Origin of the sequence: Aliiroseovarius sp. F47248L (assembly GCF_023016085.1) — a bacterium.
Taxonomy (GTDB): Bacteria; Pseudomonadota; Alphaproteobacteria; order Rhodobacterales; family Rhodobacteraceae; genus Aliiroseovarius.
Window position 1 is genome coordinate 2158945 of the sequence record NZ_JALKBF010000001.1, and the last position, 55925, is coordinate 2214869.

Genomic DNA, 55925 nt, shown 5'->3' on the forward strand with positions numbered 1-55925 from the left:
TTTGGCAAGCTGGTCAAAGGTGGCCTGGTCCAGGTCGGTGTCAAAAACGGAGAACTGGATATTCGGATCGAGAAGCCGAAGAGCCGCCAACTAGGGTCACGCAAACGTCCACCGTTGCTGACCGCTGATTAACGCATATCAGACTGGTGAAATCAGAAAGGCTGCACTTTGTTGCGGCCTTTTCTTTTGCTCATATCATACAAGGTGGGTTCAGCGTTCGGTCAGTTTCAACTCGATCCGACGGTTCTGTGCTCGGGCTTCGGGCGTGTCTGCGGTGTTGACGGGACGATACTCTCCAAACCCGGTTGCGGCCAACCGATCAGGGGGAAAGCCCAGATCGTTGATCATGTATTGCACTACGGACAGCGCCCGCGCCTGGCTAAGTTCCCAATTGTTGCGATAGCGGCCGGTGCCGGACAACGGCACATTATCGGTGTGGCCATCGACGCGGATGATCCAATCAATCTCATCCGGGATCTCGCCTGCCACTTCAGAAAGCAGATCGGCGACATTCGCCACCTGTGCCTTACCTTGCGGCTGCAACGCAGCCTCGGCGCTGGTGAACAGCACCTCGGATGAGAATACGAAACGGTCGCCGACGATCTGAACGCCTTCTCGATCAGCCAAAACTTGTTTCAGCTTACCAAAGAACTCGGACCGATAGGCGGCAAGTTCTTTGGCCTCCTCCTCCAACCGCTTTCGCTCCGCCTCTTCCAGTGCGGCGCGTTTACGCTCTTCCGATGCGACACGGGCAAGAGCTGCGTTCAACTCTGACCCAAGTTTTTGAATTTGGACCTGTGCATCGGCATCGCGGGCGTTGCCCTCGTCCAAGATGGCTTGAAGGCTGCCAAGCTGCGTGCGCAAAGCCGCAACCTGTTCGTTCAGCAGCGCGATTTTTCGCTGGCTTTCCGCGCTTTCAGCCTCTTTTTCAGCCAGCTGCAGATTTGCTGCGGCCAGTAAACGAGCACGCTCCTCTGCTTCGCTTAACGTTTCGTCGACTTCACTTTCTGCTGCCAAACGTGCGACAAGTGCGGCCTGTAGTTGCGCGCGTAATTCTGGCAAGTCGGCCAGTTCTTCTTTGTTCGCGTCAATTTGGGTCAGCGCCGTGGCTAAACGGGTTTCAAGATCAACACCCGCCGCCTTGGCCGCCGCCAACAGAGTCAATGTCTCTTCCGCCCGTTTGCGCTGTGCTTCAAGCGCAAGGGTCATCGCAGTCAATTCCTCGTCTGCCGACTGCAGGCGTTCACGCAGTGCTGCTGCGGCTGCAGCCTCGGCCAATCGGGTTTCTTCTTCTTCACTTAATGCCGCCGCCTGCGCATCAGTCTTTGCTTCCAGATCGGCGACCAGAGCCTCCAGCGCCTCACGCTTCGCAGCCGCCAAACGTGCTGCTTCAGCACCGTCGTCGATTTCGTCCCGCGCCTTGGCTAAAGCCAGCGTCAGCGCCTCTTGGTCGGTAATCATTTTAGCCTGTGACGCTTCCAGTTCTTCGACCGTAGCGCTCAAGGCTGAACCTTCCGCCAAAGCGTGATCCCGTTCAGCCAACAACGTAGCTACCTGCGCTTCGAAATTGGTGATCTTCGCCGCCTGAGCGGCCAGTTGACCGGCTTGCGCTTCGGTCTGGGCGGTCAGTTGTGCAATCAACGACGCTTGCGCATCGGACACCGACCGTGCTTCGGCCAAGGTCGCGTTCAGACTGCCCAGTTCACCTTCCAGCTCTGCCGTTCGGTTTCTTTCCAGCCCCAACGCATCAGCCAACCCGGCAACTTGACTGGACAGTTCGTCCAACTCGTCTGCCTGCCCCGATATCGTTTCGCGCAAGATGAATTGCACGATCATGAAGATTGTCAAAACGAACATCAAGACCAGCAACAGCGCAGTCATCGCGTCAACGAATCCCGGCCAGATCGAGCCGCTCATACGTTGCACCGATCGACGCGTCAGGGCCATGACTTACGCCTCGTCCTGACCGGAAGCGACACGAATGGAGTGGATCAGCGTCGCCATATCACTTCGCAGATCTGACAGGCTTTCCTGTCGACCAGCCTGCATTTCTTCCAGAATGCGCAAAAGCTGAACGTCGATGGATCGAAGCCGCATTCGGCTTTCCGCATCAGTCCGCGCTTCGGCTTCTTCATGCTGCGCTTGAAGGGTCACGATCAGACGTTCCTGACCTTCGGCCAGTCTGGTCAACGCCTCACCCTGCCCCCCGTCTTGCCCCAGTTGGGTCGATAAGGTTTCCAGCCTATCCGCGAGTTGCCCCAGTCTATCATCCAGCATCGTACGTTGAACATCGCTGTGCGTGAACAACGACTGCATAGCTTCGATTTGCTCGGCCAGTACGCCAAGATATGCCCCGGCATCCGCGTCATCAGACTCGCCATCCCCCGCGGCAAAGCTGATCTTAGTGATGGTGGATAACCACTCCTCAAGCTCGCGATAAAACCGGTTCTGGCCGTGGCCCGCAAACAGCTCCAACAAACCCACAACTAGGGAACCGGCAAGCCCAAGAAGCGACGAAGAAAATGCGGTGCCCATGCCGCCCAATTGTTCTTCCAGACCCGTCATCAGGCGGTTGAAGACTTCCACACCGCCTTCCCCCTCGCCCGGTGCAAGCGACCGGATCGTTTCCACAACGGCTGGAACCGTTGTTGCCAATCCATAAAAAGTACCCAAAAGACCAAGGAAAATCAGCAGATTAACGATGTATCGCGTAATATCGCGCGCTTCATCAATCCGTGTTGCGATACTGTCAAGGATCGATCGGGCTGAGGCTGCCCCAATCTGCAAATGCGACCCGCGGTTCGACCGAAGAAGCGCAGCAAGAGATGCCAGCAAGCGTGGCGCACGGTCCGGGTCGTGCCCATTCCGTTCCTGTACATAATCTTCGATCCATCCGACAGACGAAAACACCTGCCAGACCTGCCAGAAACAGGCAAGCAGCCCGATCACGAAGACAAACAGGATAAATCCGTTCAAATACAGGTTTGCTTGAAAGACCGGCAGCACTCGCGGAAGGGCGATGAACACGCCAAACCCGACCAACCCAAGCACCACCAGCATCACGAAGATCTGGCGGATCGGGTGGGTGAAGGACGGCTCGACCCCTCGTTTTTTGGGCGCAGTCAGCGTCCCGCGATCCAGCTGATCCATGCGGGATATTCCTTGTCGCCATTGTTGTTGCGCACAGGATAGGCGCAAGCGGTGCAGGTGCCAAGCCTTGTCTGCGTGCTACGGGGTCACCATCGCGCGCACGGTTTGCGACAGCCAGTTCAGGTCCTGATCCTCGATACCCAGATCGGACAGATGCGCAGCCGTGTTGTAAAGGTATTCGGTGTTCGGCCCCCGCCCACCAACTGCCTGCGCAATGATTTGCGCCTGTTCGTCAAGTTCGATCTGGCAGTATTGAGCATGATCGGGGTCGATCACATAGGTGACCGCTTCGACCTTACGCCCGTCCTGAAGTATGACGGTCAGCCACTTCTCCAGATAAGCGGAGGACACAAGCTCGCGCTCGCGCAACTCTGCCAGCGTTTTATCATGGCTTTTCGGGCAAGCCCGGAAGGCCAGCCCCTTGCATCGCGCACCGCTCATTTCGTCTAGCGCCAGAACCAGTCCCGGCGTATCCTCGGTCCCGCGATGATGGATCGACCGCATACAAAAACTGCGGTGATAGCCGGGAAGCGTGGCAATGACAGCTTCGGTATGGTCGAAACCGGGGTTCCACATCAACGAGCCATACCCGAAAACCCAAAGATCCTGTGTGCTCATTTCACTCGCTCTTTACCACCTGTCGCTTTACATACGCCAATATGCACGCAGAGCGGCAAGAGGAAAGAGTGATGCGCAATTTGATAGTGATTGCCATGATATTGGCGGGCTTGTGGGGTGGCTATTGGTATATTGGAGCAAGCGCTACAGAACACGCATTTAAAGCATGGATTGCAGACCGGCAAGATGAAGGCTGGATTGCCGAGGCTACTGACATCTCGACACGCGGATTTCCCAACCGTTTTGACACGATTTTCACCGATCTCGAGTTGGCCGATCCCGACACCGGCCTGTCATGGGTTGCCCCTGAGTTCCAGATCCTCGCCCTATCCTACAAACCGCATCATGTGATCGCGGTCTGGCCCGGCACGCAGGTCATTGCCACGCCCGAGCAACGCATTCAGATCGCAGGTAGCGACGTGAAAGGCTCGATCATGGTGTCCCCAACGCCCGACCTTACGCTGGAGCGGAGTTCAATTGTGCTGGCAGACATCACGATGTCATCGACCGCCGGTTGGACTTCGGCGTTGAAGCACGGCCAATTGGCAACCCGCCAGCTTGAGGATGGTGACAACCGTCACGAGATCCATTTCGAAGCGGCAAACCTGACTCCGGCTTCTTCATTCGTGCAATCTTTGAATGCTGACGATCTGCTACCCCCCGTCTTTGAGGGTATCACTCTGAAGGCCAATGTGGATTTCAACGCCCCTTGGGACCGCACAGCTATCGAAAAAGCGCGGCCACAAATCACACATATCGACCTGAACGAGTTAAAGGCAAATTGGGGCGAGCTGGAACTTTGGCTGGCGGGCGCAGCAGATGTCGATGCCCAAGGCATTCCCACCGGTAACATCACCGTCAAAGCCCGCAACTGGCGCCAGATGATCGAAATTGCCCGTGCCTCCGGTGCCCTTGCGCCCGAACTCGTCTCAACCGTCACTGGTGCACTACAATTCGTGGCAGGTCTGTCCGGGGACGAATCAACATTGGACGTGCCGTTGCGCCTGTCTGGTGGGCGCATGTTCCTTGGACCAGTCCCAATCGGAACCGCACCCGTGATCCGCCTTCGTTGAGCAGACTACCGCCTCCACCGTTACTTCTGGCTAAAAATATCCTGGGGGAATGCGCGGACGCGCAGGGGGGCAACGCCCCCCAATCAGGTCGCCATCACCGACAATAAGACCCGCTGCGATAACGCGCGGTATCCAGATGCAGATGATCTTTGTGAAACCTGTCTGATTTGGGGCCAAGCACTGTACCGAAGGGACCACAGGCCGCCTTGTGCATCTTCTTCAAGACTTTTCCCCGAACTGGATCGCTCCACCCTTTCAGAACCGTGATGGTCGCGCCATTCTTAAGCGTCACACCTGAAATATCGATGGCACGTCCACGCCCGTGTTCGCTGACCTTTGCACCCGGTTGGTTGTTTCGCGTGCGACAAGCGTAGTGCGCAGCAACGCGCAGGGTCGCAGGACCACCGCCAAGCCGTCCAACCGCCGGAAACACCCCATCTCGCACCCAAGCGTTCAGGGCTTTCGCGGTGGTGCAATCGATCACCGCCGGTTGGCTCAGCTTTATGCCCGACACCTCGGTCACACGCACCGGGTCGGATACACCACATCCGCGGATCCTTCCCGGGATAGCAGAAATTGCCTGTCCCTTGATCTCGTTAACACCGCAGACACGTCCACGACGCCCCGAACTGCCAGGCTTGGGTGTCGACGCTGCAATTTTCCGTGCAAAGCCTTTTGGGCGCAACTGAGGTCGCAACGACCTGCCTACCGCAAATGGCGTCGGGAGCGGTGCGTTCAGTGACGGCGAATTGCTTGTTGACGTGATTGTTGTGACCGTGGCTGTTTTTGGCCGCGGCTCGGGTCGCGAAGACGTATCAGGCGCGGACGCGAATGCCGACAGGCTAAGACTGCATCCGATCAGGATACCCATTGCAAAACGGTGAAAAACCTTTGGTCTGAAACATCCTGCGCTCATCAATGCTCCTTTGCGCGCCGGCGGGCGGGATCAATCATGCTTTCCCTTCCGACCGAAATCGGGCGCGTCCGTATCCTGTCCGGCTTCGATAATACCACGACGGATCGTTCGGGTTCGAGTGAAATAGTCGAACAAGGCCTCTCCGTCCCCGACGCGAATAGCCCGCTGCAAGGCAAACAGCTCTTCTGTGAACCGGCCAAGTATTTCTAACGTCGCGTCTTTATTGGATAAAAACACATCGCGCCACATGGTTGGGTCCGACGCAGCAATCCGCGTAAAGTCGCGAAAACCCGCCGCTGAATACTTGATGACTTCACTATCCGTGACACGCGACAGGTCATCGGCGACACCAACCATAGTGTAAGCGATCAGGTGGGGCGTGTGGCTGGTAACAGACAACACCAGATCGTGGTGATCTGCATCCATAACTTCAACATTCGACCCCATGCCTTTCCACAAACTGATCAACCGTTCGGTTGCAGCGTCGTCCGCACCGTTGGGGATCAGAATGCTCCAGCGGTTGTCGAAAAGTTCTGCAAATCCAGACCGGGGGCCGCTATGTTCTGTCCCCGCCAAAGGGTGGCCGGGTATGAAATGCACATGATCAGGCAGATGCGGGGCCACTGCTTCGATTACCGCGCGTTTCACTGATCCGACATCTGTTACCGTCGCTTCGGGCTGAAGGTGTGTGCTAATCTCTGCTGCGACGGCACCCATTGCGCCAACCGGGACAGCAAGAACAACCAAATCTGCACCGTCGACCGCTTCAGAAGCTGAATCGACTATACGATCACAAAAACCAAGTTCGCGGGCGACATCGCGAGTCTCGGCCGAACGCGCAGTGCCGACAATTTCGCCTGCCAAGCCCGCCCGGCGGATGGCGTGGGCCATGGATGACGCGATCAGGCCAAGCCCGATCAAAGCGACACGGTTGTAAATTACACTCATGTTGCGGCCTCATCATCCAGCCGATCCTCTTCAAGCAGCATCAGCTTTGAACCCGGTGCACCGCCCTTGAAACGCCCGATCATATGTGCCACCCGGCGGCAAGATGCCTCGTCGCCGATGGTGATGCGCAAGCAGTGTGGTAAGCCATAGCCTGCCACCATACGCACGATTATCCCTTGTTCCTGAAGGAACGCGTTACAGTCTTCGGCCTCTTCCGGGTTGGCGAAACGGGCCAGAATGAAATTGGCACAAGAGGTATCGGATGGCACACCCAGTTCGGCCAATGCTTCGGCCAACCATGACCGCAGCCGTGTGTTTTCCGACAGACAGCGGGCGACGTGATCACGGTCCTGCAAAGCGGCTACCGCGGCATCTTGTTGCGCCATCGAAAGGTTAAACGGCCCCCTCACGCGGTTCAGCACGTCAATCACATCGGGCGCGCCATAGCCCCAGCCAATCCGCAATCCGCCAAGACCATACATCTTCGAGAATGTCCGCGTCATGAACACGTTGTCGTATTTGTCAACAAGCCGCGCCCCGCCATCGAATCCATCGACATATTCGACATAGGCCCCGTCGAGAACCAGCAGCACATGATCGGGCAGTTCGCGCGCCAGTCGCGCCAGTTCTGCCTGACTGACCATGGTGCCCGTCGGGTTGCCCGGATTGGTGACGAAGACAAGGCTGGTTAGTTCTGTGACGGCTTTTAAAATTTCGTCGACATCAACCATCCGCTCACGCTCGGGCACCTTCACCGGTATGGCACCTGCCGCCAAAGCCGAAATCTTGTACATGGAAAAGCCGTGTTCTGTATAGATCACCTCAGTTCCGGGACCAGAGTAGCACTGGCACAGGAACGTGATGACCTCATCCGATCCGACCCCGCAGATGATCCGCGCGGGATCCAGTTTGTGGAGTGCTCCAATGGCGTTTCGCAACGGCGCGTGGTCGGTGTTTGGATAGCGATGCAACTCGCGCCCCGCCCGCTGAAACGCTTCAATCGCGTCTGGGCTTGGACCGAACGGGTTTTCGTTCGAGCTCAGCTTGATCACGTTTGCCACACCAGCAACGCTGGAGGCGCCACCCACATAGGGCTTTATCTGCATGATCCCCGGTTGAGGTTCGATCTTTGTCATCTTGGTGCTCCCCCTACGAGGTGATTTACAGAGGTCGACGTGTCAGAGAAAGGGTGAAAGCGTCAGTTTGCACAATGTACGCGTGTCCTGAGGCTTCGCTGCATCTGCAACACACACGAAAAAACCCGCCCAAAAACCTGGGCGGGTTCTGAAACTCGGCGCGTTGTTAAGCTGTGCTTAGTTCTTCGCGTAGAATTCGACGACCAGGTTCGGTTCCATCACGACCGGATACGGCACATCCGACAGGCTGGGCGTCCGGGTGAATGTTGCGGTCAGTTTCGAATGGTCAACTTCCAGATAATCCGGAACATCACGCTCGGGCAGTTGAATGGCTTCCAGAATGGCAGCCATTTGCTTGGAGCGGTCACGCACTTCGATCACATCACCTTCTTGAACGCGGTAAGAAGGAATGTTCACTTTTTTGCCGTTTACACGCACATGGCCGTGGTTCACGAACTGGCGAGCCGCGAAAACGGTCGGTACAAACTTCGCGCGGTAAACGACAGCGTCCAGACGGCGCTCCAGCAGGCCGATCAGGTTTTCACCGGTGTCGCCTTTGACACGCTCGGCTTCACCATAGATGCGACGGAATTGTTTTTCGGTCAGGTCGCCGTAATAGCCCTTCAGCTTCTGCTTGGCGCGCAGTTGCAGACCGAAGTCCGACAGTTTGCCCTTGCGGCGCTGGCCATGTTGGCCGGGGCCGTATTCACGACGGTTTACCGGCGATTTGGGGCGACCCCAGATGTTTTCGCCCATGCGGCGATCAATTTTGTACTTGGCAGACGTGCGTTTGGTCACGGCTGATCTCCTTCATAAAAGTATCGAAGGGCGTTGTCCTTTGGCCGAAGCCCGACAGGCATCCCCTTGCAGGGGCCACCAACACCAATGAAAACCGGCCCCTTGCGGGACCGGATTTGGGGCTTATAGCGTCGTGAGTGGTGGTGTCAACGCCCCGAACGTTGTGTCAGGCGATTTCTCCGCGCAAAATCGCGGCCTCGCCCCGGTTCAGGCTGCGGCGGGCAAAACCGCCATAGGCCATAGGATCGAAATCCAGTTGCGGGAACATCTCCACCAAACGGTTGCGTTGTTCTGTATCCAATGTGTCCAGATCCGCGTTAGCTGGATGGAAGCTTTCCGCCGGAACGCCGTTGGCCCAGACAACCTCGTGATTTTCCAATAGCACGTGATAATAAGTGATCTCGCGGATGGTGTAGTCAACCACCACACGTCGCTCATCCACCAGATCCCGCGCGGAAATCAGGACTTCGTCCTCATTGAACAGCTCTTGGGCGCGTTTTCCGTTCAGCAATATCTGATGATGGCCTGAAACGATCAAATCCGCATCTGGCTGGCCAGAACGAATGGCCCCAGCCCGCAATCGGATCGGGCGCAGTTCCGGCATCGCGAACATACGCGCACCGGTGATGCGTTTCGTCCCGATCCACAGTACTTTCTGTGTACCGTTGTCTCGGGTTTGCAGCTCGTCGCCTTCCCGCAGATCTTCCACACACACTTCGCCAGAATGAGTGCGAAGTCGGGTGCTGGGCGCAAAACAAATAACGCCCGCCGGTTGTTCAATCAGCTGGTTCCGAGGCGTCGGTCGCATACTGGCGCGCACCACCCAGAAATCCGTGTTCTCTGGCGGCATTTCGCCCGCAAACATCAGAAGCACCTGATTGTCCGCGCCATCGATCAGAGTCGCAACATAACTTGCGTGGCCGTCCGTGACCTCAAACCCCATATTCAAATGATGACTGTTGACCGAATGCGACCCCAAGGGTCGTGAAGGGTCGATTGCTGCCCCGACCAGTTTGTACACGCTGTGTGCTGCGCGCCTGCGCTGGTCCTGCTCTCCGCTTGCGCTCTCAAGATCGCGAAGTTCACGTGGACCGTCGACGCGCAACGGTGTTCCCGTCCAGCGCCAATTCGACCCCACGCCAAGCGACGTCACCGGCGCCGCCGGCAATCCGTCCACTTCTGTCTGCGACCATGAGATGACAAACGTGCCATTAAAGCCCGTTTCCATGCCCGTTAACCTGCCATTTTTTGTTTTTATTGCCTCAAAGCTAGCATGGGTGATTCGCTTTGTTAAGAAATTTGTATACGTGACCTTCTGCCAGTTTCCGGCGCGATGAAATCGCAACAGTCTGGCTAACCTACTGTGATGTGTGTTGCCACCTACTATGGGGCGATTGCCAAGCCTCTAAAGAACTGGTAACAAAACTTTACCAATTTTTTCGGAGCGCACCATGCCAGTCATCACCGAGATCGAAGACCTTCGCCGCCTTTATGCCCGAAGGGTGCCAAAGATGTTCTATGATTATGCTGAAAGCGGCAGTTGGTCTGAGCAAACATTCCGCGAAAACAGCTCGGATTTCGACAAGCTCTATTTTCGGCAGCGCGTCGCTGTGGACATGGACAATCGATCCACCCGGTCAACAATGTTGGGGCAGGACGTGGCAATGCCGATGGCGTTGGCACCGGTCGGCCTTACGGGGATGCAATGCGCCGATGGCGAGATCAAAGCCGCCCGCGCCGCCGAGAAATTCGGCGTGCCATATACACTGTCCACGATGTCGATCTGCTCGATCGAGGATGTGGCAGAACACACCAACACGCCCTTTTGGTTTCAGGTCTATACGTTGAAAGACGATGACTACATGCAGCGCCTGTTCGATCGCGCCCGCGCCGCCAACTGCTCGGCCATCGTGATAACGGTAGATTTGCAGGTTCAGGGCCAACGACACAAGGACCTTAAAAATGGCTTGTCTGCACCGCCCAAGCTGACTCCCGCCTCTGTCGCCAACATGATGACAAAAGTGCATTGGGGGCTTGGAATGCTGGGTACCAAGCGGCGGTTCTTTGGCAACATCGTGGGTCACGCGAAAGGCGTTTCAGATCCATCATCGCTCAGCTCCTGGACAGCCGAGGCTTTCGATCCGTCGCTGAACTGGGGTCGTATTCGTCAGTTCAAGAAAATGTGGGGCGGGCCAATCATCATCAAAGGCATCATGGAACCGGAAGATGCGGTTCAGGCGATGAATGTCGGAGCTGACGCCATCATTGTCTCGAACCATGGTGGGCGACAACTGGACGGCGCACTCAGCTCGATCCGAGCTCTGCCCGCTGTGCTTGATGCGGTTGGCGACAAAATCGAAGTACATCTGGACAGTGGTATCCGCTCGGGTCAGGACGCGTTGAAGGCGGTCGCGATGGGGGCTCAAGGCACCTATATCGGGCGCGCCTACACCTATGGGCTGGGGGCGATGGGTGAAGAAGGTGTGACCAAAGCGCTTGAGGTGATCCACAAGGAAATGGACATCTCGATGGCGTTCTGCGGGCATACGGATATCAAAAATGTGGACCGATCCATACTGCGTATTCCCAAGGGTTTTGCAGGCGACTGGGAAGAATGATCCTGAGGAGGGCGGTTCAGAAATAACTTCTGACCAGCGCACCAGAGATCAGTGTCCAACCGTCAGCCACAACAAAAAATGCCAACTTGAACGGCAAAGACACGATGGCAGGCGGCACCATCATCATGCCCATCGACATCAGGATCGCAGCAACAACGAGATCTATGACAAGGAACGGCAGGAACACCAGAAACCCGATCTGGAAAGCCCGTTCGACTTCGGACAACAGAAAGGACGGCACCAGCAGGGACAAGGGTGCCTCATTGCCGACCGCAATATTAGCTGTTTGTTCCCGCAGAGCAGCGAGATGTTTAAAAGTCTCGGGGTCGATGCGGGCGGCCATGAATACGCGGAAAGGCTCGATCGCCGCCATGAAGGCTGGCTCAAGCGCAAGCACACCATCTGAAAACGGCTTGCCGCCTTGTGTCCATGCCTCAATGAACACTGGCTCCATGATAAAATAGGTCAGAAACAGCGCGAGACTAACGATCAACATATTCGGAGGTGACTGCTGCAATCCGATCGCCTGCCTCAGAATGGACAGGACTGTTACAATGAAAGGAAAGCACGTCACCATGATTGCAAGACCGGGCACAAGACTCAGCAGGGTGACAAGCACAAAAACCTGAATGGTCCGGGTCGCCAGCGAAGCTTCATCCCCAAGCGAAAGCGTGATGTCCTGCGCATAAGCAGAATCTACTGTGCCGATCAGAATCACGGCAATTGCAAGTGCTACCGCTTGATAGCGCATGATCTTCCCGCACCAGAAGCGCATTATAGGCCAGATTTCAAGTCAGCGACCTCAGTCAACCTGACCGCAAGACGTCCTTGGGGATCGCCTTCCAACTCCTCCAGTTCGCCGCGCGCGATCAGTTTGTCACCAACATACAACTCGACCGGATCTTCGATCCGTTTGTCCAGCGGCAGAACGGTGTTCTGTGTCAGTTGTAGCAGCTCTTTCACAGTGGGTCGCGCACGGCCGACCGAAATCGTGATTTCTATCGGGACTTGTACAAAGGGGTTTGCGGCACTGTCTGAGTTGGTAGATGTTTGGGTGTCAGCCATGTTCAAAAGCCTTCTCGTTTATTTCATACAGCGCCGTTACCGCGCTCTTAATCCGTGCCAACGCCGATGACAGGTCGATGCAGCGTTCAGATGATGATGATCGAAGAAACACCTGACCGTCCGGCAGCGTGTCATCTTCAAACACCTGCAACGGCGTCTCATTAACGCGATCCATCAAGTGGTCGAGAACTTGCCGACTGCCAGAGGACACGCGCACTTCAATCGGCGTGTCGGCGGCTTGTTCAGCCAGCGGCATGATTTCGTCATTAATGACCTGGCTTAGCGCATCGCGCATGACTTCGGGCAGCAGTGTATCGACAATTGTGCGCAGTAAGGGTTCCAATGATCCAAGAACGTGGCTTCGCGCTTCGTGGAAAGTGAAACCAAGATCCACAAGGTTGCGGGCAAACTCAGCCTCAATGCGGTCTTTGTCACCATCGGCTTCGTTCAGAGCATCGTCCCAACCAGCGCTGTACCCTGCTTCGTATGCGGTTAGTCGAACTTTTTCGAGCTCTGCGTCAGCGCCAGAACGAATTCCTGAATTCGAAACAGACAAGTCAGATTGCTCAAAATCTTCCAAAGCCAGGGGTTTACTCATCACGCAAGCTCTTCATCTTCTTCCATCCAACCACGCAGGATTTCAACGGTATCCGACTGCCGCTCAGCGATCAGATTACGCAGCCGCTCCACCGGGTCTGGGTCAGCAATCTCTGACAGGTCTGTGTCAACGACCTCGCCGCTTGAAAGTGTTTTGACCACGGCGGGAAGGCTGGACGCATCGGCTGAACTTGCCTGCGCCGAAGGCGGGGGTGTTATTGCCACCGACGAAGACTGAAGTGATGGGTCAGGTCTCTCGGCCGCAACTTCTTCGGGACGAGCGGAAAAAATGGGCCGCAGTACGAACAATCCAAGTATCAAGGCGACAACCGCAAGAACAATAATCTTAACCAGAGACGTCACATCGATGGCCAAGCCGGAAAGTACTCCGCCGGCAGGCGCGCTGCCCAGCGCTGGCACAGGTTCGAACTCCAACGACTTGATGGTGATTAGATCGCCGCGCGCTTCGTCGAAACCGATCGCGCCTGCTACTAATTCGCGCAGGCTTGCGATTTCTTCGGCGCTGCGAGAGGTCCAGACCTCGTTGCCTGCATCGTCTGACGTTCTTATCCCGTCGATCAGAACGGCCACCGTCAGCCGCTTGATTGCGCCGGGTGTGGTCACCACTTCCCGGGTGGTTTCCGACACTTCGTAGTTGATCCGCTCTCGTGTCTCGGAGGTGTTCGACGAGGAGTTGCCCCCACTTGCCGCATCCCCATTTGGCAGGTTCGATGCCACTGTGACGCCCGCACCCTCGTTGTCTTTAGCAGAATTCGACGTCTCAAGCGTGTCGGTGGACACGGCGACGCGGGTTTCAGGATCAAATCGGCGTTCCCTCAGGCTTTCGTGTTCAGTCGCTGTTTCCAGGTTAAGCTCAACTACGGCGTTTCCAAACCCGACGCGTGCTTCTAACAGACGTTCCACATTCTGCTTTAGGGTCAGCGCGCGATCAGAGGTAAGGCTGGAAATATCCGATCGTTCATCTCCAACCGCGATCAATCCGCCGCGGCTGTCGATGATCGACACGCGTTCCGGCAGCAACCCCGGCACTGCCGAAGCTACAAGGAACTTAAGTGCTTTTGCCTGCGCTCCCGGCAATGCGCCGCTAGCCGTGGTCACTGTTACCGAGGCCGATGGCTCGTTACGTTGACGAAACATTTGAGTCGAGGTGTTTGCAATGTGAACCCGAGCGTTTTGAATCAACGGGCTGGCCACAATGGTGCGCGCCAACTCTCCTTCTTTTGCACGCCAATATGCGGCATCGAACATCTGCGACGTGGTGCCAAACCCGCTCAGACCATCCAGCAGCTCATACCCTTTGCCGCCATTTGCAGGCAGCCCTTCACTGGCCAAAGTCATCCGCAGACTATCACGCTGGGACGTGTCGACAAAGATCGACCCGCCGCGAATCTCATAGACTACACCTCGCGCCTCAAGCGCTTTGACGACATCTCCTGCTGCGCCACTTTCCAAGCCCGCATAAAGCAGTGTCAGCTGACTGGTCGTCGCCATTCTGGACAGGCCAATCACCGCGATGAACATCGCGAGGGTCGCCGCCAACACGATGATGCGTTTCCGCATATCCAAACTGGTCCATATCGAGGTGATCTGCTGCAAGACGCAACTCCTTTAACCGAGCGGGCTTCTGCCCCCGTCACATTCCGCAGTTTTCGCTGATCGCCCTTAACAATTGGTTAGTGGGCGACAGCTTATAACGAATCGAACAGATTTCTTTGGATAGCCACATGACCGACACCGCCCTGACAGCCGACATCGCAGATGCACCTACAAACAAGAAATCCCGGAAGGGATTCTTGATTGGAATAATTCTGTCGGTCGTCTTAGGCGGGGGAAGCTTTTTTGCCACCTATTCAGGGATGCTGGGCGGTCATGGAACAGAAAAAGATACCCCTGATCATGCCGAACCTATTGTCGATCTTCCCTCTGTGGCCTTTGTCGAGCTGGACCCGTTGGTCATATCACTCGGCAGCTCAAGCAAAAGTCGTCACCTTCGGTTTCGTGGATCGCTTGAAGTTGTACCGGGACATGAAACGGATGTCGGTCATCTGTTGCCCCGCGTCATCGACTTGCTCAATGCCTATCTTCGCGCAGTTGACGTAACAGTGTTGGAAGACCCGGCAGCCTTGATCGAACTGCGCGCACAAATGTTGCGGCGCGTGCAACTGGTCACTGGTGAGGGTCGCGTGCGTGACCTTTTGATTCTTGAATTCGTCCTCAATTGATAGGGAGGCATGTGCATGGACATTCTGGCTGATATCATGCTGGGCATCGGCGCGATTGGTGCCGCCATTTACTGCATGGTTTTGTCGCGGCGATTGCGTCGCTTTAACAACCTGCAGAATGGTATGGGTGGCGCGGTGGCAGTGCTGTCGGCCCAGGTTGATGATATGACCACGATGCTGAATAGCGCCCGAGACGCTGCTGGTGAAAGCGCCGATATTTTGACCAATCTAACGGAACGAGCCGAAGCTTCGGCACAAAAGCTGGAACTGATGATGGCGAGTCTTCACGATTTACCTGACAGCACACAAGGACAAACACAAGGCACACATCAGCCCGAGGTTCGTCAAACGCCATCCCCACCGCAAAGCACGAGCCAAGATGCCCCTACCCCGCCCGTCTTCGTGAGCCATCGCATGATGAAAGCGGCAGAATAATGCAGACACAGTCGAGACGAAGAAATTTGCGTCGTCGTGGTATCAGTAGACATGTACTGGTTACGCTGGCTCTGCTACTTGCGACCTCTGGGCTGGTTCGGTTGGGCGGGTTTGGCATGGCAATCGCAGATGACGTAAACGACCTGCTACGCGGCACGTCGGCCAGCCAGGGAGACCCGGCCAACTGCACCTCAGAAGCGGATATCGAGACCGTTCTGGCAGCGCTTCAAACCCGCGAACAAAACCTCATTGAGAATGAGACCGCTGTGGAAAAACGACTAAAGATTCTGTCGGAAGCCAAAACCGCATTAGAGGAAAAACTAAAGGCTCTGGTGGCCGCTGAAAACGCTCTTGCCGCCACGATGGCCGCAACCAAGACTGCGGCATCCGACGACCTTGCCCGCCTGACTACGCTTTACGAAAATATGAAACCCAAACAAGCAATACCTTTATTCGAAGCTATGGATCCGGAATTTGCCGTCGGCTTTCTGTCCCGAATGAAACCAGCCATCGCCGCGCAAATCATGGCGGGAATCGATCCACAATCTGCATACGCCATCAGCGTGGTATTTGCAGGCCGCAACTCAGATGCCCCAACAAACTAGGGTGAGTCGAGGATTTGTTAATCCATATCTGCGATGAAAACATGACCGCAAAGTAACCAGTTCAGGAGACAGAAGATGATCGGTTTTGTTGGTATCGCATTGATCTTCGTAATGGTGTTCGGTGGCTACCTGGCCGCTGGTGGTAAAATGGGGATCATTCTCAAATCGCTGCCGTTCGAATTCACTATGATCGGAGGTGCTGCTGCCGGTGCGTTTGTGATCTCAAATGATATGGCAGCGATCAAGCACACGATGAAAGACATTGGAAAGGTATTTAAAGGTCCAAGATGGCAGCCCGATGATTACCGCGATCTTTTGTGTCTCCTGTTTGAATTGATCCGACAAGCCCGGCAAAACGCCGTCGCCTTAGAAGAGCATGTCGAAAACCCGCATGACAGCCCTATCTTCGGACGCTACCCGAAAATCCTGGAAGATCGCGAGGCTGTGGAACTGATTTGTGACACATTACGCTCGGCAACAATGAACTACGATGACCCTCATCAGGTAGAGGAAGTCCTCGAAAAGCGAATGGACGCCAATCTGCACCACGCGCTGCATTCCAGTCATGCGCTGCAAACGGTTGCGGATGGGTTGCCCGCCCTAGGCATTGTCGCAGCCGTTTTGGGGGTCATCAAGACGATGGGGTCGATTGACCAGCCACCTGAAATCTTGGGAAAAATGATCGGCGGCGCACTGGTCGGAACGTTTCTAGGTGTGTTTTTGGCTTACGGGCTAGTCGGGCCGTTTTCTGCGAAGGTTAAAACCGTGGTCGAAGAGGACGCCCATTTCTATCAGTTGATCCGAGAAGTTCTGGTTGCCAACTTATACAATCATTCCGTCAATATTTGCATTGAGGTTGGTCGCCAAAACACACCAGGCCATCACCGGCCCAGCTTCAACGAACTTGAGGAGGCCTTGAAAGAGGTCAAACAGGTAGCGTGATGAGCCTGCGGATCATACTGACCAGCCTGATGATCTGCTGGCCAACCTTACTGCCGGCCAAGGACATCACGGTCAAATCGGGTGAACACTCAGACTTTTCACGTTTGGTCGTGTACACAAACCTGTATGATAAACCCGTTTTGACCCGAACCGAGAACGGCTTTCAGATGACTACCGGATCTGATGGGGATCGGTTCGCAATCGCGGGCGTATTCGACATGATCCCGCGCGATCGGATCTCCGATCTGAAATCTTCCAATGACGGCGTGCTGAACATAGTCCTCAACTGTTCTTGTGATGCGAAGACACAGATTCTGCCAAACGGGCAGTTCGTCATTGATGTTTTCAATGCCACTGAACCACGCGAACCTTTTCCCTCGGGGCTTCGGCAATCCGACCCTGACATTCCGAACAAAGACAACCGAACCAGTGCACTGGAAGCACGGCGCGGGCTTCCGATTGCCGGGACGCCCGACGCTAGTGACGCCGGGGAAAAATTCGTCGCGACCATTCAAGATGATGCAGTTGACCCCGCCCCACTTAACCCTGTCCGGACCAACAAGCTGCCACCAAACGAGAATGGCCTGCTGGAGCAGTTGGCACGGGCCGCAGCGCAAGGGCTTGTTGACGCGCCGTCGATCCTTGATACATCCGTTTCAGAGCATATGGAAACCACTCCCGACCCCGACGAACCGGCAGCGGAAATCGAAGGCCCGTCTCCCAATTCTGCATCTCCGACCGCCACAGACCACATTCGCATTCAAACCTCGGTCGATCGCGATCTGGGCCGACCGTCGGCGCCATCCGATACTCCCGAGACTGGCGCGACGTGCCATCCGCCCCAATCCTTTTCAATCGCCAACTGGGGCAAGGGGGATGGAGAGACACTTGACTTCGCAACATATCGAGCCAGCCTGACGACCGAAGTCGACAGGCTGAATCCTGATACTTTCCGATCTTTCGTGCAGCACCAGATCTTTCTGACCCTTGGTGCCGAGGCGCTATCTTACTTGAATAGTTTCCGAGGAATCCTGACAAACGACGAAGACCTGCAGCTAATGGCCGAGATCATCGAAACTGGCAGCGCGACAGGGTATGCGCGCATGACGCCACATCTGGCATGCGATGGGCCGGTTGCGTTGTGGGCAGTGCTCTCACAACCTCGCCTGCCCCGCGACCACCCCATCAATACCGCTGCGGTGATCTCCGAATTCTCTATCTTACCGCGGCACCTTCGCATCCATTTAGGACCAATGGTGATGCGTAAATTCTTAGCTATCGGCGACACAGATACGTCGATCGAGATCAACCGCATCAGCCAACGCGGCATCGAAACACTTAGCACCGAACATACTCTTGCAGATGCGCAACTGTTGTTGGAAACTGAATCCAGCTCAAAAGGCCGCGACCAGCTAATCGAAATCGTCGACCGAGATGACCACAATGCGGTGGATGCGATTCTGCTACTGATTGAAAATCACATCGCAATGCGCACAGGCATTCCTGACCGAACATTGGAGCTTCTCGGTTCACTGGCGCATGAACACAAAGCTTCTAAGAGAGGTGCTGATCTAGCGATTGCGGAGGTCCGCGGGTTGATCCATGCCACGCGTTTCGCAGACGCCAGGGCAAAATTGCACAAGTTTGAACACTTCCCTGACCAAGAGAATGACAGCCACCTTCAAATCTTGAACGAGTTCGGCATGGCACTGAGTAAATCTGGTTCAGATGGCACATTTCTTCGAAACACCATCGACCAACCCATCTGGGCGGATGCTGAAGAAAAAACACGGATAGCAATCGCGGATCGGTTGCTTCGCCTAGGCTTTGCATCTGCGGCAAAAGAAATATTGATCAACCAACCCTTCCCGCCAGGACGTGAATCCCGAGTTCTGATCGCCAGAGCTGCCATATTAGAAGGGAAGGCAAACGTCGCGCTCGGCTATCTGAGTGGGCTGAATGACGCCGAGTCGCAAAAAATGCGTGATACTTTTCTGCCTGCAACCGATCAGATGACCATATCTACGGTTTCGACAGGGTTTCGGCCGAACAACATTGCGAGCGAACCAGCGACCGAAATCTCGCTTGAAGCCGTTGGACGAATGATTGACGACAGCAAGGCGATCCGCGCGCGCGTAGAGGATGCCTTGCAAAACGAAAGGACACAATAAATTCAGCGATGGTTACCGCTTGTTAAGCATGGCTGAATAGTCTGGTCGACAGACAGAAGCAGGATCTGCGACCCGATGCCAAAACCTATTCAGCATGATACCCTCCACCGGCGGATCTGGCACGACACCACGGATGTCACATCTGCGATCTGGGTGTACACAGATAGCTGTCTGATCAGATCGTGTGACTCGCGAAGCGGGCCGACTTACACGACCGAAACGAGTCTCGGCCCCATCGATCGACCTTTCCCCGTTAAGTTGGCGGTCATCGGGAAACGCCACCCATGTTGACTGTCAAAACCATCTTTCGCCCGACCATCCTGCTGGCGCTGGTCTTGATGGCGATCATTGTCATGATGATTCTGCCCATGCCTGCGTGGGTGTTGGATGTCGGGCTTGCCGCGTCATTCGCCCTAGCGATCCTGATGTTTACGGTTACACTTTTCATCGAGCGGCCACTGGATTTTTCGGCCTTCCCAACCGTGTTGTTGGCGTCACTGATGCTGCGACTGTCGCTGAATGTCTCATCTACGAAACTGATCATTGGGCAGGGTCACACGGGAACCTCGGCAGCGGGCAGCGTGATCGAAGGGTTTGCCAGCTTCGTCATGGGCGGCAGCATTTTGCTGGGTCTCGTAGTGTTTTGCGTTCTGTTGATTGTGAATTTCATCGTCATCACCAAAGGTGCGGCGCGCATGGCCGAAGTTGGTGCGCGGTTTGCGTTGGACGGAATGCCCGGCAAGCAATTGGCCATTGACAGTGACATGTCGGCAGGCGCAATCGACCACGCGGAAGCCAAATCACGTCGTGAGAAGGATCAGGCAGAAACCACGTTCTTCGGGTCGCTGGATGGGGCATCGAAATTCGTGAAGGGCGACGCCTTGGCGGGGCTGCTGATCACATTCCTGAATCTGGTCATGGGCCTGATCATTGGCGTGGTGGTGCACGATATGGAGATCGCTAACGCGTTCCAAACCTATGCCATCCTGACGGTCGGTGACGGGTTGGTAACTCAAATTCCAGCAGTGATCATCTCAATTGCCTCGGCGCTGCTGCTGGCGCGTGGTGGAACTTCTGGGTCAACAGATCTTGCCCTGTTCTCACAGCTCGGTCGATATCCGTCTGCGTTGGTTACTGTCGCTGTACTGATGGCGCTGTTCGGTTTGGTCCCCGGCCTGCCTTTCCTACCGTTTATTCTGGGTGCGGCGGCTTTGGGCACTGCTGGCTGGAAGGGGCACCAAGTTCAGCTTGAAGAAGCTCGAAAGGCTGCCGTCTCACCCACCGACATCGATGCATCTCTACAAACTGAAAGCCTTGGGGATATACTCGATTTAGACGACATCCACGTCGAGTTTGCGCCTGATCTGGTATCGATGGTTCTGGACCCTGCCACCGGTCTGGACGCCCGCATAGCCAGCATTCGAAATCATATTGCCAGTTCGTTCGGACTGATCCTGCCAGAGATACGGCTAACTGATAACAGCACACTTCCCGCCGGCACCTACGCAATCAAGATCCAGGGCGTCGAACAAGCACGCAATATCTTGCAAGCACACCGCGCGCTGGTCATCTTATCGGGACCAGAGGTCATTCTGCCCGATGGCGACGACGTGAAAGAGCCCGTGTATGGTGCGCCTGCCCGCTGGATTGGCCTTGACCATCAGGAAGAAGCTGCTCTGTCAGGCTGTGCTGTCATTGCGCCAACTGAAGTTCTGGCCACTCATTTGCTGGAAGTCATGAAACGAAACTTTCCACGCCTTCTTGGTTTTAAGGCGTTGCGCCGTTTGTTGGATGAATTTGTAAACTTATCGGACGCAAACCGAGCCGAGGCCAATCGGCGACTTTTAGACGAGTTGGTGCCGGAAAAAGTACCACTTGACCTGCTTCACGCCGTTCTACGCTTGTTGTTGGAGGAGCGTGTCTCGATCCGCAACCTGCCCTTGATCATCGAAAGCATCGCAGAAGCGCGCCCTGTCTTTGCCGCGCCCGACACCATCTGTGAATATGTCCGCCAGCGTTTGGGGTTCCAGTTGATCGCGGATCTGAAACGCGACGATGGTACAGTGCCGCTTGTTCAGCTCGCACCGGAATGGGAGGCCACGTTTCAATCGCACCAGCTTGACAGCGACACTGGCAGCGATGTTGCATTACCCCCGGAAGAGTTCAATCGGCTTGCCAATTCCGTCGCGGACAAAATCGCGCGTGCAGGGGAGAACGGGATATATCCAGCAATTGTAACCTCGTCCCAGCGTCGACGGTTTCTGAAGACTGTGCTGTCCGCCAAGGGCATCGCAAACCCTGTCCTGTCATTTGAGGAGATCGGAACAGAAGCTAAACCATCACTGGTCGGGATGATCCCGGCATGATTGCAGCTCTGGATCAAATCTCGATCTTGGTGCCGCTGCTTCTACATCAGGGTTTGGTGGTCTTTCTAAGGGTGGGGGCAGCGATGTCCGTTCTTCCTGCATTCGGAGAAAAATCGGTGCCCGTACGGGTGCGACTATTTCTGGCAATCGCATTCACGATGATCGTCGCGCCCGTTGTCATGGTTGACGCCGGATCGGCGCCACCACTGCGACCAGTTCACTACATTTCCGAACCGTTGATCGGGTTGGGGTTCGGAATTGCCATTCGCTTGATGATCATGACTCTTCAGATTGCGGGCAGCATCGCAGCCCAGTCCACATCCCTCGCACAATTGATGGGGGGTGCAAATACTGATCCGCAACCCGCTATCGGACATGTTCTGGTCGTCGCCGGTTTGGCGCTGGCTGTGATGCTCGGTCTGCATGTCAAACTGGCGACGGGCCTGATCCAAACCTATCACGTCTTTCCGGTCGGACAGTTTCCTGACGCACATGTTTTCGCGGAATGGGGGATTGCCCAGATCGCTCACGCATTCTCTTTGGCCTTTTCTCTGGCCGCACCCTTCGTCATTGCGTCGCTGCTCTATAATGTTGCGCTCGGGGTCATCAACAGGGCGATGCCGCAGTTGATGGTGGCCTTTGTCGGCGCGCCTGCTATTACCGCTGGCGGTTTGATCTTGCTGTTGATGACCACCCCACTTCTGCTGCCCATTTGGCAAGCCGCGCTTGAGGTGACACTTGCCGACCCGTTCGGAGGCCAATGATGTCAGGTACCGATGATGATGACAGCAAGCAACATGCGCCAACACAGAAGAAATTGGACGACGCCCGTCGGCGGGGCGAAGTGGCGCGGTCTGCCGACCTAAACACCGCCACATCATACCTTGCTCTGCTGATTATCGCGGCGTCACTGGGCACTGCAAGCCTGAAGGGTATGGGCGAATTGCTGGCTGGCATTCTAGCCAGATCAGAACAAATCGCCGATGGAGTTTTTCGTGGTGGCGCACCGTTCTCCGCATCGCTTCTGGTGGGGTTAGGACAGCCACTCGCGCCTTGGTTTCTAGCCCCGGCAATAGCGGTTCTGTTGCTCTCCATTGCAACGCGAACCTTCATCGTCGCGCCTGAAAAGCTCCAACCAAAGCTGAACCGCCTATCGCTCGTGTCGAATGCCAAGAACAAGTTCGGGCGATCTGGCCTGTTTGAGTTTGCGAAAAACTTTGTGAAACTGTCGATCTATACGCTGGTGCTGGGTGTTTTTATCTGGGTAAAACTGCCCGAAATATTATCCACCATGTCGCTGAGCGCGGGAATGACGACGGTCGTACTGCTTGAACTGTGTGTCGAATTTTTCGCTCTTGTTCTCGTGATAGCGCTGATCATCGGTGGCATCGATTATTTCTGGCAACATCAGGAGCATTTGCGAAAGAACCGTATGTCCCACAAGGATCTGATCGACGAAATCAAACAGAATGAAGGCGATCCCCATATGAAGGGTCAGAGGCGTCAGAAAGGCTATGCCATCGCCATGAACCAAATGCTTGGCGACGTCCCCGATGCTGACGTGGTCGTGGTCAACCCGACCCATTACGCCGTGGCTCTTAAATGGTCACGGATGCCGGGTGCTGCACCGATTTGTGTCGCGAAAGGCGTTGATGAAATTGCAGCACGGATTCGCGAGGCGGCCAGCGAAAACGGCGTGCCGATTCATAGCGACCCGCCAACAGCACGCGTGCTTTATGCCACGGTCAACATTGGCGACGAGATTCCACCCGACCACTACCAAGCCGTTGCCGCCGCAATTCGCTTTGCAGAGAAGATGCGCAGCCGGGCGCGCGGCATGTTCGGCACCAAGGCATGAACCAACAATTGTCTCAATTGGCTGAATTGGCTGCCCTGCGACATGATGCAGCGATGGCCGCTCTGACACAGCACAATCGCGCCATCCAAACCCTAGAGCTTCACATTTCAGATCTGCGCCAACGCCTTCACGCTAATCCAGAGACCGGACCAGGTGACGCTTTCCCAATTGCGTTGATCAGCGGGCATTATGGCACTTGGCAACGCTGGCTTGAACGGGAACTGACCAAGCTGAACTCTGACCTCGCACGGGCACGGGCAGAACGTGACAGTTATGTCCAGAACGCGGCTCAAACGTTCGGCCGAAAATCTGCAACCGAAGCCTTGGTGCGCGACGAAAAGCAAGCGATGCGGTTAAAAGCGCAGAAGCGGTTTGAACAGACTGCTTCGCGGGGCATACCGGGCAAGAATCCTCTTTTCTTTTGACGACCAGCAGTCTATAGGCACGGCTTCAACCGCGGGACTTACACCCTTGGAGGAATCCCGCATCAACAAACTGGAGAATTTCCATGGCAAAACAGATTCCTGATCTTGAGGCCACGGTACGGACGGGGACAGGCAAGGGGGCCGCTCGTCAAGCTCGCCGCGAAGGCTTGGTACCGGGTATCGTGTATGGCAGCAGCGAAGATCCGCTGCCGATCAACATCCCCTTCAACGACCTGCTGAAAAAGCTGAAAGCTGGTCGTTTCCTTTCGACACTTTGGAACCTGAAGGTCGATGGGCATGATGATGTCCGCGTTATCTGCCGGAACGTGCAGCGTGACGTTGTGAAAGACCTGCCGACCCATCTTGACCTGATGCGTCTGCACCGCAACACGCGGATCAGCCTTTTTATTCACGTTGAGTTCACCAACGAAGAAGAAGCACCAGGCCTGAAAAAAGGCGGCGTTCTGACCGTTGTGCGCCCGGAAGTCGAACTGAACGTTCTGGCGGGTGAAATTCCTGAGCAGATCGTTGTTGACCTGTCCGGTCGTGAAGTTGGTGACGTGATCCACATTTCAGACGTCGACCTGCCGAAAGGCGCGAAAGTCACTGTTGACCGTGACTTTGTGATCGCCAACATCTCTGCTCCAAGCTCACTACGCTCAGCAGATGATGAAGAGAGCGAGACCGAAGAGGTCGCAGCCGACGAAGTCGAAGCAACCGAAATGAAGTCGGAAGAGTAAGTCAGTCCACATGGACGGCGACAAAGCGGGTCCTGCGGGGCCCGCTTTTTTGTTTCGGCCGATCTAGTTGTCATTCCACCAGACGCTGAAACACCACCAGATTCCCGCGCGAGCCCCATGGCATATAGGCAAAGCCTGCTTTCGACATGTCATCGAACAGATCGCGGATGCCGACAGGCTGATAGATTTGCGGATGGATTTCCATGATCACCAATTGCACCATATCGGGCCAGTTCTGCCGGGCAAGGTTCCGCTCGGCGCCTTCGACATCCATAATCACCAGGTTCGGCTCGAATGCCTGAAACAAATCACTAAGCCTGAGCGCGGGCACTTGAACTCGTTGGACAACCCCTTTTCGCGTCCCCGCCGCAAGGGCGGACGACCAGAAAGCGGGTTTGATGTCAAAATCAACACTGTCCTGCAAGAAGTCATCAGGCACAACGGCCCCATGCAACACGCGAACCTCTTCGACCTGATTCAGTCCAAGGTTTCTTCCTATGGCGTCCACCATATCGGCGTTGGCTTCAACTGTTGCGACATTCGCCGCCCCGGCAATCCGGGCGGCTTGTATTGCGATGAAACCTGCCCCACCCCCCAGATCGAGCACCCGATCACCTTTCTTCAGGTGACGTTTCAGGCCGTTGACCTCTTTCCATTCATAAAGTTCATTCTGCAACTGCTGTTCCAGATTGTCGTTCAGGCAGTGATGAGGAATTTCAAGGTCGATTCCGTCTATCGAATACCGGGGCAAAGGGATCTCCGATCGCGATACGTTGGGGTGATTGCAACCCGTGTGTGTGATCTTTAGTTTGGCAGTGCCACAACTTGTTCGCCACGCGGGCAAAATGTCCAGCAGGAAAGGTCAGAGATGAAAATGTTTGTGGGGCTTGGAAACCCCGGCCCAAAATACGCGGGCAACCGCCACAATATAGGCTTTATGGCGCTGGATGGCATTGCGCAAGATCATGGATTTGCCCCGTGGCGCGGCAAATTTCAGGGCGCGTTGGCTGAAGGGCGGTTGGGCCGCGAGAAGGTGCTTTTGCTGAAGCCCGAGACCTATATGAACCTGTCCGGGCAATCCGTGGGTGAGGCGATGCGGTTCTACAAGTTAACCCCCGACGACATCATCGTTTTCCATGACGAGCTTGATCTGGCGCCCGGTAAGGTGCGTGTGAAAAAGGGGGGCGGTCATGCGGGACACAACGGTCTGCGGTCGCTTCATGCACATATCGGGCCGGACTATACCCGTGTGCGTATGGGCATCGGGCATCCGGGAAACAAGAATGCGGTGTCATCCTATGTTCTGCGCGATTTTTCCAAGGCGGATGAGGGCTGGTTGGATGACGTGCTGCGCGGCTGTGCCGACGGGGCGGTCGACCTTGCGGAAGGGGACAGCGGCAAGTTCATGAATGCCATCGGTCGTCGGGTCAATCCGCCACGCTCATCTACCTCGCAACCAAAACCAGACGCAAAATCAGACCCCGAGCCTGCGTCATCACCCGAGCCAAAGGCAGACGCCAAACCAGAGGAAACCCGCAGCCCACTACAGCGGCTGATGGACAAATTTTCATGAGTTTTCGCGACGCTTTGCGGCATCAGGCGGGCAGCAACAGACATCTTGATTCCCCCTTCACCGCCCGCGTTCTTGACCTGATTGCTGACAGCATCCAGCCCGGCACGCCATTGACCGACCGCATGTTCAATTGGCCTGGCGACATTGGACCAAGGGGGCATTCGGTTCCTCTCCGCCTGCTTGCTGGGCTGCATGCGCTGGTTCTGACAGGCGTCTGCCCTGCATTGAAAGCGGTTTATCCACCAAACCCGTCACGAGACGACGCCATGCTTTTGGCCGCGATCCAGACAGGGCTGCGCGATCATGCACAAGTGTTGGACCAATGGCTCGACAATCCACCGCAAACCAACGAAGTGCGCCGTGCCGCTGTTCTGATTGCTGCCGGACATTGGCTGGCCGCGCGTTATAAGTTGCCTATCCGCCTGTATGAACTGGGAGCCAGCGCCGGACTGAACCTCATGTGGGATCGGTTCGCATTATCCCTGTCTGATGGCCAGTTTGGCCCACCTGCCCCTGTGATCACTCTGACACCCAGCTGGCGAGGTGATCTGCCAACGGGGCACACACCGACCATCCTATCTCGGCGTGGCGTCGATCTGATGCCAATGGATGCAAGTGACCCCACCGATGCCCTGCGCCTGATCTCGTATCTTTGGGCGGATCAGCCTGAGCGTTTGTCGCGGACGCGTGCGGTGATTGATGTTTTGGACGCGCAAGTGGATGCGGGCGACGCAGCCTGTTGGCTTGAAAGACAGCTAGAGCACGTGGCACCCGATCATCTAACGCTGGTTTATCACACGATCGCTTGGCAATACTTCCCGCCCGAGACTCAGACGCAATGTCGTCAAGCCATCGAAACTGCCGCACAACGTGGCCCAATTGCACATTTTTCCATGGAGGCGGACGTGCATCTGGACAAAGGGGCGTGCCTTAAGTTGACCCTGTGGCCAGAGGGTCAGAAGTTGACGTTTGGTCGTGCTGATTTTCATGGACGTTGGGTCGATTGGACGGCACCCTGACGAAAATTTCCAGGGGGGCACATGCACATCATATTCAAACGTCTGGCGCAGGCGATTTTGGTTATCGTGGTTTTGGTCGCGATCGCTGCGGTCTGGAAACGTGAAGAGATTGGCCGGCTTCTTGCTGTAAACTCGTTGTTTACGGAAGAGAAAATTGTTCACAACTTTTCGCATATGGATCGTGCGTTCTTGACCAGAACAATCTCACGCGGGAACGCCGAGCCTGTCGCCCTGCTCGTCGGTGCACCAATATCTTTGCCTGATGGGGCCGAAGATTGGATGTCCGAACGGTCAGTCACAGCGTTGGTTGTGCTGAAGGATGGCGTTTTGCGGCACGAAAGCTATCACCTTGGTACGGGACCGGAAGATCGACGCATCAGTTGGTCGGTCGCCAAAAGCTTTCTGTCCGCGCTCACCGGGATCATAGTGGATCAGGGAGCTATTGCGTCCATCGACGATCCGGTTGAAATTTATGCACCCGATCTAAAGGGCAGCGCCTATGAAGGTGCGACGATCCGTAATGTTCTGAACATGTCGTCTGGCGTTGTGTTCAACGAGGACTATCTGGATTTCAACTCTGACATCAATCGCATGGGCCGTGTGCTTGCGCTGGGGCAGTCGATGGACGAGTTTGCCGCTGGACTGACCGAGACTTTCGCGCCGCCGGGTAAGAGATGGCAATATGTCTCAATCGACACCCACGTGATTGGTATGGTGATACGGGGCGCAACAGGGCAATCCATCCCGGACCTGCTTGAACGTCATGTGGTTCAGAAGATGGGTTTCGAGGCGGACCCTTATTACGTTACCGATGGCTACGATGTTGCATTTGTGCTGGGCGGCCTAAACCTGCCCACACGTGACTATGCGCGGTTTGGGCAGATGTATTTGCAAAATGGGCATTGGAACGGGCAACAGATCGTGTCGGCAGATTGGGTGGCAGCGTCGACTGTCCCATCCGCCCCGACGGTGGCAGGCGAACAGGGTTACGGGTTTCAGTGGTGGATGGCCCCGGACGCGCCCGAAGGCGAATATTTCGCCCGCGGCATTTATGGGCAGTATATCTTCATCGACACCGCGCGCGACGTTGTCATCGCGCTGAACAGTGCCGATCGCGGGTTCCGCGGGGACGGGGTGCACGATGCCAACATCGCCATGTTCCGCAAGATTGCCGCATCAGTGGACTGACTCCTGTCAGTTCGCGTCGCGGCCTTCCGTGTCGGACATATCAAAGCCCATATACTTGGCGACGGTATATATATCCTTGTCGCCACGACCACACATATTCATGCAGATGATGTGATCCTCGGGCAGCTCTGGCGCGATCTTCATCACATGGGCCAGTGCATGACAAGGTTCCAGCGCGGGAATGATGCCTTCAGTCTGGCAGCACAGTTGGAAAGCGTCGAGCGCTTCCTTGTCGGTGATGGCCACATATTCGGCGCGACCGATCTCGTGCAACCAACTGTGTTCCGGTCCGATGCCCGGATAGTCCAGTCCCGCCGAGATGGAATATCCGTCCAGAATTTGCCCGTCCTCGTCCTGCAACAGGAAAGTGCGGTTGCCGTGCAAGACGCCGGGGCGACCGCCGGTCAGGGATGCGCAATGTTCCATCTTGTCGTTTACGCCTTTGCCCCCAGCTTCAACGCCGATGATGCGAACGGATTTGTCATCAAGGAACGGGTAAAACAGACCGATTGCATTTGACCCTCCGCCAATGGCCGCGATCAACGTATCAGGCAGCCGACCTTCGACCGCCTGCATCTGCTCTTTGGCTTCTTTGCCAATAATCGATTGGAAGTCGCGTACCATGGCGGGATAGGGATGTGGCCCGGCCGCCGTGCCAATACAATAGAACGTGTCAGCCACATTTGTCACCCAATCGCGTAACGCATCGTTCATTGCGTCTTTCAACGTGCCCCGGCCTGAGCTTACGGGAATAACCTCGGCCCCCAGCAGGCGCATACGAAACACGTTGGGCGCTTGTCGCTGCACGTCATGGGCACCCATGTAGACGATACACTTCAGGCCAAACTTGGCGCAGACCGTCGCCGTTGCAACGCCATGTTGCCCTGCCCCGGTTTCCGCGATGATGCGGGTCTTGCCCATGCGGCGGGCCAGCAAGATCTGCCCCAACACATTGTTGATCTTGTGCGCACCAGTGTGGTTCAGCTCGTCCCGTTTCAGATAGATTTTGGCACCACCCAAATGTTTGGTCAGGCCTTCCGCAAAATAAAGCGGGCTGGGACGGCCAACATAGTGGGTCCACAGGTGCTGCATTTCGGCCCAGAAACTGTCATCCGTCTTGGCGTTTTCATACTCGGCCTCAAGGTCAAGGATCAGCGGCATCAGGGTCTCGGACACGAAGCGTCCGCCAAAATCGCCGAACCGGCCCTTTTCGTCCGGGCCGTTCATGAAGCTGTTGAAAAGGTCGTTGGGCATGAGTGTGCTTCCCTCAGTTCGCAGCGTGGGCCGCGGCGCAGAAGGCCGCGATCAGCCTGTCATCCTTGATCCCCGGCGCAGATTCAACCCCTGACGAGACATCGACCTGTTTTGCGCCGGTGAGGCGGATCGCCTCGGCGACATTGTCGGGAGTCAAGCCCCCGGCCAGCATCCAGGGACAGGGCCAGTATTTCCGCTGCACCAGACGCCAGTCGAAGGCGATGCCATTGCCGCCGGGCAGGTCTGCGCCCTTTGGCGCCTTGGCGTCGATCAGCAACTGATCAGCCACCCCGGCGTACCGCTCGATCTGTGCGACATCGTCCGGCCCGGCAATGCCGATGGCTTTCATCACCGGCAGACCATAGCGCGCCTTGACCTGGGCGACCCGTTCGGGGCTTTCAGCGCCATGCAGTTGCAACATGTCGATCACTGTTTCAGACGCGATCTGGTCAAGCAGCGCATCATCAGCATTCACTGTTAACGCCACTTTCGCCACGCCGACCGGCACATCGGACATCAACTCTGCAGCGCGTTCAACAGACACATTGCGCGGGCTTTTTGGAAAAAAAACAAACCCTAAGTAACGCGCACCAGCCGCCACCGCAGCATCAACATGCTGCGGGTCGGACAACCCACAGATTTTCACATTTGCTCTCATGATATTCAGATCACTTAGTATCGTCGATCAAGGCTAACACATCGTCGCCGGTGCGTGTCTTGGGTTCGCGCAAGGTCTTAACCTCACGCGCCAACTGGTCGCGTTCTTTCCGGTGACGGGCACCTTCGGCACGTATCTTATGTTCGCGGAACCATTCCCAAACGAAGCCGATCAGAACTCCTGCTACCACACCGGCAAAAATAACGACGAACAGGGGCAAGGTCATCGACCAGCTGTATCCCAGGAATCCTGCAAGTTCCTGTGGCAGCAGATGAAGGGTGACAGTCGCCCGGTTGGCCAGTGCGACTGTGATCAGGACGACCGCAAGGGTCGCCAGAAAAGCGTAACGGATGTATCGCATGGATACCTCTTACTTGCCGTTCAAACGGTCCCGCAAAAGTTTGCCGGTCTTGAAGAACGGAACATGTTTCTCTTCAACCTCGACCGATTCGCCGGTCCGGGGATTGCGCCCGATACGAGCATCCCGCTTCTTGACCGAGAATGCGCCAAAGCCGCGCAGTTCCACCCGGTCCCCCTTGGCCATCGCCTCGATAATCTCTTCGAAGATCGTGTTTACGATGCGTTCAACGTCGCGCTGATAAAGGTGCGGGTTTTCATCCGCGATCTTCTGGATCAATTCCGACCGGATCATTCTGGTCCCCCCAATTGGCTATGTAATGGATTTTGCATCCTTATTCTGTCACAGATTATAGGAGCAAACCGCCGCGCGAGATACAAGCATTGCCATGCTGAACGGCTTTTTTTGGCAGGAAACGCGCAGTTTTTTCGGGATTTTCAGGCCGATGCCGCACCGGCAAATCACATAAGGGTCACTGTCGCAGAATTGTTGCAGCGCAGCATAACCCGTTGATTCGAAGCAAAACAGCCCCACGCTTGGCACGGGGCTGTTCTAATTTCTTTAGGACTGGACTTAGTTGTCCTGCTTCAGAGCGGCGCCAAGAATGTCGCCCAGAGATGCACCTGAATCCGAGGAACCATACTGTGCGACGGCTTCTTTTTCTTCGGCAATCTCGCGGGCTTTGATCGACAGTCCCAGACGGCGCGATTTGCTGTCCACGTTGGTCACGCGAACGTCCAGCTTGTCTCCAACCTGGAAACGCTCGGGACGTTGTTCAGCACGGTCACGCGACAGGTCCGAGCGACGGATGAAGGATTTCATGCCTTCATATTCCACTTCGATGCCGCCATCTTCGATCGAGGTCACTTCAACAGTGATGATCGAACCACGCTTCACGCCACCAATGGCGTCTGCGAAGGGATCACCGTCCAGGGCTTTGATCGACAGCGAGATACGCTCTTTGTCCGTGTCCACTTCCGAGACAACAGCTTTGACGATGTCGCCCTTCTTGAAGTTCTGGATCGCGTCTTCGCCACGTTCGTCCCACGAGATGTCGGACAGGTGAACCATGCCGTCGATTTCGCCGTCGAGGCCAATGAACAGGCCGAATTCGGTGATGTTCTTGACTTCGCCTTCGACCTCGGTGCCCTCGGGGTGTGTTTCTGCAAACACTTCCCACGGGTTGCGCATGGTCTGCTTGAGACCAAGCGACACGCGGCGCTTGGCGCTGTCGATTTCCAGAACCATGACTTCGACTTCCTGGCTTGTCGAAACGATCTTGCCGGGGTGAACGTTCTTCTTCGTCCACGACATTTCCGACACGTGCACCAGACCTTCAACGCCCGGCTCCAGTTCAACAAACGCACCGTAATCGGTGATGTTGGTCACGCGGCCAGTGTGTGTGCTTTCCAGTGGGTATTTGCCAGCAACCAGATCCCATGGATCATCTTGCAGCTGTTTCATACCAAGCGAGATGCGGTGGGTCTCTTTGTTGATCTTGATGACCTGAACCTTGATGGTTTCGCCGATCGTCAGGATTTCCGAAGGATGGTTCACGCGGCGCCATGCCATGTCAGTGACGTGCAACAGGCCGTCAACACCGCCAAGGTCAACGAACGCACCGTATTCGGTGATGTTCTTGACGACGCCGTCAACTGCTTGGCCTTCGGTCAGGTTGCCGATGACTTCAGCACGCTGTTCAGCACGCGATTCTTCCAGAATTGCACGACGCGATACAACGATGTTACCACGGCGGCGGTCCATCTTCAGGATCTGGAAGGGTTGTTTCAGACCCATCAGGGGCCCTGCGTCGCGCACGGGGCGCACGTCAACTTGCGAGCCGGGAAGGAACGCAACCGCGCCGCCCAGATCGACAGTGAAGCCGCCTTTGACGCGGCCGAAGATGGCACCTTCGACACGTGCATCGTCGGCATATGCTTTTTCCAGACGGTCCCATGCTTCTTCGCGGCGAGCCATTTCGCGCGAGATGACAGCTTCGCCACGTGCGTTTTCGGCAGAACGAAGGAAGACTTCTACTTCGTCACCAACTGCGATTTCAGGGGCTTCGCCGGGGTTAGCGAATTCTTTGACATCAACGCGGCCTTCCATCTTGTAGCCTACGTCGATGATGGCTTGGCCGGCCTCGATGGCGATGACCTTGCCTTTGACAACCGAACCCTCTTCGGGGGTGTCCATTTCGAAGCTTTCGTTCAGGAGGGCTTCGAATTCCTCCATAGTTGCTTTAGCGCACATATGCGTTTTGTTCCTTTTCAAGTACTATTCGGGCCGTGCGGTTGGCTCCGCAGGTCTTGGATTTTCCAATTTGGTCAACAGGTTAGCCGCAAAACAAAGAGGGCCGGTAGCTCCGACCCTGCTCGTATCCCTGCTATCGCGGTGTTTTCACCTTATCGACAGGGGCGGGAAATACGGGGATTCTGCCAATAAAGCAAGGGGGATTGCGGATATCCCCCTTGTTTCACAAAGAGTTCCCAAATGCGAGATCAGTCGATCCGGCGCAGGAAGCGTTCGTCTGGCTTGCGGACTTTTTTCATCGGCAACAACCAGTCGCCAGTTTCGTCACGATATCCAAGCGGCAGCAAGACAACCGACCGCAATCCTTGTTGGCGCAGACCAAGGATTTGGTCCACTTTTTCAGGATCGAACCCTTCCATCGGGGTGCTGTCCACTTCAAGCTCGGCAGCGGCGGCCAGCGCAAAGCCTAGCGCGATGTAAGCCTGACGCGCGGCATGTTCGAAATTGGTTTGCGCCGCACGCGGCAAATAGGTGGCTTTGAGCTTCTTGTAATACTGGCTCAGCATTGGATTTTCACCGCCGCGCTCTTCGGCCATCTGGGTTGTCACCGCATCAATGCGGTCTTCGGTGTAGTTATCCCATGCCGCAAACACCAACAGATGCGAGCCCTCGGTGATCTGCGCCTGATCCCAAGCAACTGGGCGGATTTTCTGACGAATCTCGTCATTGGTGATAACGAGCACTTCAAAAGGCTGAGTTCCCGACGACGTTGGCGCAAGGCGGATGGCATCCAGAATCTTATTCAGCTTGTCTTCCGGAACCTTTTTCGCAGGATCCATCTTCTTGGTGGCATAGCGCCAATTCAGTTTGTCGAGCATATCTTACCTGTCATTCCTTGGCCGGAACCATTCCGGCAAACAAGACAGCTATGATTGCTTGACGCGCACGACAACCGGTTAAGACGCAAGTCGGCTATGTACTATCGACATGCCTTAATTGCTGAAACCGCTTTGGCCACGGCGACCTCGATCGGCAGGTCAGATGTGTCGATGACCACTGCGTTTTCAGCTGGCTTCAAAGGAGCTTCGGAGCGTTCGCTGTCGCGTTTATCGCGCGCGATCACGTCCTCCAAAACGTCTTCTCGGGTGACCTCAATGCCCTTTTCCGAAAGCTCAAGATATCTGCGTTCGGCACGGATTTCGGCGCTTGCAGTCACGAACAGCTTCACATCAGCGTCAGGACAAATCACTGTTCCAATGTCGCGCCCGTCCAGAACCGCACCACCATCACGTGCGGCAAAGCTGCGCTGAAATTCAAACAAGGCTGCACGCACATCTGACAAAACCGCCACGCGGCTAGCGGCTTGGGCGACTTCTGGCGTGCGCAGATCCCCTTCAAGATCCTTCGGTGTCAAAGCTTTCGCTGCTTGAACCGGATCGCCACCAGCCAACACCTTGGCCCCTACAGCACGATAAAGCAGCCCTGTATCCAAATGCGCAAAGCCGAAATGATCAGCGACCGCCTTCGAGATTGTGCCTTTGCCAGCTGCAGCAGGTCCGTCAATTGCGACAGTAAAGATCACCTCACAAGCCCTTTCATCCTTCGCCATAGTGCAAGGCAAAGCCCTAGGCACAAAATCAACATTGCAATCGTCGAAACCCCAGACTTCAAAACCGTCATCAGCGAGGCTTGCGATACAAGGTCAGATGACAATGCATCAAGGTTGGTTTCAAGCATGTCGGAAACCAATGCATCTTCACGCCAGTCAAACACAGCAGCCAGAATCGCAATGGCGGAAAAACCGACAGCCCAACGAAGCGGGAATAAACGCAAAAAGCCCAAGCTTAGCGCCAAAGCCAAAAGACCAGGATAAAACAAGTCCAGCCAGTGCTGTGGCCCTAAATACTGACTGCGTCCCCTTTCACCCAGCGCCGCCAGAAAGGCTTGTGCTTCTGCGAATGAATACCCGACCGGTCTAAGGTCAAACGGGGTTAATCCGTTGGCGTCAGATTGGATCAGTGGCAAAGACCAAAGAACAATCGCAAGATAAACTGCCATAGCCGCGACAACAGCAGCCCAGAACACCCACCTCTGAGTCATACGTTTGACCGCACCAACTGAGCGCCAAGCCCCGCCATTAGTGGCTCAAACACCGGGAAGCTGGTTGCGATGGGACTGCCATCATCCAGATTGATCGGCTTTTGTGACGCGAACCCAAGGCAAGCAAAACTCATCGCGATGCGGTGATCCAGAACGGTTGCCACAGTTGCGCCACCGCGCACGCCCTCCGGCCCCAACCCGTCCACGGCCCACCAATCCTCGCCTTCCTCAACCACGAGGCCAGCGGCGCGCAAGCCCTTGGCCATCGCGTCAATGCGGTCGCTTTCCTTCACGCGCAATTCATGCACACCGGGCATATTGGTGGTGCCTGTGGCGAAGGCTGCAACGACCGACAGGATCGGGTATTCGTCAATCATGCTGGCAGCCCGCTCAGGTGGCACAACAATGCCCTTCATGTTTGGCGAGTATTTCGCGCGCAAGTCGGCAACGGGTTCGCCACCCTCTAACCTCTCGTTTTCAAATGTCAGATCCGCGCCCATATCTTGTAAAGTATTAAACAGCCCAGCGCGGGTTGGGTTCAGGCCGATATTGGGAACCAGAACGTCAGATCCGGGCACGATCAACGCCGCACAGACTGGAAACGCGGCTGAACTTGGATCGCGAGGAACAGCGATGGTCTGTGGTTCAAGTTCGGGTTGCCCTGTCAGCGTAACCACGCGTCCTTCATCGGTTTGTTCTACAGTTATCTCGGCACCGAAACCGGCCAACATGCGTTCGGTGTGATCGCGTGTGGCCTCTTTTTCAATAACGACAGTTTTGCCCGGCGCGTTCAGTCCCGCCAACAATACTGCAGACTTCACCTGCGCCGAAGCCATCGGCGTTGTGTAACGCACAGCGACGGGTTCGCGCGCACCAATGATGGTCATCGGCAGCCGCCCACCTTCGCGCCCAAAGCTTTGCGCACCGAACAGCGCGATCGGATCTGTCACTCGCCCCATCGGGCGCGACCGAAGCGACGCATCGCCGGTGAAGGTCGCGGTAATCGGTTGGGTGGCCATCGCACCCATGATCAGGCGCACGCCGGTGCCCGCATTCCCGCAGTCAATGACCTGCTCGGGTTCCGCAAAGCCGCCCACACCCACACCGTTCACACGCCACTCGCCTTCGCCCACACGTTCGACATCGGCCCCGAACGCCCGCATCGCATCGGCGGTGCCCAACACATCCTCGCCTTCCAAAAGACCGGTGATATGGGTTTCCCCGACCGCCATCGCCCCGAGGATCAGGGATCTGTGACTGATCGATTTGTCGCCGGGCACGCGCGCCTCGCCCTTCAGCGGGCCGGATTTGCGTGACGTCATGGGAATGGCGGGGCCGTGTCCGGACATATGTCTTCTCCTGTATTCTGCGAATTCTGATAGCGCAGACATATCCATGAGACCAGAGCGAAAGGGGCGTTGACCCTCGGCCTGCGGCCTCACCCCAGGATATTTTGGGCCAGAAGAACAGCAGGGCTTGTCAGGTTCGGCGGAAGGTCAAGTAATGGGGGGTGCGGCCTTCGCGCAGGGCTTTTTGTTCGTAGCGGGTCGAAATCCAGTCATCCCAAGGCGTGCGCCAGTCTGCGGGACGTTCACCCAACCATTCAAAGCCTGCGCGCGGGACCTCTTCCAGCGTTTGGCGCACGTAATCGGGGATGTCGGTGGCGACGCGGAACTCGGCCCCTGGTTTCAACACGCGGTGGAAGGGTTCAAGGTATTCGGGTGTCACGAAGCGGCGGCGGTGGTGTCGTTTCTTGGGCCATGGGTCCGGGTACAGCAGAAAGGCCTTGTCGATGCTGTGCTCGGGCAGCACGTCGAACAGGTCACGCACATCGCCCGGATGCACAGCGATGTTTTCGCACCCCGCCTTTCGGATCTTACCCAAAAGCATGGCGACGCCGTTGATGTAAGGCTCGCAGCCGATAATACCAACGTCCGGGTTGGTTGCGGCTTGATGCACCATGTGTTCACCGCCGCCAAAGCCTGTTTCCAGCCAGGCCGGCTTGCCACCGAAAAGGGCGTTCAGGTCAAGCTGGATGCGGTCGGGGTTTTCGTCCCAATCAACTGCACCGGGGCTGAGGGCGGCAAGATCCTTGTCCAAATACTCTTGCTGACTGTCGCGCAGGCCTTTGCCCTTTAGGCGGCCATAAAAATTACGCCACGGTGCGCCCGAGCGATGCTTGTTCGGTGTGGGGTCATCTTGTGTCATGGCCGCGCCTATGCCGTGCAAATGGCGGTCACGTCAAGTGACGGACCGCCCTTCTGTAGCTGCTAGTTTGCCAGTGTTTGGGTCAGACAGCTTTTGTGATTGCATCAACCAAGTCGGTTTTTTCCCAGCTAAACCCGCCATCTGCATCAGGCGCGCGCCCGAAATGCCCATAGGCAGCGGTGCGCTGGTAAATCGGTTTGTTCAGGCCAAGATGTTCACGAATACCACGTGGTGTCAGATCCATGACCTGCCCGATGGCCTTTTCGATCACGCTTTCATCCACTTCGCCTGTGCGATGTGTATCAACAAGAATTGACAAAGGATGCGCGACGCCGATGGCGTATGACAGTTGCAGTGTACAACGCTTTGCCAGACCTGCAGCCACGATGTTCTTGGCAAGATAACGCGAAGCATAGGCTGCAGAACGGTCCACTTTGGTCGGATCTTTTCCCGAGAACGCGCCGCCGCCATGTGGTGCTGCTCCGCCATAGGTGTCTACGATGATCTTGCGGCCGGTCAATCCAGCGTCCCCATCCGGGCCGCCGATCACGAATTTGCCCGTTGGGTTAACATGCCAAACTGTGTCATCCGTCAGCCAACCATCAGGCAGAACGTCACGGATATGCGGGGCAACCCGCTCGCGAACGTCTTCCGGGGACATCGTTGCGTCCAGATGCTGAGTGGACAGCACAAGCGATGTGACTTCAACAGGCAGGTCATTTTCATAACGCACAGACAGTTGCGATTTGGCGTCCGGGCCCATCCAGCCTTCTGAACCGTCCTTGCGCAGTTCTGCCAGTCGACGCAAAATGGCATGGCTATATTGCAGCGGCGCAGGCATCAACGCGTCGGTTTCGACTGTGGCATAGCCGAACATGATGCCTTGATCGCCCGCGCCTTCTTCTTTGTTCTCTGCTGCGTCCACGCCTTGGGCGATATCGGCGGATTGAGCATGTAGATAGCTATCGACATTCAGGTTGGCCCAGTGGAACCCTTCCTGTTCATAGCCGATATCACGGACGCATTCGCGCGCGATGTCTTCGACGCGCTGGATGACGCTTGCAGGGCCGCGCACCTCACCGCCAATCACAACGCGGTCGGTGGTTGCAAAGGTTTCGCAGGCAACGCGCGCCTGAGGATCTTCTGCAAGGAAGGCGTCAAGAATGGCGTCCGAGATACGGTCACAGACCTTGTCGGGGTGGCCTTCGGAAACGGATTCCGAAGTGAATACGTGGTTCTTACGTGTCATGAAAAGTGCTCCGATTTATAAGCCCTCACCACGTCAGGAAGCCGTTGTGGCGGGATATGTCTTGGCGTTACATCGCAAACCAACTGTGGTCAACGCGCTTTTACGACGCGGCGGACCAACAGGCTGCATAATGCAACAGTGATCAGCACAGCCAATGGCATGTCACCATGGCGGGAATAAGGCGTGGTTTGATCAGCGCCAGGCAAAGGTTGGTCAAGAAAGCCAGCCTGACCCAGCGCAAGGGTGGCCCGCAACTGGCCGCGTGCGTCGATCACGGCTGATATACCCGTATTGGCGACCCGGATTACTGGAAGACCAAATTCGATCGCACGAAAACGGGCTTGGGCAAGGTGCTGATACGGCATGGTATAGTCACCAAACCACGCATCATTCGTTGCGTGTAGGATCCAGTCCGCCCGTTCAGGAACTGCAAGGATATCCCTCGGAAACACCGCCTCGTAACAAATCAGCGGCAACGCTGCGCCCGCCAACCCTGTATCCAACAACCGTGCGCCCGGCCCTGCCGAGTAGCCGTTTCCGGCACGCGAGGCGAAAGCGCTGATGCCGAATTGCTCCAGCCAATCGCCGAGCGGAATGTATTCGCCGAAGGGCACCAGATGGTGCTTGTCATAGGTCGCCTGCACCTGCCCTTCAGGGTCAATCAGCGCGAGGCTGTTGTAGTATTGCATCGCGTCGCCACGCTGCACTCCGAACAGCACCGGTGCACCTTGTGCTGCTTCGGCCATGACGATGCGCAGGTCATCAGTCCAATCCAACAAAGTTGGCACAGCGGTTTCAGGCCAGATCACCAAATCGGGACGCGGTTGCCCGGGTGCCGGCTCGGCTGCCGTGAACTCTATTTGACGGGTAACGAAATCATAAGCGTGGTCGGGATCCCATTTCAGATGTTGCGGCGCGTTGGGCTGGACAAGACGCAGTGTTACATTACGATCCGCTGGCAGCGGATTTTGTCCCCGCGTCACACCAACAACCAGACCACCGACCACAAGGACCACACCCAGCGCCAACAACGTAAAACGCGTGCGTATGCTCGCTCCCGTTGCCGAAAACCGTGCCATCAGCACCGCCAACAGAATGGTCGCCGCGCCCAAGCCGCTGGCCCCAACATAACTGGCCAGTTGAGCATATGTTGTATCAATCCAGACATGTCCCGGATTGCCCCAGGGAAATCCTGTGAACAACCAGCCGCGGACCCACTCGGCCCCGGACATTGTCAGCGCGAGAGAGAGCCAGCGAAGGACCGGCGATGCCAAGCAGTGTGCCAGAGCGGCCGAAGCACCCCACAGTAGAGCCAGACCAGCCGCCATAAAAAACAATGCAAAAGGTGCCATCCACCCGTGCCGCGCGGCATCAACAAAAAAAGGTTCGACCAGCCAAGAAAGTGTAACGCCAAAATAGCCGACACCCAAAACCCAAGCGCGCAACCCAGCCTGTTTTGAGTTTTCGCTTTTCAGGACAAAATAGAAGGCAGCCGCAAGCCCGATCAACGTGAGAACGGGCCAGTTGAACGGTGCGTGACCCAACGCAGCCACACCGCCCAACGCGCAGATGGCCAAAACCGTCCGAACAGTTGCCAGACGGTTACGTTTTGTCATCAGGATTTGACGGAACCCGAACCCGCAGGCGCTTGATCCGGCGCGGGTCGGCGTCGACGACTTCGATTTCGGGACCAGCTGGGTGGGCGATCACCTCGCCGCGTGCAGGCACATGGCCCGACAGGACAAAGACCAACCCGCCCAAAGTGTCGACCTCTTCATCGTCGATATCTTCGCCAGACAGGTCAATGCCGATCTCAGCCTCGAATTCGTCCAGCGGGGTTTTGGCTTCGGCCAAGTAGCAGCCCGGTTTTTCTTCGACCCACAGCGCACCTTCTTCGAGATCGTGTTCGTCCTCAATCTCGCCGATCACCTGTTCGATCAAGTCTTCGATGGTCACCAACCCATCAACCCCACCATATTCATCAATGACAAGTGCCATGTGAATCCGCTCGGTCTGCATCTTTTGCAATAGCACACCGATCGGCATGGACGGCGGTGCATAGAGAAGCGGGCGCAACAGCTCGCGTAGTGAAAACTCAGTGGTTTTCACATCTGCAGCGCCATTGAAGCCATAGTTCAATGCGAGGTCTTTCAGGTGAACCAGCCCGTTGGGCGTGTCCAGAGTGCCGTCAAACACCGGCACCCGCGTCAGGCCGCTTTCACGAAACAATGCAACAAGATCGTCTTTTTCAATATCCACAGGAGCCGAGACAATTTCAGCCTTGGGGACCATAACATCTTCGACCCGCATTCGACGCAGGTTCATCATGCCCGGTGTGACAAAAGGGGATACGCCGTAGGTGACGGCGGGTGCGTTCTGAGGTGGCTCGCTCACTGTATCCGAGGGGCTGAGCGCCCCGACAATACGACCGAAAAACCCGGTCCTGCTACTTTCAGTTTCACTTGGCGCGCTTTGCGCCGCCTCAGAAGAACCGTCTTCGGTGTCGCCCATCTTTCCTTTTCCATATTCGCGCAAAATTGCGCAGGTTATCCTTCATATGGGTCTGAAATGCCCATCTTGCCAAGGATTTCAACCTCCAACCCCTCCATCAGGGCTGCATCTTTGTCGTCTATGTGATCATAACCCAACAGATGCAATATCCCATGCACCAATAAATGGGTCACATGAGCGGAGAATTTCTTACCTTGCGCAGCTGCTTCAAGCTGACAGATGTCATATGCAATCGCAATATCGCCCAGCTCCGGGTCTGAAGGCGAATGCGGCACGCCGCCCGGCTGGTCGGGCGCACGGTCTTCGGACGGCCAGGACAAGACGTTCGTCGGCAAAGGTTTGTCACGAAAGTCACCGTTCAGCGCCGCGATCCGTGCATCGTCACATGCCAGCAAGCTGATCTCGACCCCCTGCCCGTCAATTGGCGTCAGAGCAAGATGATCGGCCACGGCCTCCGCAGCCTGACCTGCCAGAATGCCCAGATCCACCGCCGTCCAGCGTTCATCTTCAATCACAAGATCCACATTCATGTCAGCGGTCGCGCTGCTCGCGCTCGGCCTTCTTGACCATCGCCTTTTGTGCTGCGTCGTCATAGGCCTCGATGATCTTGGCGACCAGCGGATGGCGCACCACGTCTTTCGAGGTGAAGTAATTGAAGGCGATCTGGTCGATGCCCTTCAACAGCCCTTCAGCATCGCGCAACCCGCTGTCCACACCGCGCGGCAAATCAATCTGCGTGCGGTCGCCGGTGATCACCATCCGCGACCCTTCGCCCAGTCGGGTCAGGAACATCTTCATCTGCATGGTTGTGGCATTCTGCGCCTCGTCCAGCACGACATAAGCATTGGCCAGCGTGCGCCCACGCATGAAAGCCAGGGGCGCAATCTCAATTCGCTTTTCTTCGATCAGCTTTGCCACTTGCTTGCCGGGCAGAAAATCATTCAGCGCGTCGTAAAGCGGCTGCATGTAGGGATCGACCTTGTCTTTCATGTCACCGGGCAGATAACCCAGCTTCTCGCCGGCTTCCACGGCAGGGCGGCTCAGGATCAAGCGATCCACATGCCCGCCTAAAAACATGTTCACACCCACAGCCACCGCCAAATAGGTCTTGCCGGTGCCTGCAGGCCCGATGCCGAAGGCAAGTTCGTTCTGAAACAGGTTCTGAACATAGGCTTTCTGCGCTTCGGTGCGCGGCTCAACAGTTTTCTTGCGGGTCTTGATCTCAACCGCGCCACCCTTAAACATTTCCATCTGGTCGCCGTCGCGGGTGCCCGTACCCTCGTCGGTTCCGCCCATGCGAATCTCGGCGTCGATGTCCCCGGCCTCGATCCCCTTTCCGCTTTCCAGCCGCTGATAAAGGGCCTGTAAGACCTCGACAGCTTTCGTGCGCGCGCTGGCTTCACCGAACACGGCAAGCTGATTGCCGCGCCGCACGATCTGCACGCCCAAATGGCTTTCGATATGGGTCAGGTTCTTGTCAAACTCACCGCACAGGTCGATCAACAGGCGGTTGTCGGGAAATTCAAGCAGCGCTTCTTCGGCGGTCGAGGCGTCGGGCGCAGCGGTCAGGTTTTCAAATCCCAATACGGGGTCTCCTGGTCAGATCCTATAGTGTGATGGTGCCAAGTGCAGAAGGCAGGCGCAAGCCCCCTTTGAAAATCTTCACGAACTCGACACAATAGCGAAGGCGAGATTACCCAATCAATTCGCCCGCAAGCGAATTGGTGCTACTGTCCACGATCTTCACGCGCCGTAGCTCTCCGACCCGGCCTTCTGGGGCATGGACATGCACGGCGTGCAGGTGATCGGATTTACCAACCATCTGCCCCTCAAGCCGGCCCGTCTTTTCAAATAGCACGCCAACCTCTTTACCAACCATCGCATGCTGAATGGCGCGTTGCTGGTCGGTCAGCATAGCTTGCAACCGGTGTAGGCGATCCGTGGCAATCGCGTCATCCACCAGCGTGCGTTCGGCGGCTGGCGTGCCGGGGCGGGTCGAGTACTTGAAGCTATAAGCCTGTCCGTAGTTCACCTCGCGGATCAGGGACATCGTATCCTCGAAATCCTGATCGTCTTCTTCGGGGAAGCCGACAATGAAATCGCCCGACAGCAGAATATCGGGTCGCGCTTCACGGATGCGTTCGATGAGGCGCAGATAACCGTCCGCCGTGTGGCTGCGGTTCATCCGCTTCAGAATCTTGTCAGACCCCGACTGAACCGGCAGGTGCAGATATGGCATCAGCTTGGCACATGTCCCATGTGCCTCGATCAAATCATCGCTCATATCGTTAGGATGCGAGGTCGTGAAGCGGATGCGCTCCAACCCGTCAACGTCATTCAGCGCCCAGATGAGCTTTGCCAATGACCAGTCGCCCCCCTCGCCCGCACCGTGATAGGCGTTGACGTTCTGGCCCAACAGCGTGATCTCTCGCACACCGCGTTCGACCAGGTCGCGGGCTTCACGCAGGATACGGTCAACCGGGCGGCTGACCTCTGCTCCGCGGGTATAAGGCACCACGCAGAACGCGCAGAATTTGTCACAGCCTTCTTGCACTGTCAGAAACGCTGATGGATTACGGGCTGCTTTCTTTGTCCCGTGCCGCACGGGCAGGTGTTCGAACTTGTCTTCCTCGGGGAAATCGGTGTCTAACGCCTTTTCGCCCTTCGCCACCTGTTCCATCATCTGGGGCAGACGGTGATAGGTCTGCGGTCCGACCACCAGATCGACCATCGGCTGACGGCGTATGATCTCTTCGCCCTCAGCCTGCGCCACGCAACCAGCTACACCGATTTTCAGGTCAGGTTTTTCCGCCTTTAATCCTTTGAAACGGCCAAGTTCGGAATATACCTTCTCGGCCGCTTTTTCGCGAATGTGACAGGTGTTCAGCAGGATCATATCCGCATCGTCGGGCGTGTCAGTCTGCACATACCCGTCTGCGCCCAGCGCTTCGGCCATGCGTTCGCTGTCATAGACGTTCATCTGACAGCCATAGGTGCGAATGAAGAGTTTTTTAGGGTCGGACATGACGCGCATTTCCTGCTGTATAAGGCTGTGGATCAGGTCCCGTGTCCTATAGCAAAGCGCAACATGCCGCAACGCTTGCAAAAGGCTTTGATTTCATAGCATTTTGGCAAAAACGCCGCAGAATCCTGCGACCGGTAAGAGAGCGTGATGCGATATAACGGCCTGACAGATTTCCTGAGCACTGGCGCCAAGGCGCTGGCAAAGGGGCCTGTCGCGATGATATTTGTCGAAGACTTAATCGAAGTTGAAAGCACTATTACCCACCACCAGAACGCTGGCTTCGCCGAGGTGCTGGTGTTCGCGCCGGACGTGCTCGAGCTGCCCGACGCGATTGAAAACACGATCCACCGAATCCCCTATGCCGTCGCCCGCGAAGGGGCATTGCAGCACGCAGTTAACAAGATCATCGACGCTGCCCCCGGCATCTGGCTGTATTATTGTTTCAACGCTGAATATCTGTTCCATCCATTCTGCGAAACCCGTTCGATCGGAGAGCTTTTGGCCTTCCACACAGAAGAACGGCGCAACTCGGTCTTGACCTACGTCGTGGACCTTTATGCCGACGACCTGTCGCACTATCCGAACGCTGTGTCTCTGGATCATGCATATCTGGACAAATCGGGCTATTACGCATTAGGCCGCCCGGACGCAGACGGCAATCCGCGTGAACGTCAGTTGGAGTTTTTCGGCGGGCTACGTTGGCGGTTTGAGGAGCACATCCCGCCCGCGCGACGAAAGATCGACCGAATCTCGATCTTTCGCGCAAAGAAGGGTCTGAAACTGCGCCCCGATCACACGTTCAGTGATGAAGAATACAACACCTTTGCTTGCCCGTGGCACAACAACATCACGGTTGCGATTGCGAGCTTCAGAACAGCCAAAGCTTTGAAATCAAACGCGGGATCAACTTTCGAGATTTCAAGCTTCAAATGGCATAATTCGACCCAATTCAACTGGTCATCTCAACAGTTGCTCGACTTGGGATTGATGGAGCCCGGACAGTGGTTCTAGGTGAAGAAAGGGCCTCCCTTTACATCCGGTCTTAAACCTTTAGGGTCAGCCCATCACACGAGCACCCGCTGAGCAAGCGGCCTCGTCCACCAATCCCCCCCTACATCACGAGGCATCTATGACCGAAGTCACATCCGGCGCAACCGTGCGCATTCACTACACTGGAACGCTTGAAGACGGCACCGTATTTGACAGTTCCGAAGGTCGCGATCCGTTAGAGTTCACGGTCGGGTCCGGCATGATTATCCCCGGTCTGGACAATGCCCTGCCGGGTATGGTTGTCGGTGAAAAGAAGAAAGTCACAATAGCCCCGGAAGAGGCCTATGGCCCGCGTCAGGAAGAAGCGCTTCTGGAAGTGCCGCGTGGTGATATTCCGGCAGAAATTCCGCTAGAGGTCGGTTTGCAACTGCAGATGACCGGGCAACAAGGCCAGCCGGTCCCGGTGACGGTCACTGAGTTGACCGAGGAAAGTGTGACACTGGATGCAAATCACGCGTTGGCCGGCGAAACGCTGATCTTTGACTTCGAAGTGGTCAGTGTCGCGTAAACTTGCGGCCTTATGTATCAAACGCACCAACAATATAGCTGACTTTCAGTCTATTGTGAATCACCCTTGCACCATGCAGGATAAGACGATCAACAATGCGCTTCTGGAACTCAGAAAGCAGGCCATTCGTGGGAGTGGTGATGGGCTGGCACATGTTGAGGCGTTGCTGACCATGCGGGGCGTTCACATGCCCCGCGTATTGCCCGCCAAGCGCAAGGACGTGGCGCGCAAGGGTGAAATGACACAGATAGTTCTCAAGTCCCTACGCGATGGACCCAAGGCTTTACGATGCATTGTAGAAGATGTGGTGAAAGCAAGGCCGCACGTCGATCCTGACAGGTGCTACAATCGCGCGACGCAAGCGCTATACAAAATGAAGAGGCGAGGGCTGGTTGTGCAGGACTTCAGGCCGGATGGGTGTTTGTGGAAGCTGGCCCCGTAGGGCCAGCAGGAGGTAGTAATGTCAGAGCTTCAGATCACTGATGAAGGGATAGCTTCGGTTTGGGATGCGCTTACCCGTGAAATTCACGAACTCGTTGCCCCGCGTGCTCCTTTTGAGCGCATCCGTCATATGGTTGCTCATGAGATCATGAGTGTGCTTCTCGACGGAAGTCATGACATTTTCGAAGTTGTCACTTCGCCCACATCTGGGGCACGAAAAGATATCCTTCGGCTTCGGGTTAGTGGGGCCGTCCACCGCCACCTTACACTTGCCGCAAAGGACCGTTACGGTCTCACTGCTCATTAGCGAACCCCCCCAGTGCATTCTGGGCGTTAGCAGAAGGATTCAAGCCATACCTAAGGTCAGTTTCAATGCGCAGGCTCTCGGCATCGCCCGCTACAGCAATAGCAGCGATATGAGTCATGCCGAAACGCGCGGCGCGAGCGTAGCCTTGGTGAGAGCCAATCCCAGTATTCAATCTCTGTTCAAGGGATTGGGTTTCACCAACGTAAAGAGCTTCCCAACTCCCAGAAGCGATTTGCCTACAGAAGATGTAGACCCCTGAAATTGGGTTGAAAGGTGTTCCTACAGGAAACACATCGAAACGGTATCGCGAGCCGGAATGTCCGGTCCAAGTCACAGTCATACTCATCGCTTTTTCTCCTTGCGATGTGTTGGCCGACTTGACTTGTGATTCCACATATGGGTAAAAACCCAGTGAGAATTCTCAAACTTCCACCGGCCAACGGTGGTTTCATTTACGCCTGAGCCGCTCCAACGGTTCAGGCGTTTTTCTTTTACCGAATCGTGCGTGGTTGAGTCCAGCCCTTTCACCCTACATTTTGTAGTTGGGTTCAAGCCGACCGCTGCCAATAGCCCTTCCAACTACGCGACACCGGCGAACCCATCGCGTTAGATGTTACGATTTGGGCCAGCGTTCCATTGTCTGTACGGCGATTATCTTCCAGCCACGCAGCGTGGTTCGCATACTGGTAAAGGTACTGAGGCGACACGTGATGGTGCTGGCCTGACACCATGTTACGCAAGCGGCTAAAAAAGCTTTCAACCATATTGGTATGCTTGCCGTGGTCGCTGTAAATCTCGGAATGGTTCACGCGGCCAACATGGTACCCGATGTGCAGCAAGTCCCAATGGCTGGCTTCATCCGCTGACATAGTGGACATACGCGAAACGTTCTCATTTGCCAGCGCAACGCCTTCTGCCTCGGACTGGCCTACGAAAGGCAGTGTGCGGCCCTCACGCTCACGCATGGCGATCACGACGCGGCGCTTGCCTGTCTGGTGGCGTTTCAAGCGGCGATCCTTACGGTCTTTTTTGGCGTTCTCAGGGCGGATATGACCACCAAAGTATGCGCCATCAATCTCAACATGGCCTTCCAGCACTTCGCCCGTGTGGACTTCCAGCGCCATTGCTTCGCGCAACTTGTGGGCTAGAACGAAGGCTGTCTTGTACTGGCAGTCCAGATCACGGCTGAGTTGAACCATGCTCACACCTTTGGAAGCATTCACCATGATGCAGATCGCGGCCAGCAGGTCCACAAAATCCATTTTCCGCGACGCAAAGATTGTGCCGCTGGTCACGCTGAACTGGTGGTGACACGCCTTACACTTGAATTTGCGGCGCGTGGCGATCTTGTACGCCTCGTCATAGCCGCAGCATGGGCAAACAGCTTCGCCATTCGTCTCAGGCCAGCGCATCTGGCAGAACGTCGCATACGCAGCATCTTCGCCAGCTTTGTAGATGCTGCGAAGGCTAAGTGTGCGGGACGCCGCTGAAAGAAGAAAGTGCTGTGCCATTTTGTATCTTATCCATTACCTATGTAATGAATATAGTACATAGACGTATCGCACACAATACCTTATGTAATGATTATGGTACTTTTATTTATGTAGGTGTTACATGGCTGAGCAAAATGAGTGGGAATCTAAGGCTGCTAACCTTCTAAAGGCAGAATTGAAACGAGCTGGCATAACCTACGCTGAACTTGCAGAACGTATTGGCGAAAAAGAAGTGAATATCCGCAACAAGCTGTCGCGCGGCAAGTTCAGTGCGGCGTTTCTTATTCAGTCTCTAGTGGCGATTGGTCAGAATGAGCTTCGGCTGTAGGATGCACTGCGGTTATCTGAATTTCGGATGGCGTGTAGCCGTCCGAAGTCAACTTGGAAACGACAACTACATCGGCGGTAATTTGATCTTGTTGCCATAAATCGCTTGGTTGAACTGGTTCAACGATTCTGACTTTCAAGCGTCTATCCGAAATCCCGTCTGCTATTGCGGCCCACCCTACAGCACTCTTGTCTTTGTCTTGGGCATGAATTTCGAGAGTGACGTTTTCATGAGGCGTATAGCGGTCAAAATCCTGATCTTTATCGCTATCCCTAGGATATGGAACCTCTCCGACTGTGGCTTCTGGAATGCGGTCTCTGTCAAGCAAGATTGGTGCGTTCCCATCTTTTTGACTGGGCAGGAAGAAGCGTTTCGACTCTCGAACCAAGCGTTTTACTGCCGCTGGCTTTTGAAACTTAGCCTCTACGATTTTTCGTATGTCGGAGGATGATTTGCCAGTTTCGAGCGCCAAAAGATCTATCAATTCATTTAGCTTCTGACGCGGAAGGCTATCAGTGAGTGCCTTCTTTGCCATGTCGATAGCTATTCCAGTGCCGTAAAAAAGCACGGTCAAAAACACAACCGTTACGATGGTATCGTATTTGTCGCTAACTGTTAGTTTGAAGAGGTCTTCAAGCAATGGCGGAACCTCCTCTGCTAAGTCGCCCTGATAAGTTATCAATAGCGCCAGAAAGAGCGCTTCCTTGAGAGACCCTTCCGTAAGAGAGTGAACATTTAGCGAACATTCTTCGATTTGCAAGCCGTCTATCAAGCTTGGCAGCAGTGCGATGGCTTCGGAAGAGATTGCATCTGCTGCCTTGAGCGCAGCAATCACATCCCCAATGGGCGTCGGGATATTTGTCTCGTAAACTATTGAAAGCGGAACACGAATCTCTGTCATTCTCGGAGAATTGCACACCCTCAACCTTTACGGGAGTCATTTCGAACCCGCTTGGTGCGTTTGATACATAAGGCCGGATATTTTCAGCCAGAAGAAACAGGTATGCGCTATTTCCGGCGCAACCGGATCACCACATCGACCTTTGCGATTTCGGTCCCTTTAGGCGCCGTAGGCAATTGAGCGATTTTCAGATCTTCATCCGGCGCATCCATCAGTTCTTCGGTGTCTTCCCAGAAAAAATGCGGGTGATTGGTGACGTTGGTGTCGAAATAGCTGCGTGCGCCGTTCACGGTAATTTCGCGCAAAAGCCCCGCATCTGAAAATATGCGGAGCGTGTTATAAACTGTCGCAAGTGAGACCCGTTCATCGCTATCTCGCGACGCCTCATACAGGCTTTCCGCCGTCACGTGGCGATGCTGACCGTCACCAATCAGCAGCTGTGCCAAAGCAAGCCGTTGCCGGGTCGGGCGCAAACCTGCACTTGCCAGCCATGTCGCTTCTGTTGTGTCGCCGTTTTGGTTCATCAGGTCGTTGTCTCATCCGCTGCGATCGAAAGTGCTTATTGAATATAGGGCCTGAGGCACCAAAGTACCAATATTTTCTGTCCCACCAGTGTGGCTGAGCTGCCGCGCTTTGCTGGATTACCCCTTTCGCTCGCCCTTGCGTCCGGCTTGGGCCGGGTGATAGAGGGTGAAGGGAAGGAAAGCACAAGATATGGGGCGGAGGGAATGGCGGATTATCCGACGAGTTTCGACAAGGAAGATCTTCTGAAATGTGCGCGGGGTGACTTATTTGGTCCCGGTAATGCGCAGCTTCCGGCCCCGCCTATGTTGATGATGGACCGCATCACCGACATTTCGGGTGACGGAGGCGAACATGGCAAGGGCCATGTCATCGCCGAGTTCGACATCACACCCGACCTTTGGTTCTTTGACTGTCATTTTCCCGGCAACCCGATCATGCCCGGCTGTCTTGGGCTTGATGGCTTGTGGCAATTGACAGGATTCAACCTAGGTTGGCGCGGCTGGCTGGGGCGTGGCTACGCGCTTGGTGTGGGCGAGGTCAAACTGACCGGCATGGTACGCCCGGATCGCAAGATGCTGACCTACAAGATTGATTTCACCAAAGCCGTGCAGACCCGGCGGTTGACCATGGGGGTTGCTGACGGGATTGTGGAAGCTGATGGAGAAGTGATCTATCAGGTTAAGGATATGAAAGTCGCCTTGTCGGAAAGCTGACGGGACAACAGGGTTAGAGGTGCCGGGCACGAGCCGGCACCACCACGCGAAGGAGTGCGCATATGCGTCGTGTCGTCGTTACCGGTCTGGGCATTGTCTCGGCCATCGGGAACAACAAGGACGAGGTTCTGGCCTCGCTCAAGGCTGGCAAATCCGGCATTACCGCCAATCAGGATATGATCGACCATGGGTTCCGCAGCCAGATCGCCGGGATGCCCGATATCGACATCGCCGCTCATGTGGACAAGCGTGCCCTTCGGTTCATGGGGCCTGGTGCGGCTTATGCACATATCGCGATGACGCAGGCGATTGCCGATGCAGGCCTTGGCGAAGATGACGTGGTCAACCCGCGCACGGGGCTTGTCGCCGGTTCTGGCGGCCCATCGACCAGCGCGATGTTTGCAGCCCACCAGACGGCGCTGAAAACCGGTGCGACCAAGCGGATCGGACCATTTGCTGTGCCCAAATGCATGGGCTCGACCATTTCCGCGAACCTTGCGACCGCATTCAAAATCAAAGGGATCAACTATTCCATCACCTCAGCCTGTTCGACCAGCCTGCACTGCATCGGCAATGCGGCCGAGCAGATCATGATGGGCAAGCAGGACGTGATGTTCGCGGGCGGCGGCGAAGAGCTGGACTGGACTCTGTCCTGCCTGTTTGACGCGATGGGTGCGATGTCGTCGAAATACAATGACACGCCGGAAAAAGCCTCGCGCGCGTTTGATGCCGATCGCGATGGGTTCGTCATTGGTGGTGGTGGCGCGATTTTGGTTCTGGAGGATCTGGACCACGCCAAGGCGCGCGGCGCAAAAATCTATGCAGAGGTTACCGGCTATGGCGCCACATCAGACGGCCACGACATGGTGGCCCCGTCGGGCGAAGGCGGCGAACGGGCAATGCGACTGGCGCTACAGTCCCTGCCCGATGATCGAAAAGTGGGATATATCAACGCGCATGGCACCTCGACCCCCGTGGGTGATGTCGGAGAAGTTGAAGCCGTGCGGCGCGTCTTTGGCCAGGGGACAACCCCGCCAATTAGCTCGACCAAGTCGATGACCGGGCACAGTCAAGGTGCCACCGGCGCACAAGAGGCTGTCTATTGCCTGCTGATGTTGGAACATGACTTTATCACCCCATCGATCAACGTTGAGACCCTTGATCCGGAAATCAGCGAGGGCGAGATCGCAACCACACTGATCGAGAACGCTGGGCTGGACACGGTGATGACTAACAGTTTCGGGTTCGGCGGGACCAATGGCTCGATGCTTCTGAGCAAATACCGCGACTGATGTTTGAAACAAGACCGAGGAACTGACATGGCAGGGCTGATGCAAGGAAAACGTGGCCTCATCATGGGGGTTGCCAACAACCGGTCCATCGCGTGGGGCATAGCGCAGGCGATGGCAAATGAAGGCGCAGAGCTTGCGTTTTCTTACCAGGGCGACGCGTTCGGACAACGTGTTCAGCCGCTGGCAGCTTCCATTGGGTCCGATCTTCTGGTCGATATGGATGTGACCAATGATGAGGCGTTGGACAAGGGGTTTGATGCACTTTGGTCCAAGTGGGACAGCATCGATTTTTTGGTGCACGCCATTGCCTATTCCGACAAGAACGAGCTGACGGGCCGATTTGTCGACACCAGCCGGGCAAATTTCAAGAATTCGATGGATATCAGCTGCTATTCCTTGATCGAGGTTGCGCGCCGCGCCGCACCCAAGATGGCCGAAGGCGGGACCATCCTGACCCTGACTTACGGCGGATCGAACCGTGTAACGCCCTTCTATAACGTGATGGGAGTCGCGAAGGCCGCGCTGGAAGCCTCGGTGCGCTATCTTGCCAACGACCTTGGCCCCGACGGTATCCGTGTGAACGCCATATCACCCGGCCCGATGAAAACTCTGGCAGGGGCAGCAATTGGTGGGGCGCGCAAGACCTTCCGGCACACAGAAGCCAATTCGCCCATGCGTCAGAATGCGACCTTGGAAAGCATCGGGGGCACGGCCGTTTATCTGGCGTCTGAATACGGCGCCTGTACAACCGGCGAGATCATCACGGTTGATTGTGGGTTCCATGTTCTGGGCATGCCCCAGCCTGAGAACCTTTAACAACGCAAATCATCAGATACTGAGCTTGAAGAACACCCGTCCAGTTGGGCGGGTGTTCTGGTTTGAACGCGACCCTGCCTTCTGCTTGCACCCCTTCCCCAACCGGTGCTTACTGGCGCAAGCAGATTGCGGCGAGGAACAGGTATGGAAAACTTTATCGCACGGGATGGTCTGACGCTGGCCTATCGGGATGAAGGCGAAGGGCTGCCGGTTCTGGCACTATCCGGGCTGACCCGCAATTCAGACGATTTCAACTTCGTTGCTCCGCATCTGTCAGGTGTTCGCTTGATCCGTATGGACTATCGCGGCCGCGGTGCGTCGGATTGGGGGCCGTATCAGACCTATACCGTCCCGCAAGAGGCCGATGACGCGCTGATGCTGCTTGATCATCTGGGCATTGATCGTGCTGCCATCCTTGGCACATCACGCGGAGGCCTGATCGCGATGGGGATTGCGGTGGCTGCGAAAGACCGACTTCTGGGGGCGTGTCTGAATGATATTGGCCCGGTAATTGACCCGCGCGGACTGGATTACATCAAGGGATTCCTGGGACGGCAGCCCTCTGCCCGGTTCTACAAAGACGCCGCCAACGCCCGCGCGCAGATTATGGAGGCATCAGGCTTTCGCAATGTCCCATCCGGGCGCTGGGACGCCGAGGTGCGCCACCTGTATTCGCAAACCGAAACCGGGTTGAAAAACCGATACGATCCGGCCCTGCGCGAGGCTGTTCTGGAAGCAGGCGCACAACCTGCACCCGATCTATGGCCCTATTTTGACGCGCTGCACGACCTCCCTGTGGCGCTAGTCCACGGCGAAAACTCGGACATCCTGACCGATGCGACTGTCGAAGAGATGCGGCAAGGCAACCCTGACCTTCGCTATGGTCGGGTTGCGGATCGTGGTCACGTTCCGTTTCTGGACGAACCCGAAGCATTGGAAACAATCCACAAGTGGCTAGAGGACTTGCGATGAAAATTGACGATATTCGAGCCGCCGACATCTGCCTTGAGGGGTATGTGCACCGCACACCTCTGCTCACCTCGTCCTTTCTGGACGACATCGCCGGCAAGCGGGTTTTTGTAAAGCCCGAATGCCTGCAACACACAGGAAGTTTCAAGTTTCGTGGCGCATGGAATGCGATCTCGAAACTGACGGACGCGCAGCGCAAGCAGGGTGTGATCGCCTTCTCATCCGGCAACCATGCGCAAGGGATCGCAATGGCAGCCACAGCCGTCGGTGCACCCTCAGTCATTGTCATGCCTTCAGACGCCCCCCGCCAGAAGATCGACAACACCCACGCACTCGGGGGCGAAGTCGTGTTGTATGATCGCGTCAGTGAAGATCGAGACCAGATCGGTGCAAAGATCGCTTCGGATCGGGGACTGACCCTGATCAAGCCGTTTGACAATTACGATGTGATTGCCGGACAAGGCACGGTGGGGCTTGAGATTGCCCGAGAGGCACGGGCGGCGGGTGTTGACGCGGCGTCGGTGCTGGTGCCCTGCGGCGGGGGTGGGCTGACTGCGGGCATCGCGCTTGCGTTGGAAGCAGAGGCACCCGATTTTCGGGCCATCCCGGTCGAGCCTGAAGGGTTTGACGATGTCGCCCGGTCGCTGGCATCTGGCAAGATTGAACGCAACGCGCGCTTGTCGGGGTCGATCTGTGATGCAATCATCACCCCATCACCGGGCGAATTGACATTCCCTATCTTGAAGCGCCTGTGCAGCCCCGGATTGGTAGTGCAGGAAGCCGAGTGCCTGCACTCCATGGCCGCCGCATTCAACTGCCTGAAGATCGTCGTTGAGCCCGGCGCGGCGGTGGCTCTGGCGGCTGCTCTTTTCCACGCCGAACAGATCGACAGTGATACCGTCATCGCAGTCGTATCGGGCGGTAATGTTGACGGACCAGTCTTTGCCGATGCATTGACCCGTTACGCCTGATCGGAGGACCACATGACAGATTTCACAATCGCCTCGTTCAACGTAAAGAACCTGATCGGGCCGGATCAGGAATATTACGAGTTTCAGCGCTACACACCCGAAGAATACGCGTGGAAACGAGACTGGATGGCGGATCAACTCATGGCCTTGGATGCCGACATCATCGGGTTTCAGGAGATTTTTGAAGAAGATGCCCTGCGCGATGTGATTGGCGAGGCGAACAAACGTACCGCTGCGCTGAACGCGGCGACGATCCCTGACAAAAGCAAGGGTTATCACCGCAAGGCGATCTTTCGCAAACTGGCGATCCGGCCATGGGACATGGATCATTTGGCCTTTGCGCCCAATGCCGCCGATGAAGGTCCCGGTCAGCGCAGACCCGGCGTGGCGATCCTGTCGCGCTTCGGGTTCGCCGAACCACCGCAGGTCATTCAGGATTTGCCCGAGCCTCTGACCATCCCCTTCACCGCCCTTCGCGGGCTTGAGGGTGAGGCTGGGCACTATACCCTTAAGCGACTGTCACGCCCCATCCTGCGTGCGCGCATTCCCATCGGCGACAAGGTGATCACCGTATTCAATTGCCACCTGAAATCAAAACTGGGCGAATATATCCGCCCAGCTGGTGCGGAATTTGCGCCTGAGGAGGACCTGACCAACTATGACCCGGTGGGACGCGCCCTTGGGGCCGCCCGCGCCGCCATGCGCCGCATGGCCGAAGCCTGGGTTCTGCGCAGTTTCATTGTCGAAGAGCTGCGCCAGAACAACCCTGTCGTGGTTCTGGGGGATTTCAATGATGGCGAACACGCGGTCAGCTCGGAAATCATCTCGGGCGAAGTGCCGTTCAAGAACTACGCGTGGATGTTGCGACATGACGCGGATTCTGACCGTGATCGTTACTCCAAAGAGGAAAGCATCCAGATCACTCGCGCGGTCGAATCGGTTCGCCTGCATTCGGCCGAAAAACTGTTCGTGCGCAAATCCTTGCGCGACATGGTCTATACGTCTGCCTTTGCCGGGGTATTTGAGAGTATCGACCAAATCTACCTCAGCCGTCATTTCCACCCCGACAACGCCGAGCGCATCGCAGACATGACATATTTCAGTGTGTTGAACGACCATATCACTGATGGCTCACATCCAGAGGCGCCATACAACAAGCTGGCGTCCGATCACGGGCAGATCATGGCCTATCTAACGCTTCGCGAAGAGGAGCGCAGAGACGAGGACAAAAAACGCGGATGATCATCATTCCCGATGACAATGGCCTGACCCTGCATGCCGTCGAAAGCGGTTCTGTGACTGGTCCCGCCGTGGTCTTTGCGCATGCTCTTGGATCGGATCTCACCATGTGGGACGCAGTGGTGGCGAAGCTGCCGCAAAGTCTGCGCCTGATCCGCATGGATATGCGCGGCCATGGCAAAAGCCCCTGTCCCGAAGGCCCGTATCCGATGGGCGATCTTGTCGGCGATGCTGCGCGTTGTCTGGATCGGCTGGGCGTAAAGGATTGCGTC

General features: G+C 56.0%; 61 protein-coding genes and 1 riboswitch (2 of these 62 only partly in view). Of the genes, 28 read left to right on the forward strand and 33 right to left on the reverse strand.

Annotated elements, in window-relative coordinates; genetic code table 11:
* A protein-coding gene (clpA, locus tag MWU51_RS10720; RefSeq protein WP_247037083.1) for an ATP-dependent Clp protease ATP-binding subunit ClpA crosses the window boundary here: on the forward strand, positions 1–132 show its 3' portion. 2193 nt of this gene lie to the left of the window's left edge; only the last 132 of its 2325 coding nucleotides appear in the window; its start codon lies beyond the left edge, outside the window; it ends in the stop codon at positions 130–132.
* Between the two features lie 78 nt (positions 133–210).
* On the opposite strand, the gene MWU51_RS10725 is transcribed toward clpA, so the two are convergent.
* From MWU51_RS10725 to MWU51_RS10735, 3 genes are all read right to left on the reverse strand, one after another.
* Positions 211–1947 (reverse strand): peptidoglycan -binding protein, encoded by a 1737-nt coding sequence (locus MWU51_RS10725; RefSeq protein ID WP_247037084.1) that lies wholly within the window; start codon positions 1945–1947, stop codon positions 211–213.
* A 3-nt stretch (positions 1948–1950) separates the two neighbouring features.
* The gene (locus MWU51_RS10730) at positions 1951–3150 is read right to left on the reverse strand and encodes a biopolymer transporter ExbB (protein WP_247037085.1); all 1200 of its coding nucleotides are present in this window, start codon (positions 3148–3150) and stop codon (positions 1951–1953) included.
* Positions 3151–3228: 78 nt separating this feature from the next.
* On the reverse strand, positions 3229–3768 hold the full coding sequence (locus MWU51_RS10735) for a gamma-glutamylcyclotransferase (protein ID WP_247037086.1): 540 nt from the start codon (positions 3766–3768) through the stop codon (positions 3229–3231).
* Between the two features lie 71 nt (positions 3769–3839).
* Between MWU51_RS10735 and MWU51_RS10740 the strand changes: the two genes are divergently transcribed.
* Entirely contained in the window at positions 3840–4841 is a 1002-nt protein-coding gene (locus tag MWU51_RS10740) for a DUF2125 domain-containing protein (protein WP_247037088.1), read from the forward strand.
* Positions 4842–4935: 94 nt separating this feature from the next.
* On the opposite strand, the gene MWU51_RS10745 is transcribed toward MWU51_RS10740, so the two are convergent.
* The 5 genes from MWU51_RS10745 to MWU51_RS10765 all read right to left on the reverse strand — a co-directional run bounded on the left by MWU51_RS10745 (position 4936) and on the right by MWU51_RS10765 (position 9867).
* Positions 4936–5526, reverse strand: a complete 591-nt coding sequence (locus tag MWU51_RS10745) for an extensin family protein (protein WP_348646750.1) — start codon at positions 5524–5526, stop codon at positions 4936–4938.
* 261 nt (positions 5527–5787) lie between these two features.
* Positions 5788–6705, reverse strand: a complete 918-nt coding sequence (locus MWU51_RS10750; protein ID WP_247037091.1) for a prephenate/arogenate dehydrogenase family protein — start codon at positions 6703–6705, stop codon at positions 5788–5790.
* Positions 6702–7841, reverse strand: a complete 1140-nt coding sequence (gene hisC, locus MWU51_RS10755) for a histidinol-phosphate transaminase (protein WP_247037093.1) — start codon at positions 7839–7841, stop codon at positions 6702–6704. Before hisC ends, MWU51_RS10750 begins: the two co-directional genes overlap by 4 nt.
* Positions 7842–8018: 177 nt before the next feature.
* The gene (gene rpsD, locus MWU51_RS10760; protein ID WP_247037094.1) at positions 8019–8639 is read right to left on the reverse strand and encodes a 30S ribosomal protein S4; all 621 of its coding nucleotides are present in this window, start codon (positions 8637–8639) and stop codon (positions 8019–8021) included.
* A 166-nt stretch (positions 8640–8805) separates the two neighbouring features.
* The gene (locus MWU51_RS10765; protein WP_247037096.1) at positions 8806–9867 is read right to left on the reverse strand and encodes a Hint domain-containing protein; all 1062 of its coding nucleotides are present in this window, start codon (positions 9865–9867) and stop codon (positions 8806–8808) included.
* Positions 9868–10090: 223 nt separating this feature from the next.
* On the opposite strand from MWU51_RS10765, the gene MWU51_RS10770 reads away from it, so the two are divergent.
* Positions 10091–11257, forward strand: a complete 1167-nt coding sequence (locus MWU51_RS10770) for an alpha-hydroxy acid oxidase (RefSeq protein ID WP_247037098.1) — start codon at positions 10091–10093, stop codon at positions 11255–11257.
* A 16-nt stretch (positions 11258–11273) separates the two neighbouring features.
* Here MWU51_RS10770 and fliP read toward each other — a convergent pair whose 3' ends face one another.
* Genes fliP through fliF form a run of 4 tightly spaced genes read right to left on the reverse strand, consistent with a single transcriptional unit; the run spans position 11274 to position 14536 of the window.
* Positions 11274–12008, reverse strand: a complete 735-nt coding sequence (gene fliP, locus MWU51_RS10775) for a flagellar type III secretion system pore protein FliP (RefSeq protein ID WP_247037099.1) — start codon at positions 12006–12008, stop codon at positions 11274–11276.
* Between the two features lie 23 nt (positions 12009–12031).
* Entirely contained in the window at positions 12032–12322 is a 291-nt protein-coding gene (locus tag MWU51_RS10780) for a FliM/FliN family flagellar motor C-terminal domain-containing protein (protein ID WP_247037101.1), read from the reverse strand.
* Positions 12315–12920, reverse strand: coding sequence for a flagellar biosynthesis protein (locus MWU51_RS10785; protein ID WP_247037103.1), 606 nt, complete (start codon positions 12918–12920; stop codon positions 12315–12317). Before MWU51_RS10785 ends, MWU51_RS10780 begins: the two co-directional genes overlap by 8 nt.
* Positions 12920–14536: a flagellar basal-body MS-ring/collar protein FliF gene (gene fliF, locus MWU51_RS10790; RefSeq protein ID WP_247037105.1), complete on the reverse strand. Its 1617-nt coding sequence runs from the start codon at positions 14534–14536 to the stop codon at positions 12920–12922. The genes MWU51_RS10785 and fliF overlap by 1 nt, the downstream gene beginning before the upstream one ends.
* A 128-nt stretch (positions 14537–14664) precedes the next feature.
* On the opposite strand from fliF, the gene MWU51_RS10795 reads away from it, so the two are divergent.
* From MWU51_RS10795 to MWU51_RS10840, 10 genes are all read left to right on the forward strand, one after another.
* Positions 14665–15162: a flagellar basal body-associated FliL family protein gene (locus tag MWU51_RS10795; protein ID WP_247037107.1), complete on the forward strand. Its 498-nt coding sequence runs from the start codon at positions 14665–14667 to the stop codon at positions 15160–15162.
* A gap of 15 nt (positions 15163–15177) precedes the next feature.
* Positions 15178–15597 carry a hypothetical protein gene (locus MWU51_RS10800; RefSeq protein WP_247037108.1) on the forward strand — a complete coding sequence of 140 codons (420 nt, stop codon included), beginning with the start codon at positions 15178–15180 and terminating at the stop codon, positions 15595–15597.
* A gap of 116 nt (positions 15598–15713) precedes the next feature.
* Positions 15714–16202 carry a hypothetical protein gene (locus MWU51_RS10805; protein WP_247037109.1) on the forward strand — a complete coding sequence of 163 codons (489 nt, stop codon included), beginning with the start codon at positions 15714–15716 and terminating at the stop codon, positions 16200–16202.
* A gap of 75 nt (positions 16203–16277) precedes the next feature.
* Positions 16278–17144: a flagellar motor stator protein MotA gene (gene motA, locus MWU51_RS10810; RefSeq protein ID WP_247037110.1), complete on the forward strand. Its 867-nt coding sequence runs from the start codon at positions 16278–16280 to the stop codon at positions 17142–17144.
* Complete coding sequence (locus MWU51_RS10815; RefSeq protein ID WP_247037111.1) at positions 17144–19315, forward strand: hypothetical protein; 2172 nt, start codon at positions 17144–17146, stop codon at positions 19313–19315. Before motA ends, MWU51_RS10815 begins: the two co-directional genes overlap by 1 nt.
* A gap of 284 nt (positions 19316–19599) precedes the next feature.
* Positions 19600–21681, forward strand: coding sequence for a flagellar biosynthesis protein FlhA (flhA, locus tag MWU51_RS10820; protein WP_247037112.1), 2082 nt, complete (start codon positions 19600–19602; stop codon positions 21679–21681).
* The gene (locus MWU51_RS10825) at positions 21678–22445 is read left to right on the forward strand and encodes a flagellar biosynthetic protein FliR (protein WP_247037113.1); all 768 of its coding nucleotides are present in this window, start codon (positions 21678–21680) and stop codon (positions 22443–22445) included. Before flhA ends, MWU51_RS10825 begins: the two co-directional genes overlap by 4 nt.
* On the forward strand, positions 22445–23539 hold the full coding sequence (locus tag MWU51_RS10830; protein WP_247037114.1) for a flagellar type III secretion system protein FlhB: 1095 nt from the start codon (positions 22445–22447) through the stop codon (positions 23537–23539). Before MWU51_RS10825 ends, MWU51_RS10830 begins: the two co-directional genes overlap by 1 nt.
* Positions 23536–23964 carry a hypothetical protein gene (locus MWU51_RS10835; RefSeq protein ID WP_247037116.1) on the forward strand — a complete coding sequence of 143 codons (429 nt, stop codon included), beginning with the start codon at positions 23536–23538 and terminating at the stop codon, positions 23962–23964. The genes MWU51_RS10830 and MWU51_RS10835 overlap by 4 nt, the downstream gene beginning before the upstream one ends.
* Before the next feature lie 83 nt (positions 23965–24047).
* On the forward strand, positions 24048–24704 hold the full coding sequence (locus MWU51_RS10840) for a 50S ribosomal protein L25/general stress protein Ctc (RefSeq protein ID WP_247037118.1): 657 nt from the start codon (positions 24048–24050) through the stop codon (positions 24702–24704).
* Positions 24705–24774: 70 nt separating this feature from the next.
* On the opposite strand, the gene MWU51_RS10845 is transcribed toward MWU51_RS10840, so the two are convergent.
* Positions 24775–25455, reverse strand: coding sequence for an FkbM family methyltransferase (locus tag MWU51_RS10845; RefSeq protein ID WP_247037120.1), 681 nt, complete (start codon positions 25453–25455; stop codon positions 24775–24777).
* Between the two features lie 117 nt (positions 25456–25572).
* Here MWU51_RS10845 and pth point away from each other — a divergent pair, with 117 nt between their 5' ends.
* The 3 genes from pth to MWU51_RS10860 are packed head-to-tail and all read left to right on the forward strand — an operon-like array spanning position 25573 to position 28484.
* Positions 25573–26277 carry an aminoacyl-tRNA hydrolase gene (pth, locus tag MWU51_RS10850; protein ID WP_247037122.1) on the forward strand — a complete coding sequence of 235 codons (705 nt, stop codon included), beginning with the start codon at positions 25573–25575 and terminating at the stop codon, positions 26275–26277.
* Complete coding sequence (locus MWU51_RS10855; RefSeq protein WP_247037123.1) at positions 26274–27296, forward strand: DUF2332 domain-containing protein; 1023 nt, start codon at positions 26274–26276, stop codon at positions 27294–27296. Before pth ends, MWU51_RS10855 begins: the two co-directional genes overlap by 4 nt.
* Before the next feature lie 21 nt (positions 27297–27317).
* Positions 27318–28484, forward strand: coding sequence for a serine hydrolase (locus MWU51_RS10860; RefSeq protein WP_247037125.1), 1167 nt, complete (start codon positions 27318–27320; stop codon positions 28482–28484).
* Between the two features lie 6 nt (positions 28485–28490).
* On the opposite strand, the gene trpB is transcribed toward MWU51_RS10860, so the two are convergent.
* From trpB to miaB, 16 genes are all read right to left on the reverse strand, one after another.
* A complete protein-coding gene (trpB, locus tag MWU51_RS10865; protein WP_247037127.1) occupies positions 28491–29738 on the reverse strand; it encodes a tryptophan synthase subunit beta in 1248 nt (415 codons plus the stop codon).
* Between the two features lie 13 nt (positions 29739–29751).
* Complete coding sequence (locus MWU51_RS10870; protein ID WP_247037129.1) at positions 29752–30396, reverse strand: phosphoribosylanthranilate isomerase; 645 nt, start codon at positions 30394–30396, stop codon at positions 29752–29754.
* A 10-nt stretch (positions 30397–30406) separates the two neighbouring features.
* Positions 30407–30757, reverse strand: a complete 351-nt coding sequence (locus MWU51_RS10875) for a LapA family protein (protein WP_247037131.1) — start codon at positions 30755–30757, stop codon at positions 30407–30409.
* Between the two features lie 9 nt (positions 30758–30766).
* The gene (gene ihfB / locus MWU51_RS10880; protein WP_091428481.1) at positions 30767–31048 is read right to left on the reverse strand and encodes an integration host factor subunit beta; all 282 of its coding nucleotides are present in this window, start codon (positions 31046–31048) and stop codon (positions 30767–30769) included.
* A gap of 279 nt (positions 31049–31327) precedes the next feature.
* Positions 31328–33007 carry a 30S ribosomal protein S1 gene (gene rpsA, locus MWU51_RS10885; protein WP_247037133.1) on the reverse strand — a complete coding sequence of 560 codons (1680 nt, stop codon included), beginning with the start codon at positions 33005–33007 and terminating at the stop codon, positions 31328–31330.
* A 248-nt stretch (positions 33008–33255) separates the two neighbouring features.
* On the reverse strand, positions 33256–33885 hold the full coding sequence (locus MWU51_RS10890; RefSeq protein WP_247037135.1) for an NAD(P)H-dependent oxidoreductase: 630 nt from the start codon (positions 33883–33885) through the stop codon (positions 33256–33258).
* Positions 33886–33986: 101 nt separating this feature from the next.
* On the reverse strand, positions 33987–34589 hold the full coding sequence (locus tag MWU51_RS10895) for a d(CMP) kinase (RefSeq protein ID WP_247037137.1): 603 nt from the start codon (positions 34587–34589) through the stop codon (positions 33987–33989).
* Entirely contained in the window at positions 34586–35107 is a 522-nt protein-coding gene (locus tag MWU51_RS10900; RefSeq protein WP_247037139.1) for a hypothetical protein, read from the reverse strand. Before MWU51_RS10900 ends, MWU51_RS10895 begins: the two co-directional genes overlap by 4 nt.
* Positions 35104–36456: a 3-phosphoshikimate 1-carboxyvinyltransferase gene (gene aroA / locus MWU51_RS10905; protein WP_247037141.1), complete on the reverse strand. Its 1353-nt coding sequence runs from the start codon at positions 36454–36456 to the stop codon at positions 35104–35106. Before aroA ends, MWU51_RS10900 begins: the two co-directional genes overlap by 4 nt.
* 130 nt (positions 36457–36586) lie before the next feature.
* Positions 36587–37315, reverse strand: coding sequence for a tRNA (guanine(46)-N(7))-methyltransferase TrmB (locus tag MWU51_RS10910; RefSeq protein WP_247037143.1), 729 nt, complete (start codon positions 37313–37315; stop codon positions 36587–36589).
* Between the two features lie 82 nt (positions 37316–37397).
* Positions 37398–38564, reverse strand: a complete 1167-nt coding sequence (metK, locus tag MWU51_RS10915; RefSeq protein ID WP_247037145.1) for a methionine adenosyltransferase — start codon at positions 38562–38564, stop codon at positions 37398–37400.
* A 6-nt stretch (positions 38565–38570) separates the two neighbouring features.
* Positions 38571–38620: riboswitch (SAM-SAH riboswitch) on the reverse strand.
* A 33-nt stretch (positions 38621–38653) separates the two neighbouring features.
* Entirely contained in the window at positions 38654–40180 is a 1527-nt protein-coding gene (gene lnt / locus MWU51_RS10920; RefSeq protein WP_247037148.1) for an apolipoprotein N-acyltransferase, read from the reverse strand.
* Positions 40167–41075, reverse strand: coding sequence for a hemolysin family protein (locus MWU51_RS10925; protein WP_247037150.1), 909 nt, complete (start codon positions 41073–41075; stop codon positions 40167–40169). The genes lnt and MWU51_RS10925 overlap by 14 nt, the downstream gene beginning before the upstream one ends.
* Before the next feature lie 35 nt (positions 41076–41110).
* Positions 41111–41605: an rRNA maturation RNase YbeY gene (ybeY, locus tag MWU51_RS10930; protein WP_247037152.1), complete on the reverse strand. Its 495-nt coding sequence runs from the start codon at positions 41603–41605 to the stop codon at positions 41111–41113.
* 1 nt (position 41606) lies between these two features.
* Positions 41607–42659, reverse strand: coding sequence for a PhoH family protein (locus tag MWU51_RS10935; RefSeq protein ID WP_247037154.1), 1053 nt, complete (start codon positions 42657–42659; stop codon positions 41607–41609).
* A 109-nt stretch (positions 42660–42768) separates the two neighbouring features.
* A complete protein-coding gene (miaB, locus tag MWU51_RS10940; RefSeq protein WP_247037156.1) occupies positions 42769–44100 on the reverse strand; it encodes a tRNA (N6-isopentenyl adenosine(37)-C2)-methylthiotransferase MiaB in 1332 nt (443 codons plus the stop codon).
* Positions 44101–44247: 147 nt separating this feature from the next.
* Between miaB and MWU51_RS10945 the strand changes: the two genes are divergently transcribed.
* The 4 genes from MWU51_RS10945 to MWU51_RS10960 all read left to right on the forward strand — a co-directional run bounded on the left by MWU51_RS10945 (position 44248) and on the right by MWU51_RS10960 (position 46406).
* Positions 44248–45111, forward strand: a complete 864-nt coding sequence (locus MWU51_RS10945; RefSeq protein ID WP_247037158.1) for a hypothetical protein — start codon at positions 44248–44250, stop codon at positions 45109–45111.
* Positions 45112–45229: 118 nt separating this feature from the next.
* Positions 45230–45658: a peptidylprolyl isomerase gene (locus MWU51_RS10950; RefSeq protein WP_247037159.1), complete on the forward strand. Its 429-nt coding sequence runs from the start codon at positions 45230–45232 to the stop codon at positions 45656–45658.
* A 73-nt stretch (positions 45659–45731) separates the two neighbouring features.
* On the forward strand, positions 45732–46100 hold the full coding sequence (locus MWU51_RS10955; RefSeq protein ID WP_247037162.1) for a hypothetical protein: 369 nt from the start codon (positions 45732–45734) through the stop codon (positions 46098–46100).
* A gap of 18 nt (positions 46101–46118) precedes the next feature.
* A complete protein-coding gene (locus MWU51_RS10960; protein ID WP_247037164.1) occupies positions 46119–46406 on the forward strand; it encodes a hypothetical protein in 288 nt (95 codons plus the stop codon).
* On the opposite strand, the gene MWU51_RS10965 is transcribed toward MWU51_RS10960, so the two are convergent.
* Both MWU51_RS10965 and MWU51_RS10970 read right to left on the reverse strand, forming a co-directional pair.
* A complete protein-coding gene (locus tag MWU51_RS10965) occupies positions 46393–46752 on the reverse strand; it encodes a hypothetical protein (RefSeq protein WP_247037166.1) in 360 nt (119 codons plus the stop codon). The two genes, MWU51_RS10960 and MWU51_RS10965, sit on opposite strands and share 14 nt — an antisense overlap.
* Positions 46753–46954: 202 nt before the next feature.
* Positions 46955–47917, reverse strand: a complete 963-nt coding sequence (locus MWU51_RS10970; RefSeq protein WP_247037168.1) for an IS1595 family transposase — start codon at positions 47915–47917, stop codon at positions 46955–46957.
* A gap of 103 nt (positions 47918–48020) precedes the next feature.
* On the opposite strand from MWU51_RS10970, the gene MWU51_RS10975 reads away from it, so the two are divergent.
* Positions 48021–48227, forward strand: coding sequence for a DUF6471 domain-containing protein (locus MWU51_RS10975; protein WP_247037170.1), 207 nt, complete (start codon positions 48021–48023; stop codon positions 48225–48227).
* On the opposite strand, the gene MWU51_RS10980 is transcribed toward MWU51_RS10975, so the two are convergent.
* On the reverse strand, positions 48181–49128 hold the full coding sequence (locus tag MWU51_RS10980) for a hypothetical protein (protein ID WP_247037172.1): 948 nt from the start codon (positions 49126–49128) through the stop codon (positions 48181–48183). The two genes, MWU51_RS10975 and MWU51_RS10980, sit on opposite strands and share 47 nt — an antisense overlap.
* 107 nt (positions 49129–49235) lie before the next feature.
* Positions 49236–49652: an iron response transcriptional regulator IrrA gene (gene irrA / locus MWU51_RS10985; RefSeq protein WP_247037173.1), complete on the reverse strand. Its 417-nt coding sequence runs from the start codon at positions 49650–49652 to the stop codon at positions 49236–49238.
* A gap of 204 nt (positions 49653–49856) precedes the next feature.
* Here irrA and fabA point away from each other — a divergent pair, with 204 nt between their 5' ends.
* From fabA to pcaD, 7 genes are all read left to right on the forward strand, one after another.
* On the forward strand, positions 49857–50366 hold the full coding sequence (gene fabA / locus MWU51_RS10990) for a bifunctional 3-hydroxydecanoyl-ACP dehydratase/trans-2-decenoyl-ACP isomerase (RefSeq protein ID WP_247037174.1): 510 nt from the start codon (positions 49857–49859) through the stop codon (positions 50364–50366).
* Positions 50367–50428: 62 nt separating this feature from the next.
* Entirely contained in the window at positions 50429–51658 is a 1230-nt protein-coding gene (gene fabB / locus MWU51_RS10995; RefSeq protein ID WP_247037175.1) for a beta-ketoacyl-ACP synthase I, read from the forward strand.
* A 27-nt stretch (positions 51659–51685) separates the two neighbouring features.
* Positions 51686–52474 (forward strand): enoyl-ACP reductase, encoded by a 789-nt coding sequence (locus MWU51_RS11000; RefSeq protein ID WP_247037176.1) that lies wholly within the window; start codon positions 51686–51688, stop codon positions 52472–52474.
* 144 nt (positions 52475–52618) lie between these two features.
* Positions 52619–53446 carry an alpha/beta hydrolase gene (locus tag MWU51_RS11005; RefSeq protein WP_247037177.1) on the forward strand — a complete coding sequence of 276 codons (828 nt, stop codon included), beginning with the start codon at positions 52619–52621 and terminating at the stop codon, positions 53444–53446.
* Positions 53443–54414, forward strand: coding sequence for a threonine/serine dehydratase (locus MWU51_RS11010; RefSeq protein ID WP_247037178.1), 972 nt, complete (start codon positions 53443–53445; stop codon positions 54412–54414). Before MWU51_RS11005 ends, MWU51_RS11010 begins: the two co-directional genes overlap by 4 nt.
* A 12-nt stretch (positions 54415–54426) precedes the next feature.
* Entirely contained in the window at positions 54427–55656 is a 1230-nt protein-coding gene (locus MWU51_RS11015; protein WP_247037180.1) for an endonuclease/exonuclease/phosphatase family protein, read from the forward strand.
* A protein-coding gene (pcaD, locus tag MWU51_RS11020) for a 3-oxoadipate enol-lactonase (RefSeq protein ID WP_247037182.1) crosses the window boundary here: on the forward strand, positions 55653–55925 show its 5' end (the start). It continues 525 nt past the right edge of the window; 273 of the gene's 798 nt are visible here — the first part of the coding sequence; its start codon is at positions 55653–55655; its stop codon lies beyond the right edge, outside the window. Before MWU51_RS11015 ends, pcaD begins: the two co-directional genes overlap by 4 nt.

Excerpts from the sequence above, each read along its gene's own strand:
- MWU51_RS10725 (WP_247037084.1), bottom strand. The coding sequence starts at position 1,947 with ATGGCCCTGACGCGTCGATCGGTGCAACGTATGAGCGGCTCGATCTGG.
- MWU51_RS10730 (WP_247037085.1), bottom strand. The coding sequence starts at position 3,150 with ATGGATCAGCTGGATCGCGGGACGCTGACTGCGCCCAAAAAACGAGGG.
- MWU51_RS10735 (WP_247037086.1), bottom strand. The coding sequence starts at position 3,768 with ATGAGCACACAGGATCTTTGGGTTTTCGGGTATGGCTCGTTGATGTGG.
- MWU51_RS10740 (WP_247037088.1), top strand. The coding sequence starts at position 3,840 with ATGCGCAATTTGATAGTGATTGCCATGATATTGGCGGGCTTGTGGGGT.
- MWU51_RS10750 (WP_247037091.1), bottom strand. The coding sequence starts at position 6,705 with ATGAGTGTAATTTACAACCGTGTCGCTTTGATCGGGCTTGGCCTGATC.
- hisC (WP_247037093.1), bottom strand. The coding sequence starts at position 7,841 with ATGACAAAGATCGAACCTCAACCGGGGATCATGCAGATAAAGCCCTAT.
- MWU51_RS10765 (WP_247037096.1), bottom strand. The coding sequence starts at position 9,867 with ATGGAAACGGGCTTTAATGGCACGTTTGTCATCTCATGGTCGCAGACA.
- MWU51_RS10770 (WP_247037098.1), top strand. The coding sequence starts at position 10,091 with ATGCCAGTCATCACCGAGATCGAAGACCTTCGCCGCCTTTATGCCCGA.
- fliP (WP_247037099.1), bottom strand. The coding sequence starts at position 12,008 with ATGCGCTATCAAGCGGTAGCACTTGCAATTGCCGTGATTCTGATCGGC.
- MWU51_RS10780 (WP_247037101.1), bottom strand. The coding sequence starts at position 12,322 with ATGGCTGACACCCAAACATCTACCAACTCAGACAGTGCCGCAAACCCC.
- MWU51_RS10785 (WP_247037103.1), bottom strand. The coding sequence starts at position 12,920 with ATGAGTAAACCCCTGGCTTTGGAAGATTTTGAGCAATCTGACTTGTCT.
- MWU51_RS10795 (WP_247037107.1), top strand. The coding sequence starts at position 14,665 with ATGACCGACACCGCCCTGACAGCCGACATCGCAGATGCACCTACAAAC.
- MWU51_RS10800 (WP_247037108.1), top strand. The coding sequence starts at position 15,178 with ATGGACATTCTGGCTGATATCATGCTGGGCATCGGCGCGATTGGTGCC.
- MWU51_RS10805 (WP_247037109.1), top strand. The coding sequence starts at position 15,714 with ATGGCAATCGCAGATGACGTAAACGACCTGCTACGCGGCACGTCGGCC.
- motA (WP_247037110.1), top strand. The coding sequence starts at position 16,278 with ATGATCGGTTTTGTTGGTATCGCATTGATCTTCGTAATGGTGTTCGGT.
- MWU51_RS10815 (WP_247037111.1), top strand. The coding sequence starts at position 17,144 with ATGAGCCTGCGGATCATACTGACCAGCCTGATGATCTGCTGGCCAACC.
- flhA (WP_247037112.1), top strand. The coding sequence starts at position 19,600 with ATGTTGACTGTCAAAACCATCTTTCGCCCGACCATCCTGCTGGCGCTG.
- MWU51_RS10825 (WP_247037113.1), top strand. The coding sequence starts at position 21,678 with ATGATTGCAGCTCTGGATCAAATCTCGATCTTGGTGCCGCTGCTTCTA.
- MWU51_RS10830 (WP_247037114.1), top strand. The coding sequence starts at position 22,445 with ATGTCAGGTACCGATGATGATGACAGCAAGCAACATGCGCCAACACAG.
- MWU51_RS10835 (WP_247037116.1), top strand. The coding sequence starts at position 23,536 with ATGAACCAACAATTGTCTCAATTGGCTGAATTGGCTGCCCTGCGACAT.
- MWU51_RS10840 (WP_247037118.1), top strand. The coding sequence starts at position 24,048 with ATGGCAAAACAGATTCCTGATCTTGAGGCCACGGTACGGACGGGGACA.
- pth (WP_247037122.1), top strand. The coding sequence starts at position 25,573 with ATGAAAATGTTTGTGGGGCTTGGAAACCCCGGCCCAAAATACGCGGGC.
- MWU51_RS10855 (WP_247037123.1), top strand. The coding sequence starts at position 26,274 with ATGAGTTTTCGCGACGCTTTGCGGCATCAGGCGGGCAGCAACAGACAT.
- MWU51_RS10860 (WP_247037125.1), top strand. The coding sequence starts at position 27,318 with ATGCACATCATATTCAAACGTCTGGCGCAGGCGATTTTGGTTATCGTG.
- trpB (WP_247037127.1), bottom strand. The coding sequence starts at position 29,738 with ATGCCCAACGACCTTTTCAACAGCTTCATGAACGGCCCGGACGAAAAG.
- MWU51_RS10870 (WP_247037129.1), bottom strand. The coding sequence starts at position 30,396 with ATGAGAGCAAATGTGAAAATCTGTGGGTTGTCCGACCCGCAGCATGTT.
- MWU51_RS10875 (WP_247037131.1), bottom strand. The coding sequence starts at position 30,757 with ATGCGATACATCCGTTACGCTTTTCTGGCGACCCTTGCGGTCGTCCTG.
- ihfB (WP_091428481.1), bottom strand. The coding sequence starts at position 31,048 with ATGATCCGGTCGGAATTGATCCAGAAGATCGCGGATGAAAACCCGCAC.
- rpsA (WP_247037133.1), bottom strand. The coding sequence starts at position 33,007 with ATGTGCGCTAAAGCAACTATGGAGGAATTCGAAGCCCTCCTGAACGAA.
- MWU51_RS10890 (WP_247037135.1), bottom strand. The coding sequence starts at position 33,885 with ATGCTCGACAAACTGAATTGGCGCTATGCCACCAAGAAGATGGATCCT.
- MWU51_RS10900 (WP_247037139.1), bottom strand. The coding sequence starts at position 35,107 with ATGACTCAGAGGTGGGTGTTCTGGGCTGCTGTTGTCGCGGCTATGGCA.
- aroA (WP_247037141.1), bottom strand. The coding sequence starts at position 36,456 with ATGTCCGGACACGGCCCCGCCATTCCCATGACGTCACGCAAATCCGGC.
- MWU51_RS10910 (WP_247037143.1), bottom strand. The coding sequence starts at position 37,315 with ATGACACAAGATGACCCCACACCGAACAAGCATCGCTCGGGCGCACCG.
- metK (WP_247037145.1), bottom strand. The coding sequence starts at position 38,564 with ATGACACGTAAGAACCACGTATTCACTTCGGAATCCGTTTCCGAAGGC.
- lnt (WP_247037148.1), bottom strand. The coding sequence starts at position 40,180 with ATGACAAAACGTAACCGTCTGGCAACTGTTCGGACGGTTTTGGCCATC.
- MWU51_RS10925 (WP_247037150.1), bottom strand. The coding sequence starts at position 41,075 with ATGGGCGACACCGAAGACGGTTCTTCTGAGGCGGCGCAAAGCGCGCCA.
- ybeY (WP_247037152.1), bottom strand. The coding sequence starts at position 41,605 with ATGAATGTGGATCTTGTGATTGAAGATGAACGCTGGACGGCGGTGGAT.
- miaB (WP_247037156.1), bottom strand. The coding sequence starts at position 44,100 with ATGTCCGACCCTAAAAAACTCTTCATTCGCACCTATGGCTGTCAGATG.
- MWU51_RS10945 (WP_247037158.1), top strand. The coding sequence starts at position 44,248 with ATGCGATATAACGGCCTGACAGATTTCCTGAGCACTGGCGCCAAGGCG.
- MWU51_RS10950 (WP_247037159.1), top strand. The coding sequence starts at position 45,230 with ATGACCGAAGTCACATCCGGCGCAACCGTGCGCATTCACTACACTGGA.
- MWU51_RS10955 (WP_247037162.1), top strand. The coding sequence starts at position 45,732 with ATGCAGGATAAGACGATCAACAATGCGCTTCTGGAACTCAGAAAGCAG.
- MWU51_RS10960 (WP_247037164.1), top strand. The coding sequence starts at position 46,119 with ATGTCAGAGCTTCAGATCACTGATGAAGGGATAGCTTCGGTTTGGGAT.
- MWU51_RS10965 (WP_247037166.1), bottom strand. The coding sequence starts at position 46,752 with ATGAGTATGACTGTGACTTGGACCGGACATTCCGGCTCGCGATACCGT.
- MWU51_RS10970 (WP_247037168.1), bottom strand. The coding sequence starts at position 47,917 with ATGGCACAGCACTTTCTTCTTTCAGCGGCGTCCCGCACACTTAGCCTT.
- MWU51_RS10975 (WP_247037170.1), top strand. The coding sequence starts at position 48,021 with ATGGCTGAGCAAAATGAGTGGGAATCTAAGGCTGCTAACCTTCTAAAG.
- MWU51_RS10980 (WP_247037172.1), bottom strand. The coding sequence starts at position 49,128 with ATGACAGAGATTCGTGTTCCGCTTTCAATAGTTTACGAGACAAATATC.
- irrA (WP_247037173.1), bottom strand. The coding sequence starts at position 49,652 with ATGAACCAAAACGGCGACACAACAGAAGCGACATGGCTGGCAAGTGCA.
- fabA (WP_247037174.1), top strand. The coding sequence starts at position 49,857 with ATGGCGGATTATCCGACGAGTTTCGACAAGGAAGATCTTCTGAAATGT.
- fabB (WP_247037175.1), top strand. The coding sequence starts at position 50,429 with ATGCGTCGTGTCGTCGTTACCGGTCTGGGCATTGTCTCGGCCATCGGG.
- MWU51_RS11000 (WP_247037176.1), top strand. The coding sequence starts at position 51,686 with ATGGCAGGGCTGATGCAAGGAAAACGTGGCCTCATCATGGGGGTTGCC.
- MWU51_RS11005 (WP_247037177.1), top strand. The coding sequence starts at position 52,619 with ATGGAAAACTTTATCGCACGGGATGGTCTGACGCTGGCCTATCGGGAT.
- MWU51_RS11010 (WP_247037178.1), top strand. The coding sequence starts at position 53,443 with ATGAAAATTGACGATATTCGAGCCGCCGACATCTGCCTTGAGGGGTAT.
- MWU51_RS11015 (WP_247037180.1), top strand. The coding sequence starts at position 54,427 with ATGACAGATTTCACAATCGCCTCGTTCAACGTAAAGAACCTGATCGGG.